This window comes from Salinicola lusitanus, from assembly GCF_038648475.1.
Classification (GTDB): Bacteria; Pseudomonadota; Gammaproteobacteria; order Pseudomonadales; family Halomonadaceae; genus Salinicola; species Salinicola lusitanus.
In genome coordinates, this window is record NZ_CP151919.1 from 57,672 (window position 1) to 115,342 (window position 57,671).

Genomic DNA, 57,671 nt, shown 5'->3' on the forward strand with positions numbered 1-57,671 from the left:
ATGGCCCGCGTGACCTGACGAGCCCCCTCCAGGCGAACTATACGGAAATTCCGGGTAGTTGATTCCCGCTCCAGCTCACTCTCATCAAAGACGTTCAGAACGTGCTCATTGATCGTGCGAACATCTTTATTAAACAGTTCGGACATCTGCCGCTGCGTCAGCCAGACGGTCTCGCGACCATCATCCAGACGCACGTCGACCACCTACTCGGCATCTTCGTAGATCAGAATTTGTGGTTGTTCGCTCATGTTGGCTTGATCCAGATGCGTTGGCGTCTAAGGGCCAGATCACGCACTCTTTGGGGAATCCGCCGCCAGAGACCAGGGCCACCACGTTCCAGTTTCCTTTTGCGGAGCCAGCGTCAAGCGGGGAGAAATCGTTGGCGAGACTCAGTGCATGACGACCATCACCGCCAGCACCACCGCCAGCACCACCGTCAGCAGTAGCAGATACACCCCGACATGAATACGATCGGGAATGCGCCCGATCCATCGCGATGCCAGGCGGATGCCGAGCCACGACCCACCGCCAGCGCCAGCAAGGCGCGCAGATCCACGTACCCCGCATACCAGGCGCCCAGCGGGGTATCGCCGGCCGATAACAGCACATAGGTTGCGGTGCCGCTCACCGCCATGGGCAACGACAACGGATTGGCCATCGCCGTGGCCGCCGTCATGCTGGCGCCTCTGCGGCGCATCAGCGGCGCATCAGCGGCACGGTCATCACGCTCCCGCCAACCCCCAGAAAGGCCGCGATAACACCGATGAACAGGCCTGTGATCGCCGTCACCAGGCCGCCCATGGGACGTACCTCCCCTTTCGCCTGATGCAGGAACCCAGGCCGCATAACGGCATCCGCAATCGTGATCGCTAGATAGCTGATGAACATCCAGCGCACCCACTCTCCACTCACCGACACCGCCGCTGCCGCGCCGAGCACGGCACCGACAGCGATATAACCCACCAACGGACGCCCCAGGCGCCATTGCACGGTCCGCCGCCGATGGTGCCGCCATGTCGATAGAGAGGCAGCGAAGATCATCAGCGCGGTCGAAGTGGCCACCGCGATATGCATCGCCGCCTGGCCGGCCACGCTATCCGCCCCGTGGACGGCAATCAGCAAGGTAACCATCAAGGGAACGACGACGAAGCCGCCACCGAAACCGAACAGCACGGTCGTCACGCCGGCCAGCCCGCCGCAGAGAAGCAATACGCTATACACCGGAACTCTCCTGATGGAACGCAACGACAGGAACGATATTCCGATGAGGAGTGGCCGACGTTCGCCAGTTGGCCAATAATCGTTGTATTTCGGCCACCCTGAGGGCAAATGCTCAATATCCCCCTAGCAGACGTGGATCATGTGGCCCGGCCCGTCGTGGCCATCGGCACCGACTACAGCCCCGGCGCCCTACTCGACTTTCATACCCATCGCCGAGCCCAATTTCTCTACGGCATGACGGGCTTGATGGAGGTCGACACCGATGAAGGCACCTGGGTGGTGCCACCTTATAGCGGTGTCTGGTTGCCGGCGGGCAAGCGCCACCGGGTGCGGATGAACGGCGTCAGTACCCGCAGCCTGTATATCGAACCCGTGGCGGCGCCACGCTCCTCCTCCAGTTGCGAGGTGCTGGTCGTGACGCCACTCCTGCATCACCTGCTGCTGGCCTCCGCCAGCATGCCCGCGCTTTATGACGAGAGCGGTCGCGATGGTGCCCTCGCCCAACTCCTGCTGTACGAGCTGCAACGGGCGCCGGCGCTGCCGCTGTTTGCGCCCCTGCCCCGGGACCCTCATCTGGCCCGCCTGTGCAGAGATTTTCTCGGCCAGCCGCATATCCATAGCCTGCCCGAGGACTGGGCCCGACAACTTCATTGCAGCCAACGCACATTCAATCGACTGTTTCGTCAGCAGACCGGCCTGTCGTTCGCCATATGGCGCCAGCAAGCCTGCCTGATGGCCGCCGTTCCCAGGCTACTAGCCGGTAGCTCCGTTACCCGAACCGCGCTGGAACTCGGCTACGACAGCCCCGGCGCCTTCTCCAGCATGTTTCGCAAGGTGCTCGGTCAATCCCCGACTGCCTTCGTTCGCGCGGCTACTCGCCAAGGGAAGGAGCTACCCATATATGATTCGCAGACATTGGCTGGCTTGCCATCCACCGACTAGAGCCCTCGCGGCAAACTTGTAAAAGCCAATGAAAGTCAACTCACAAGCGTGGAGCGGGCTTCCACCTTACATCCAGCGATGCAGCAGTGTGATCAAACGCCCATGTAGTCGCACATGCCCTCCGGAGGTTTGGTCGACCTCGACGCTGCCCGTCATACCGGCGGTCAGTTCGATGCTCTCTGGCACCCGATCGATGGCGATACGTACCGGAATACGTTGGGCCAGACGCACCCAGCTGAAACTCGGCTCGACACTCGGCAGCCCCTGATCATCGATCCCCTCGTTGGTATTGGCGATGCCGCGTCCAATACTGGCCACGTGGCCTCGTAATGGCGCTTCGAAGCCCATCAGCTGAACCGTTGCCGCTGCCCCGGGATGGATGCCCTGGAGTTTGGTCTCGGCGAAATAGCCCGTGACCCAGAAACTGTTCGCATCCAGCACGGCGAGATTCTGCTGCCCAGCCACCGCGTAGTCACCTTTGCGTAAGCGTAGATGAGTCACATAGCCATCCACCGGGGAGCGCAGGGTCGCATGTGTCAGGTCCAGCCGAGCCAGATTCAGCGCGACCTGGGCTTGGTGTTTTTCCGCCCTGGCGATATCCACATCCTGCGTGGCGCTGTGAACCTGTTCGCGGGAGACATACTCTCCCAGTCCTTGCCGTCTCTTGGCATAGTCGACCTTCTGGCTCAGTGTCGCTGTCGCCGACGCCAATCGCGCCTCGGCCTGCTCGACAGCCAGTGCGAAGCGCTCGGGATCAATGCGGTACAACAACTCTCCGCGCTTTACATACTGATCATCGGTGACAGCGACCTCGGCGATCGTCCCGGAGACCTCGGGAGCGATGCGCACGACCTGCGCATTGACTCGACCATCACGCGTCCAGGGAGCCAGTACGTAGGCTTGCCATAGTGCGATTACCAATAGCATCGCGGCGATGACCGCGCCCAGAGTCAGGGTCACTTTTGCAACAGGCATTAATAGACGTTTCATACGACACCTAGACATAGAGCACCAAGAGAGACAGCAGGCAGACAGAGATCGCGAATTCGAACAGCCCTGGATGCCAGATCCAGCGCAACAAGCCGCTGCGCCCTATCAGGAATCGCATTCCCAGAAATAGCGGTACCACCATCAAGGCATAGACAAAGAGGGGTGGCAGATAGATGCCCGCCACAGCAACTTCACTGAGCATTGGCGCCTCCTCGCGGGAGCCCAGAGAAGTAATCGGCGTGGCCTTCGATCAGCTCGGCAACATCGATCAATGCAGCGGCCATATACTGCCGATTTTCAACGCGGCCCGATTCAACGACACCCGCGGCCATCATAAGGCGCGCGGCACGGCGCGCATGGCGAGCCGCCATGAGGGGATCGTCCGCGCGACACGCCATTCGCTTTAACGTCTTTTCCACCGTGGGGCGAATGGGGGATCGCTTTGGCGAAGCCTTCAGCCAGTGTCGCAAGCGCATCAGCTCCCGCCCCAGGTGCAGACTGGCGAGCGCATCACTGATGGCATGATCCATGGCAACAGGCTGGTTCTGGAGCACGGCACCCAGACGCGCCATGCGATGCTGCTGGCGCCACTGCCAGCGACGTTCATCTGTCGGTGCACGTCGCAACAGGGAGAGCGCCTCATCGCGAATACGATGGCGCAATCGTTCGATATCACGTGCGAGGTTACGCGGCAGCAGCAGTCGAAAGCCAAGCAGGGTAAAAAACACGGCCAGTAACCACGCCACCGAAGCGTTGAGAAACAGGCTCTGGTCGTACTGCATAGGGTTGGCAGGCGCTGCCAATGTCGTGAACCCGACGAGATAGGCCATGCCGGCCAATGCATGACGAGGCAATGTGGTGAGAAAGACAGCGGGCAGCCAGAACAGCCCCAAAACTATCAGCAGCAAGAACAACCCTTCGATGTGCGGCAGTATCCAAAATGCACACACGAACGCCATCACCACGGCGGCTAACGTCCCTTTGATGAAAGCGATCGCTCCAGCGGCAGGATTGGGCGCCGTGGACAGCAGTGCACAGGCAGCCGCGAGTCCCGCCAACATCATGTTGCCGTGTTGCCAGCCAGTCGCGATCCAGAAAATACCGCCCAGTACCACGATCAGCATCGCACGCAAGCCGTTTTGCATCGCCGCCGTCCAGTCCCGGTGAAAGGGTACTGCAGGCAGGATGGGGCGAACGCCTGGACGATGTAACGTCGCGATACCGTCCAATGCGGCTAGATAATCGTCGATCTGCTCTACCAATCGATCACCCGCGATCAGCAGCGCCGGCTGCTCGGCTGGCACTGACGAGACCGACTCGAGTCTGGCCATCAGGCGTTCACGACTCTCGCACAAGCGTCGCCGCGCCTTGCCGAAGTCTCCAGCCGACACGTCGCTTGCGGCATCGCGCCATGACCGTTCGAGCTCCGGCTGCAAAGCCCGTAACGCCCGCATGCTGGTACTATGTTCGGATAAAGGCGAGATGCCGCCGACCAGGGCAGCGAATAGCGATGCCATGGCATGCCGTACCATGGCCCCCTGCTGTGCCAGATCGATCGATTCGGCCTTCCCCAGTGCCAGCAGATCATCTATGCCATAGACCTCGGCAATGAGCTTCCGCCGGGCGGGTGCGACCCGCGTAGGGCCGCCTTCGATCCCTTCCTCCAGTGCTTCGTGCTGAGTCGCCAGCGTTTCTGCGCTGGCCGCAAGCAACCGTGTCGACTGGGCTTCGAGACGCTGGCGTACCCGGCGGGCGCTGAATAGCGACGATACCAGGGCCAGACACATCACTCCGATCAACACGGCCGAACCACGATCCACCACATGCGCGAAGGTCGTTTGAGGGTGCTCTAGCGCACCGTAGACAGCCAAGCCAACGGTGTACCCGGCCAGCGCGGCACCGTAGGCCCGGAAATGGCGCACTAGTGTCATGCCCGCAACACACAGTCCCAACCAGACGCCGAACCCCAGCAAGAAAAGCCATGGCATCTGTCCAAACAGACTCATCAGTACGAGTGCAGCCAGCATGCCGGCCAGTGTGCCGATGACCCGCCAGATGCCTTTGCCGATGACCGCCCCCTGAACCGGGTTGATGACCAGCAGTACGGAGGACGCAGCCGAATAAGGAGCTTCCAGATCGAACCAGTAGGCGAGGACGAGTGCCAACCAGGCGGCAAGAACCGAGCGAAGGACATAGGTCGCGCGAGGTGTGGTCAGGTCACAGCAAGAAAGACAGCGAATCAGCGCGGCATAGGGTTGGGCGGGAGTAACCGGAGGCGTCGGATTGACTGGCGCGGAACACATGATCGACCCACTTTTTGGTAATGAGTCGTATTACGATAATGAGAGTCTTGGATGTCGAGTAGTGACTTTATCGAAACCGATGAGTGCATCAGACGCATCGATTGAAGCGGGTACTGCTTCATGTCACGGGCAACGACGCCTCTGCGTTGCACAAGTCATAGATCGTGCGCCTTAACCACTGATGAGCAGGGTCGTTCTGAAGCCTGGGGTGCCAGGCCTGAATAAGTGGCGCGGTTTCCAACGCCATCGGCAAATCGAACAAGCGGATGCGAAGCCCTGCGGCAAGAGCACTGCTGGCGAGATGCCTGGGCAGTGGCAAAATCAGGTTGGCGTCCTGTAACGCAAACAGTGCCACATAGGGCGAGGAGACAACGAGAGAGACACGCCGCTTCAAGCCTTGCTTCTCCAGCGCGGCGTCGATCGGGCCGTGGGATTTACCCCGTCGGGAAACGCCAATATGTTCCCAACGGACGAACTGCTCTAGGGTGATGTAAGCATCGAAAATCGGATGTTTTTCGCGCGCCACGCCGACGAAAGTCGTGGTGAATAGTGGCTGCACGCGGATCTCCGGCCCAAGCTTACGGGAAGCGCTGACAAACAGATCGATGCGACCACTACGCAGAGCCTCATCGTCCAGGTCGTCCTCTTCCGGAGATAGACGCAGCATGGCAAGCGGCATGTCAGTGGCCATCGCATCCAGCAAACGCCCCATGTGAACGCTCAGGAATTCATCCGTCGCACGCACATTGAAGCATCGCTCAAGTGTCTTCAGATCGACCTCTGCTGTCGGTGCCAGAACCGCTGACGCCTGCTCCACTGCTGCCCGTACCTGCTCACGCAAAGCCACGGCCCTCGGCGTGGGGACGAGCTTGCGACCGGCCTGCACGAATATCGGGTCACCCAGGGTTTCTCGGATACGGCCCAAAGTCCGGCTCATCGCAGGCGGGCTCAGATGCATGCGGCGGGCCGCCCCCGCCACGCTCCCCTCCTCCAACAGAGCGTCCAAGGCGAGCAACAGGTTCAAGTCGGGATGTTTCATCTCAAAGCTCATGAGCATTGCGTTGTACGCAATTATAATCACATACCCATAGCACCATAAGCATCAAAACGGGTTGGCACGGCTGGCTCGTCCCCTTCCTCGCTTTCGTGGGAAGGAGAGCCAACCCAGCAGTAGATTGCCTTCGATCGGAATGAGCTGGCTGGCGGCATTGATGAGGGAATGGGCGGTGAGCTTGGTCACGCCGTAGACCCTCGACCCGCTTGCCATACATCTCATGAATTTCTGCGGCAGCAGATCGAAATCCCTATCGCCGGAGACCAGCACGATTACATCCGCGAGTGCCGCGTACTCGATGGCATCCAGCGTGATACACACGTCCCAGTCGCCTTTGGCGGAACCTACACGACGACCATCACCGCTAGCACGCACGTCAGCAGTAGCAGGTAGACCCCTGCATGAACGCGATCGGGAATGCGCCCGATCCATCGCGATGCCAGGCGGATGCCGAGCCACGACCCCACCGCCAGCGCCAGCAAGGCGCGCAGGTCCACGTACCCCGCATACCAGGCGCCCAGCGGGGTATCGCTGGTCGACAACAGCACATAGGTGGCAGTACCACTGATCGCCATGGGTAGCGACAACGGATTGGCCATTGCCGTGGCAGCCGTCATGCTGGCCCTTCTGCGGCGCATCAGCGGTACGGTCATCACGCTGCCACCAACCCCCAGAAAGGCCGCAACGATACCGATGAACAAGCCTGTCATCGCCGTCACCAGACGACCCATGGGGCGCACCTCTCCACTCGTCTGGTGCAGGAAGCCCGGCCGCAGAATGGCGTCTGCAATCGTGATCGCCAGATAGCCGATGAACATCCAGCGCACCCACTCTCCACTCACCGACACCGCCGCGGCCGCGCCGAGCACGGCACCGATGGCGATATAGCCCACCAGCGGACGCACCAGGCGCCACTGCACGGTCCGTCGCCGGTGGTGACGCCATGTCGATAGAGAGGCAGCGAAGATCATCAGCGCGGTCGAGGTGGCTACCGCGATATGCATGGCCGCCTGGCCGGCCACGCTATCCGCCCCGTGGACGGCAATCAGCAAGGTAACCATCAAGGGAACGACGACGAAGCCGCCACCGAAACCAAACAGCACGGTGGTCACGCCGGCCAGCCCGCCGCAGAGAAGCAATACGCTATACACCGGAACACTCCCGAGAAATCCAACGACAGGAACGATATTCCAATGAGAGGTGGCCGACATTCGCCCATTGGCCAATAATCGTCGTGTTTCGGCCAGGTTGACGACGATGCGCAATATCCCGCTGGCGGACGTGGATCATGTCGCCCGGCCCGTCGTGGCCATCGGCACCGACTACAGTCCCGGCACCTTGCTCGACTTTCATACCCATCGCCGTGCCCAGTTTCTCTACGGCATGACAGGATTGATGGAAGTGGATACCGATGACAGCACCTGGATGGTACCGCCCTACAGCGGTGTCTGGTTGCCGGCGGGCAAGCGGCACCGGGTGCGGATGAACGGCGTCAGTACTCGCAGCCTGTATATCGAACCCGTTGCGGCGCCACGCCCCTCACCCACTTGCGAGGTGCTGGTCGTGTCACCGCTGCTTCATCACCTGCTGCTGGCTTCGGCCAACATGCCCGCGCTCTATGACGAGAGCGGTCGCGATGGCGCCCTGGCCCAACTCCTGCTGCACGAGCTGCAACTGGCGCCATCGCTGCCGCTCTTTGCGCCTTTGCCCCGGGATCCCGAACTGGCGAGCCTTTGCAGGGACTTCCTCGCCCAGCCGCATATCCGTAGCCTGCCCGAGGAGTGGGCGAATCAACTGCACCGCAGCCAGCGCACCTTCAATCGCCTGTTCCGCCAGCAGACCGGCCTGTCGTTTGCCGTATGGCGCCAACAAGCCTGCCTGATGGCCGCCGTTCCCAGACTGCTAGCCGGCCATTCCGTTACCCGAACCGCGTTGGAACTCGGCTACGACAGCCCCGGCGCCTTCTCCAGCATGTTTCGCAAGGTGCTCGGCCAATCCCCGACCGACTTTGTCCGCGCGGCTACTCGGCAGGAGGAGGAGATGCCCGGCCGTTGCTAGGGCAGGGTCCAGTCCTACGAATCTGACAGGACCGGTTACGACATCGAGCCAGCAGCGTGAAGATCATCAGGCCTACGGAGCTATCGCTCGAAGATATGGTGGAATTCGCCACGCTGTAGGATGTCACACCAACTCGAAGGGCGGCCTAAGCTGGCACATCGATCTTCCTCTTGTAGAAGGCCTCGCCGCCTTCTGGCGCGGCTACCGCACCACCGCCGCAGGACGCTTGGAGCTTAAGCCATACAGCCTCATCAATCGGGACTTCCTGCGATGGCCAATGCTATAAAAGAATTTAATAACATCTCGACTAAAACTTAAAACACCAAATCAAAACAGCTTCCACTTATAGTCTTGATTACTAACCATGCTTGGAAATACCAAACTCCGCAGAACCCAGCCAACCGCAATAAGGATGCTGCCTATTATAGTAGCAACCCCACTCCATCCAGCATCAACACTCTCCCACTTAGTGCTATTAAGTCGCTCCTTCCTATTCCAGAGAAAATCCGCCGTACCGTCTATAGCCATCCATCCTCCATTCGTATACGCCACGGTAAAATCCCCCGTTGCAGAATACACATCCGCCTCAGTAACTTCTTTTTTATATCCATCAATCAACACTCTTCTAATATCTCCACTGAGAGAGAATCTATCGACTTTATCAGGGTCACTATAAACTAGCTCACCAAGCCGTAAGTTTTTAATAGATCTAGTTCCCATCCCACCAGCAATGTCTACTTGAGATCTATCAGTATAGAGGCGCAAAACTTTCTTATCTATATCAGGCTTGACGACAATCACCATCCCTGCGAGAGGTACATTGACAGAGTAGAAATTTGAGTCCTGCGCATTGCCTTCTAATCCTAACGAGCTACAATTAACTTTACTGGAAAGCTCGACACTAGGATCAACATTAAACATATACGAGTAAGATCTTCCATTGACATTAAGGTCTAACTCACGTTCTCTCGTGCTAACAACGTTACCTTTCTTCTCTAAAAGATGGGCAGTGATGAGGTAAATCTGTTCTCTTGCATCCGTAGAATAGTGAAGAAATATATTATTAGAAAAAAACTGTTGAATATCTATTTCGCCTTCTTTTTCACTGGGCTTATACCAAAAACTTGTAAGAGATTCTTCTTCAAGTGGATGGGGAGTCAATTCTTTCGGAAAAGTTTCGGAAACTACCTGTGATGTCCCCTTGTCAAATGAGGCTTGAAACTCAGCTACATTCTCGAATGTCCTCCAAGAATTGCTAGCAATCGCCTCCAAAGCTTGGTTGGGTTCCAAGCAACCTTCGACCGTGGCCACACTTAATATATAGTTTTGATCTTCACTGTTGGCATCAAAGTTAAATGATATACCTTTATCTATGCTAACCATATAAAATCTTGAACTCATAGAATTATTAGGAAGCAAGGATGTTTTTGGATTTTCAATCGTCGGGATTTTGATTTTCTTGTCTTCAATTGTCTTAACATAACCCGAGGCTGGATAAGCCGTATAGAGTTGAATCCGAACAGGTAGTGGCTTGAATAAAAAAGCTATTGCATAATAGGTGATGCAACATAGCGCAAAGCTTAAGGCCACAAGCAAGAAGGATGCTGTAAGCTTAACAACCACGTCAGCACAAGAAAATATTTTTATATATAAATCGAGCACCGAAAACAGGCCCGCCATTAACAATACGAGAAATACGGATCCAGCCAAGTTTGCCAACAAACACTGTAGGTAATAAGCAACTTCAGCCTGCTCATCGAAAATACCAATCGCCAAATCTACCAAGCACCAGCTAAAAAAACAACTCAACACTAATCTCAAATGAACTTTACGAGGCGATTTGACTTTAAAGGTTGAGCTAGAAATCGCTAATGATACGATCAGCACTGGTATGCTCAACACACCCCCGAGCCAATCTAAAAGCGATGGAAATCTCACCATCTGCCCGTTAAAAGCACTATCATAAATAGAGGTAGACCCGGGGTCTATTATGGCGAAGAAATAAAATTGCAGATTCGGCCCCAATGAAACTAAAAAAGCTACAGCCAAAAAAATGCAAAAAAACTGGCATAGCAAGAAACCATAATAAATATCAAATTTTCTTTTTTTCATAAATAACCAATAACGTGTTTTATTAAGCATACAGGCTTTAGGCTAGAAACTCACTCAAGCGCAAATTTCGCTGCTCGCATAAGAGAAATTAAAGGCTGTCTAATAAACCTTACAACAAGGAGTGGAGTCAAACCACTATCTGGCACGCCAATTCCATATCGACCGAACCGTCGTCGCAGCTGAGCACATCGCGTCCGACTCGGTATTTTCCGGATATGCTGGCGTCACAGCAATCATTCTGGCTGCAGGCGCTGGACCGGCAGCGCTCGACTGCTGGACGGATCACGCAGTGGCCCACCTCATGGAGACGCAGGGCCAAGACGGCATCGACTGGATGACCGCGCGCGAGCCCTTCTGGCCCAGACCTGTCCGAGGGGCACAATTATTGGCACCTCGTACTGTGCCATCTCGACCTCGGCCAGACCGGGGAGGTGCTGGCCCTGTATGACTGTCTGATCCGTCAGGCGCGCAGCGCCGTGGCGCACGCTGCTTATCAGCTTGACGAGCATATCAGGCAATCGAAAATACGTGGCGGTTTTCGATCGCTTACGCGCGCTTGATAAAATCAACTTTTCGCTAACCCACATATTACTCGATAGGCAAAGTGAAAAACACTCATTACACCCCTTCAAGACAATGGTCTGCGACAGACTTACTAATCTACCATCAATTTATCGGCACGACTGTCTCGTATAAAAATCGGACTTATTCTTTTTACGTAGCAACTTAAAATTTCATTGACCATTCATCAGTTGACAGTCGCTTAGATTTCTCCAACTCTCTCAATAGCAAGCGATTCAAGTGGGAACTTGAGAAAGTTACGCATCTAGACACACTAACGTTCCGGGATGACATCATTTCCCTGCGACCGTCCTTGTCGATATATTTATTTTTATCGGCAGCTGCCTCCGCTGCTTAATCCAGCCAGCCTTAGCATGGTAACAATACGCAACAAAAAACCTGCCGGTGAAGGCAGGCTTTCGTATGAGACGGCTGATGTGGTGGGGCTAGGCGGCTCTCGCCTGCCCTACTCGGCGATCACTCCCACTCGATCGTCGCGGGCGGCTTGCTGCTGACATCGTAGGTCACACGCGATACGCCGCTGATCTCGTTGATGATGCGGTTAGAGACCTTTTCGAGCAAGTCGTACGGCAGGTGGGCCCAGCGGGCGGTCATGAAGTCGATGGTTTCGACGGCGCGCAGGGCGATGACCCATTCGTAGCGGCGGCCGTCGCCGACCACGCCGACCGATTTCACCGGCAGGAAGACGGCAAAGGCCTGGCTGGTCTTGTGGTACCAGTCAAAGTTGTGCAGCTCTTCGATGAAGATGGCGTCGGCTTCGCGCAGGATGTCGGCGTACTCTTTTTTGACTTCGCCGAGAATACGCACGCCCAGACCCGGCCCCGGGAAGGGGTGGCGGTAGACCATGTCGTAGGGCAGGCCGAGTTCGAGGCCGAGCTTGCGCACTTCGTCCTTGAACAGTTCGCGCAGCGGTTCGACCAGCTTGAGCTTCATGGTCTCGGGCAGGCCGCCGACGTTGTGGTGCGACTTGATCACGTGGGCCTTGCCGGTCTTGCTGGCGGCGGATTCGATCACGTCCGGGTAGATGGTGCCCTGGGCGAGGAAGTCGACGCCGTCGATCTTGGCGGCTTCGCGGTCGAACACGTCGATGAAGGTATTGCCGATGATCTTGCGCTTGGCTTCGGGGTCGTTCTCGCCACCCAGGTTGCCGAGAAATTCATCTTCGGCGTCGACGCGGATCACCTTGACGCCCATGTGGCTGGCGAAGGTTTCCATCACCTGGTCGCCTTCGTTCTTGCGCAGCAGGCCGTTGTCGACGAACACGCAGGTGAGCTGATCGCCGATCGCCTTGTGCAGGAGTGCCGCAACCACGGAGGAGTCAACGCCGCCGGAGAGGCCGAGCAGCACGTGGCGGTCGCCGACCTGCTCGCGGACGCGCTCGGTGAGGTCTTCGATGATCTGCGCCGGGGTCCAGAGTTTTTCCGCCTGGCAGATATCCAGCACGAAGCGCTCGAGGATGCGCTGGCCCTGCAGGGTGTGGGTCACTTCCGGGTGGAACTGGACGCCGTAGAAGCGCTTTTCCGGCCAGGTCATGGCGGCGATGGGGCAGCTCGGCGTGGAAGCGGTGACGGTGAACTCGGCCGGGGCACGGGCAACCTTGTCGCCGTGGCTCATCCACACATCGAGCAGCGCCCCGCCGTCGTGGCCGACATGATCCTTGATCCCGCCGAGCAGGTCGTCTTCAGCGGAGACGCTGATCTGGGCGTAGCCGAATTCGCGCTTGTTGGAGCCTTCGGTGGCGCCGCCGAGCTGTTCCGCCATGGTCTGCATGCCGTAGCAGATACCGAACACCGGCAGGCCCATCTCGAACACGCATTCCGGCGCCCGCGGCGAGCCCAGCTCGGAGACCGATTCCGGCCCACCGGAGAGGATGATGCCGTTGGGGTTGTATTCGCGGATCTCTTCTTCGGTGATATCGAAGGCGCGGATCTCGGAGAACACGCCGATCTCGCGCACGCGACGGGCGATCAGCTGCGTGTACTGGGAGCCGAAGTCGAGGATCAGGATCTTGTGCGAATGGATGTCGGTCATGAAGGGGCCACCGCCGTAAGGGTTTCAATTGCCGAGACAAAAGCACGGCCGGAAAAGAATGAAGAGGAAAGAGCGAAGGGGAAAGATGCACTTCCCACTTCTCCCTTCCCTCTTCCAACTAACGGGTCAATCAAGCGCCGCGATAATTCGGCGCTTCTTTGGTGATCTGCACATCGTGTACATGCGACTCGGTAATGCCCGCACCGGTGATCTTGACGAACTCCGGCAGCGTGCGCATCTCGTCGATGTTGTGGCAGCCGGTGTAGCCCATGGAGGCGCGCAGGCCACCCATCATCTGGTGGACGATGGCGCTCATCTGGCCCTTGTAGGGCACGCGGCCTTCGATGCCTTCCGGCACCAGCTTCTCGACGCCTTCGTCCTTGCTCTGGAAGTAGCGATCCGAAGAGCCCTGAGTCTGGGACATCGCCCCCATGGAGCCCATGCCGCGATAGGCCTTGTAGGTCCGGCCCTGGAACAGCTCGACTTCACCCGGCGCTTCCTCGGTGCCGGCGAGCATGCTGCCGAGCATCACGGTGCTCGCGCCGGCGACGATCGCCTTGGCGATATCACCGGAGTAGCGCACCCCGCCATCGGCGATCAGCGGGATGTCGAACGGCTTGAGCGCTTCGGCGACGTTGGCGACGGCGGTGATCTGCAGCACGCCGACGCCGGTGACGACGCGGGTGGTGCAGATGGAACCGGGGCCGATACCGACCTTGACCGCGTCGGCGCCGGCTTCGGCCAGGGCGACGGCGGCTTCACCGGTGGCGATGTTGCCGCCGATCACCTGCAGTTCCGGGTAGTGCTCCTTGACCCAGCGCACCCGGTCGATGACGCCCTTGGAGTGGCCGTGGGCGGTATCGACGACCAGCACGTCGACGCCGGCTTCGACCAGCGCGGCGATGCGGTCCGGGGTTTCCGGTCCGGTACCCACGGCGGCGCCGACCAGCAGGCGGCCATCGGCGTCCTTGGCGGCCATCGGGTAGGTGCGGGCTTTCTCGATGTCACGCACGGTGACCAGGCCGCGCAGGTGGAAGTCCTTGTCGACGACCAGGATCTTCTCGATGCGGTTCTCCTGCAGCTTGGACTTGATCACGTCCAATGAGGTGCCTTCGAGCACGGTGACCAGCTTGTCGCGCGGGGTCATGATCGCTTCGACGCTGTCGCTGTGGTCCGGCTGGAAGCGCATGTCACGCCCGGTGACGATGCCGACCAGGGTCTCGCCCTCGACCACCGGGAAGCCGGAATAGCCGTACTCCTTGGCCATCTCCAGCAGGTCCTGCAGCTTGGCGTTGGGACCGACGGTGACCGGGTCCTTGACGATGACGCTCTCGTGCTTCTTGACCTTGCGGACCTCGGCGGCCTGCTGGGTGATCGACATGCTCTTGTGGATGATGCCGATGCCGCCTTCCTGCGCCATGGCGATGGCCAGGCGCGCTTCGGTGACGGTATCCATGGCGGACGAGAGCAGCGGGATGTTGAGGGTCAGATTGCGGGTCAGGCGGGACTTGAGTTCGACGTCTCTGGGCAGGACATCCGAGTAGCGGGGTACGAGTAATACGTCATCGAACGTAAGAGCTTCTTGCGCTATACGTAGCATGGTCGGAAACCCAATTGGCAGGTGGTGGGGAGCCTGTAACAGCCTGCGGCACCGCGATGAGGCATGCAGTGTGACCGGATCGGGGCCGCGAAAAGTTAATCGCGCATTATAGTCGTTTGGTCGGTGCCTCTCAATGGCAATCGCGCCGGGAAACCAAGGCCAAGGCTGCAGAAAGCGGCCCGTGTTAGGCTTGTCGGCATCGATCATCCTTGCCGATTTCTTCTTGGGTCACGCCATGCCCCCTTTTACTTCTCAGCCTAACCCCCAGGCCCTCTCCGTCAGCGACCTCAACCGCCAGGCCCGCCAGATGCTGGAGCGCGGCTTCGGCGACTGCTGGGTCGAGGGCGAGATTTCGGGGCTGGCGCGGCCCGCGTCCGGGCATATTTACTTCAGCCTGAAAGACGCCAAGGCCCAACTCAAGTGCGCGTTCTTCCGCAACCGGGCGAGCCTGTCGCGCACGCCGCTGAAGGATGGCGACCGGATCAAGGTGCGCGGCCGGGTATCGATCTTCGAGCCGCGTGGCGACTACCAGTTGATCGTCGATGCCGTGCAGCCCAGCGGCGAAGGCGAGCTGATGGCGGCTTATGAACGGCTCAAGCGCCAGTTGAGCACCGAGGGCATGTTCGCCAACGCGCGACCGCTGCCCTACCCGCCCCGCCATCTGGCCCTGATCACCTCGCCCACCGGCGCCGCCATTCGCGATGTGCTGGCGGTGCTGCAGGCGCGCTGGCCGATGGTGCGCGTCAGCCTGTTCCCGACGCCGGTACAGGGGCGCGAGGCGCCGCCGGCGCTGATTCGTGCGCTGGCCTTGGTCAATCGCCAGGCACGTTATGAATCAGCAAGACAGGATGCCGAGCGTTCGGCGACCGAGCCGTTCGACGCCGTGCTGATCACCCGCGGCGGCGGCAGCCTGGAAGACCTGTGGGCGTTCAACGACGAACATCTGGTCCGGGCGATCTACCATTCGGCGCTACCGGTGATGGCCGCTATCGGCCATGAGGTCGACACGACCCTGGCCGAGTTTGCCGCCGACGTGCGCGCGCCGACCCCCTCCGCCGCCGCCGAACGGCTGGTGCCGGATCGCCGCGATCTCGAGGCGACGCTGAGTCAGCAGCGGAGAAGGCTCCTTCAGGCGTGGCGCGGGCGCTTCAATGCCGAATCCCAGCGCCTCGATCATCTACGTGCCCGGCTGCGCCATCCCGGTGAACGCCTTGCCCAGCAGCGCCAGCGTCTGGCGGGGCTGGATCGTCGCCTGCAACTGGCGATGCAGCAGCGCCTGCAGCGGGATCGTCAGCGACTCGAGACCGCCACCCGGCGCTTCGCGCGCCACGATCCGCGCCGTACCTTGCGCCAATCGCGGGAGCGCGTGGACCAGCTACGCCAGCGACTGGAGAGCGCCCAGCAGCGCCAGCTGCAGCGGGAACGCCAGCGGCTGGAGGGGGTGGCCCGGGAGCTCAACGCGGTCAGCCCGCTGGCCGTGCTGGGACGGGGCTACTCGATCCTCCAGGACGACGACGGCCAGGTCGTGCGCGCCGCCAGCCAGACCCAGCCGGGCCAGATGCTGACGGCCCGCCTCGGCGAGGGGCGCCTGAAGCTGGAGGTGAAGCGGCGGCTGAAGCGCTGAGCCATTCGCGGCCGCTAAGCGAGCCGCTCTTCGGGATCCCCCGGCTGTACCAGATGGATTCGCGTGCCGCCCTCGCCTTGACCCAGCCCAGGTTTGAGCCGCTGATCGGTATCGTAGTGTCCGCCGTTCTGGCACCGATAGGCGATCGGCGCGTCGCTGAACAACCCCGCCAGGCGCTGCTCGAGATCCGTCGCTACCTGCTGCCAGCCGGCATCATCCAGGCGGTCGCTCGAATAGACCGGAAACGGCGGCATGACCGCCAGCCCGGGATAGAACAGCGTGCCGTGGTGGATCGGCCACAGAATCTCCTCCAGGCTGCCATTGACGCCGCGATCGCTGTAGTGGCGCGCGCGCCCGCCGATCGGCACCATCAGCATTGCCCGACGACCGGCCAGCACGCCTTCACCGTAACGATCGCCCCAACGTTCCCCGCCGTGTTCACCGACCCCGTAGGCAAAGCCGAAAGCGAACACCCGGTCGACCCAACCCTTGAGAATCGCGGGCATGCCGAACCACCACAGCGGGAAGCTGAACAGCACCGCATCGGCCCACAAGAGCTTGCGCTGCTCGGCGGCGATATCGAGCGTCTGGGTGTCGGAGGCATAGGCGTGGCGGGATTCGGCGATGTAGCTCAGGCGCTCCGGGTCGACGGTGTCGGTGAAATCCTCGCGATCGGCGATCGCCTTCCAACCCATGGCGTAGAGGTCCGAGACCTGGACCTCGTGGCCCCGCGCCTGCAGGAACCCCACCGCCAGGTCCTTCAGCGCGCTGGTCAGCGACTGGGGCTCGGGGTGGGCGTGGACGATCAGAATATGGCTCATGGTCCGGTTCCTCGTTGTAGAAACGATCGGGGAGATGATCGGGTTCGGACCCTGATCTTGAAGCGTCATCTGGTATTGTAGAAATCCAATATTTTACGGCTTGGTATCAATTGAATGGATATCGAACGGCTGGACCTGAATCTGCTGGTGACCCTCGACACCTTGCTGGTAGAGCGCAATGTCAGTCGCGCCGCCAAGCGACTGCATCTCAGCCAGCCGGCGATCTCCACTCGCCTGACCCGGCTGCGCGAGCTGCTGGGTGACCCACTGCTGCTGCCCGCCCAACGCGGCATGATCCCCACCCAGCGCGCGCTCGAACTCCAGGCGCCACTGCACGCCGCCATCGAGGGCGTGCGCCAGGTCGTCGCCACCGGCAGCCCGTTCGAACCGGCCACGGCCCAGGCCACGGTCGCCATCGCGGCCAGCGACTATGTGCAGTATTCGGTCCTGATGCCGTTGGCGCTGGCCCTGAGCCGGGAGGCGCCGGGGCTCAGGATCGCCTGGCGGACGATAGATACCGGGAATCTGGATGCGCAGATGGCGCGTGGAGAAGTCGACCTGGCCTTGACCACCCCCGGGACGGCACCGGACAACCTGCGCATGCGCACGCTCTATCGCGAGGAGTACGTCGCCATCATGCGCCCGGATCACCCTGCCTTGTCGGAACCGCTCGATCTCGACACCTTTTGCCGGCTGGATCACGTCATCGTCTCGCCGGAGGGCGGCGGCTTTCACGGCCCCGTGGACGATGCCCTGGCCGCCGTCGGCCGGTCCCGCCGCGTGGCATTGTCGGCGCCGGGATTCCTGGTGGTGCCGGAGATCGTTGCGCGCAGCGACATGATCGCGCTGGTCCCCACCCGGGTCGCCGGGGACCGCGTCGGCCGGATCCGGCTGCTGGCTCCGCCGCTGCCCGTTCCCGGCTTCGATATGGCCATGGTCTGGCACGAGCGCACCACCACCCACCCGCTGCACCGATGGCTGCGCCAGCGAATCGGCGAACTGGCTTCGGATGCGCGGGAGGATGGCGGGGAGATACCGGTACCTGCACCAACCCTCACCTGAGCCGGCGCCGTCTGGAAAATCGACGATCAATAGTCAGGCAAAAACCGGCGGCAGATCGTCAGGATTGACGATCTGGACAGTGCCACGGCATGACGGACGCGCGCATATCGCGAGTCAAAACGGACCGGGCTGGCGTACCAGTTCAAGCGGGGCAGATGAATAGTGTGACCAGACTGGCTGGTGGACGCCGAATAGGCGAGCGCAGGCGGCTTTCCAGCCACGGCGTGGGGCGGTGAAATGAAAAACCCGATTCGGCAGTGTCATGCCGAATCGGGTGATCGCCCATCGAGGGGGTCGTGTCAGTTGGCCGGCTGCCTCGCCTTGGCGAGTTAGGAGCGCCGGCCGGCGGAGATCAGCCAGCCTGCTCCGGCATCGCGCTCGGCTTGAAGCTGCCGGGATCGAGGTCGTGGCGCGCGAGCAGCTTGTAGAAGTCGGTGCGGTTACGCCCGGCGATGCGTGCCGCCTGGGTGACGTTGCCTTCGGTGATCTTGAGCACCTTGATCAGGTAGCCACGCTCGAAGCCGGCGCGCGCCTCGCTGAACGAGGGCAGCGCGTTCTCCTCGGCGGCCAGCGCCTGGGAGACCAGCGCTTCCGGAATCATCGGCGTGCTGGTCAGCGCCACGCACTGCTCGACCACGTTGACGAGCTGGCGCACGTTGCCCGGCCAGCCGCTGGAGGCGAGCAGGTTGAGCGCCTCGGGCGAGAAGCCCTTGACGAACGGCTTATGTCGCGCGGAAACCTGCGCCACCATGTGCTTGGCCAGCAGCGGGATGTCCTCGGCGCGATCCCGCAGCGGGGGCAGCTTGAGATTGACCACGTTGAGGCGGTAGTAGAGATCCTCGCGGAAATCGCCCTCGTGCATGGCACGGTCGAGATCGCGGTGAGTGGCGGAGATGATTCGCACGTCGATCGGGAACGACTTGGTGCTGCCCAGCGGACGGACCTGACGCTCCTGAAGTACGCGCAGCAGCTTGACCTGCAGCGGCAACGGCATGTCGCCGATCTCGTCGAGGAACAGCGTGCCACCGTCGGCGGCCAGGAACAGCCCCTCGTGCTGGCTGACCGCGCCGGTGAAGGCGCCCCGGGCGTGACCGAACAGCTCGCTCTCCAGCAGTTGCTCCGGTAGCGCGCCGCAGTTGATCGCCACGAACGGCTTATCGGCGCGGGGGCTGGCCTGGTGCATCGCGTTGGCCAGCAGCTCCTTGCCGCTGCCGCTGGGTCCGGTCAGCAGCACGCTGACGTCGGAGGCGGCGACCATGTAGGCCTGTTCGAGAATACGCTCCATCTGCGGGCTGCGGGTGATGATCTGGGATCGCCACGCCTCGCCACCTTCGCCGCGGGTGGTCGGCGTCTGCTTGAGCGCCTCGTCGATCGCCTCGAACAGCTCGTCGCGGTCGACCGGCTTGGTCAGGAAACTGAAGACGCCCTGGCGCGTGGCGCTGACGGCATCCGGAATCGAGCCATGGGCGGTGAGGATGATCACCGGCATCCCCGGCATGCGACGCTGCAACTCATGGAACAGCGCCAGGCCGTCCATCTCGTCCATGCGAAGATCGGATAGCACCAGGTCCGGCGAGGTCTCTTCGACATGCGTCAGCGCTTCGCGACCGCTCTCGGCGGTGGTCACGCGGAACCCGCGGCTTTCCAGACGCATCCCGAGCAGCTTCAGCAGGCTGGTATCGTCGTCGACCAGCAGAATGTGAGCCGTGGTGTCGCTCTTGCCGGGCTGCATGGCCGGCGTCCGTACCGGGCGGGGCTTCTGAGCTTCTGTATTCAATGACATGGGATTGGCACCTCCTGCCACCGCTTGTACCTTATCGCTGCCGATCAGGCTGTGTCACGTTCGTTGTGACGCGGTCGCGCGCGCCGAGATATGGCCTGGCATCGCGCGGATGGCTTGGTTTTACGTGAGTGTTGTCGCGCGCAGCTTGCGCGTCGTTAGTCGCGGGCGTTGATCGTCCGCTCGATATCGGTCAACGCTTCGAGCTTGTCCGACATCTCCTTGAGCTGTTGCTTCAGCTTCTCGTTTTCCTGCTTCAGTGCCCGCGTATCATTGCCTCCCGCCCGCTGACTCCCGTTCGTGCCTCGCGAGGCGTAGAGTTGCCGACGCTCCTCGAGTTCGTTAAGCCATTGCTGCAGCAGGGGCTGCAAGCGGGCCGGTGCCGAACCGATCGAGGCCTTGTAGAAATTCGAGGCCTGGGCCCATTGAGCGGGGCCATCCCAGGAGAGCACCACGGCTCGTACGGCCTTCTGGTCCATGCGGCTGCGACCGACCCGCTCCAGCACCTCTTCACGCCACTCGTCATCGCCCCGCTGCGCTTCCAGCCCGAACGCGACCCAGGAATCGACCAGGCAGACATTGTCGGCGTAGGTGGGGATGTCGCCACAGCCATACTGCTTGGGTTCGCTGGACAATGACTGGCAACCCACCAGCGCCAGCATGCCGAACAGGGCGAGCGTCGTTCTTATCTGACTGACCATGTTTCTTTCCTTGCCTCACCGCCCGGAAACGTATCGTCCGGCGCGGCCTCGTTATCGTGTTGCGCTCCACGTACCGAAGCGCTGGCCCACGGCAGCGTGAGCCGGAAGCAGACGGGCAATTCGGTATCATCCACCAGCGCCAGCTGTCCGTGCTGCAGTCGGGCGCAGTCCGCGGCGACCGAGAGTCCGATGCCGGAGCCCTTGAGCGGCCCCTTGCGACGCGCACTGCCCTGATAGAACGCTTCGAAAAGGTGCTCGCGATCCGACTCGGCAATGGGCTCCCCGCTGTTGGCGACATCCAGTGCCAGCCAGTCGCGCTGATGGGTGGCGCGAATCACCAGTTCGCCACCGTCGCTGCCATAGGCGATGGCGTTGGAGATCAGGTTGTCCAGCACCCGGGCCGTGCGCTCCCGGTCCGCCTGCCAGGTCAGCGGATGGTGCGGACTTCTGACCTGCATGCCCTTGTTGTCGAGTGCCAGGCGGTGCTTGGAGAGAACCTCCTGGATGACCGTCGCGACATCGAACTGGGTGACCTTCATTCGGCGACTGTTCTGCAGCAGATTGTAATCCAGGAGCTGCTCGATCAAGGTCTGCAGCTCCAGGCCATTTTCGTCGATCAGCCGCACGACCTCGCTCTGGCGCTCGTTGAGCTCCCCGGCCACGCCGTCGGACAACAGTGACGTGCCCTCGCGAACGCTGGCCAGCGGCGTTTTCAGCTCGTGCGACATATGGCGCAGGAACTGCTGCTTCTGCGCTTCGAGTTCGGACAACCGACCCGACAGCCAGGTCAGCCGCTCGCCCAGCTGGACCAGCTCGGCGGGCCCCTGGATGCGGGTGGGCGTGTCGCTGTGATCGCCACTGCCGAGGCCGAAGATCCGGCGCTCGAGCTGACGGATCGGGCGCGTGATCAGCCAGGTGAAGAACAGCATCAGCATCAGGCTGGCGGAAACCAGGGCCGCGGTCTGCATCCACAGCCGGGCCTTCACCGCGTCGGCCTGTTCGCGGATATCGGCGATGCGCGCGTCGATCAGGTCGTTGGTGGCATCCCTCACCGCGTCTGACTCCGCGGCAAATCCCGAGAACCGCTGCAGGAACTCGCCCATGTCATCGTCGACCGACGACGGCGGGAGCACGCGGAGTTGCCGGAAGCGCTCGACCAGCGACTGGAAGTCGGGATTGTCGCGCATCAGCGGCTCGTGCTGTTGGAGCAGCTCACCGAACTGCCGGGCCTTCTGGTTGTAGATATCGCGCAGGCCCTCCTCTTCGATCACCGCATACTGGCGGGCGCTGCGCTCCATCTGCAGCGCCAGCGAGCTCAGCATGCGGGCGCGGCGGGTCTCCTCGACGGCCTGGCGAGCGCTCTGGTCGGCCAGGCTCGAGAGCTGCGACAACGCCTGCCCGGCCTGGAACATCAGCACGGCTATCGGCAGCATGACGACGACGAAGGCCAGCAGTACCAGTTGCAGAAGCGAGCGAGGCCGCCAACGTCGGGAGAGCTCGGTGGTCATGAGATTCGCTCTGTGCAGGATACCCATTGGGGTCATGGATCGTTCCGCAAGGATAACATCTTTGTTGAAAGCCCATTCAGGTCGAACCGTTGAGCGCGAATCCGCACTTCAGCCGCCGGTCGACAGTGCCGGTGCCGATCGTTGGCGGGAAATCCACTCAAAAAAAGAGGGCCGGCAGAGCCGGCCCAAGGTACGCAGGGAACTGAAGGGTCGAGAACGACCTTGAAACACTGCCTGAATCAGCTATTCGAGATCGCTCCCGTGGCCCGAAGGCCTCGAAGCCAGTATTCGACTGAGCCATTCAGGGGCTACCGAATACCGGGGCGGCGAACCGCCTGCTTCGTCTTTGAGCCGGTCGCCGGATTATGATCCGGCAGCCGGCTGCAATGGGTCCCCTCTCACGAGGGGGAAGGCATCCTTGCCGGGGCATCCTTGCCCAAGTGGTGCATCTCCTTGCCCGATGGGCCGCACCCGTCTCATCGCAACCTAAGTCACACATCGCGTGGAGCGGACGCTGACGAATCCTGAAGGCCCTGCACAGGGTAGTCGAGGCACCTGACAGGATTCGGCGAGCCGAGTCCGAAGACATCGTCTCGTCGCTCTCGACCTAGTTATTGCGATAGACGTGCCAATATTTTAAAAATCAAACAATATCAATAACTTAAAAAAACACACTTTCCATCTTCCGGGCCGCCAGTTGCCGATTGCCGCGGAGGGCCGAAAAAAAGGGTCGAAAACGTCGGCTTTGACCGACGCTTTTCGACCCTATTTCTCATATCTCAACAAAATCAAAGACTTGATGCGTCGTCGATTGGAGACACCATGACGGCAAACCGGCCGGTTCAGGTGTCGCTTTACAGCGACTTGAGCAGCACCTTGGAGCGCCGGGCCTGATCGTAGGTCCCGCGCTTGAGGTCCGGCAGCGCTTCCGGCGTGGCGAGCGAGAAGCCGCGTTCCACGAACCAGTGGGTGGTATGGGTGGTCAGGGCGAACAACTGGGTGAACCCTCGGCGACGCGCGCGCCGCTCTATCTCGGTCAGCAACGTTTCCCCTCGAGTTCCCCGGCGATAATCGGTGTGCACGGCCAGACAGGCGAGTTCTCCCATCTTCGCTTCAGCGTAGCCATGCAGCGCCGCACAGCCGATCGCCATGCCGTCGCGGTCGATCACCACGTAATCCTCGATCTCGTGTTCGAGCCGCTCGCGGGTCCGAGCCACCAGCATGCCACTGGCCTCGAGCGGCTTGAGCAGGGCCAGCAGGCCACCGACGTCATCCAGCACGGCCTGGCGCAGCAGCTCGTAGCGATTCTGGGTGATCATGGTGCCGACGCCATCGCGGGTGAACAGCTCGCCGAGCAGGGCGTCATGATCGCGCCACGAGAGCAGGTGGGTACGGCCAACGCCGTGGCGGGCCGCGCCGCAGGCGGCACTGAGGTGGCGGGAGAGTTCGCTGCCGGGGCTGGCCCGTTCGCGCAGGATATCGGCCTCGTCGGGGGTCAACTGGCGCTGCAACTGGCCGTCGTCGTCGTGCAGTCCGGCCGACTCGCCGAGCAGGATCAGCTTGTCGGCCTTGAGCGAGACCGCCACGTGCTGGGCGATCTCCGAGGCATCGAGGTCGAAGACCTCTCCCGTACGGGAGTAGCCCAGGGGAGGCAGGATCACCAGGTTGCCGCCGGCGAGCAGGCTCTCGATGGCCTCGCTTCGGACCCGACGCACTTCCCCGCTGTGGTCGAAATCCACGCCGCCGCGCACGCCCAGCGGCTTGGCCGAGACCAGGTTGCCGGAAACCGCCGTCAGCTCCACGCCGTGCAACGGTGTGTTGGGCAGCCCCAGGGAGAGCTGGGCCTCCAGCTCGAGTCGGTGGACCGCCGCGATCCGCTCGACATGATCCATGATCTCGCGATCGGCCACCCAGCGTCCGTCGACGTGAACCGGCTCGATCTCGGCACGCTCGAGAGCGGCGGCGACCTGGGGCCGAATGCCGTAGACGAGCACCACCCTCACGCCCAGGGTGTGTACCAGTGCCAGATCCTGCAGCAACTGCCCCCGCCACGACGACGCCATCGCCTCGCCCTCCACCAGAATGACGAAGGTCTTGCCACGGTGGGCATTGACGTAGGGCGATGAGTGGCGAAACCAGTCGACGAAGGGAAAACGCGAGTCCAAGGGGTTGACGCTCCGGCAGTGAGACAGGGCTCTGACGAGTCTGCGCCAACTATACCAGAGCGTCTCCGGGCCGGTAGACCGGCCCGTCGCTTACGGAGCGTTGCGGCGCAGCGCGAGCCGTCAGCCGAACATGCCCTTGAACATGAAGAAGAAGGCGATGGAGAGTAGCGCGCCAGCCGGCAGGGTGATCAGCCAGGAGAGCACGATCGAGCCGAGCACGCGCAGGTTGAGTGCCGCCATGCCGCGCGCCAGCCCCACCCCGAGTACCGCGCCGACCAGCGTGTGCGTGGTCGAGATCGGCAAGCCGGTCCCGGAGGCCAGCACGACGGTGGAAGCGGCGGAGAGCGTCGCCGCGAAACCGCGGCTCGGGGTCAGCTCGGTGATCCCGGTGCCGACGGTGGCGATGACCTTGTGGCCATAGGTCACGAGTCCTACCACGATCCCGCCGCCGCCGAGTACCAGGACCCACCACGGCATGGTGGCCGAGCCGGTCACGCTGCCGCTGTTCTCGACCACGCTGATGACCGCCGCCAGCGGGCCGACCGCGTTGGCGACGTCGTTCGAGCCGTGCGCGAAGGCCATGGCGCAGGCGGTGAACATCATCAACACGCCGAAGATGCGCTCCACGCTGGAGAAGTCGTAGTTGCTGCGAGCCCGCCGATCGCCGCGATTGATGCGGTTTTCCAGCAGCAGGCCGAACATCATGATGACAACGCCGAACGCCACCGCCAACAGCAGGCTCTCGCCGAAGGTCAGGTGCAGGCCGACGTGGGAGAGCCCCTTGACCAGGGTCACCATCGAGACGATGAAACCGACCAGGAAGATATACCCCGGCACGTAGCGCTTGGCCGCCGCGAACGGATCGGGGTTGTCGAAGATCAGCACCTGCACGGAACGGAACAGCATGAAGGCGAACACCCCCGCGATCAGCGGCGAGGTGATCCAACTGAGTGCGATCGTTCCCACCGACCCCCAGTTGACCGACTGGACCCCGAGCCCGGCTACCGCGAACCCGACGATGGCGCCGACGATGGAGTGGGTGGTGGAGACCGGCCAGCCCTTCATGGACGCGATCATCAACCACGATCCGGCCGCCAGCAGCGACGCCAGCATGCCGTAGATCAGCATCTGGGGATCACTCTCCAGCAGGCCGGGGTCGATGATGCCCTTGCGGATCGTCTCGGTGACCTGCCCCCCGGCCAGCCAGGCGCCGAGGAATTCGAAGATCACCGCGATGATGATCGCCTGCTTGATGGTGATCGCCTTGGAGCCGACCGAGGTTCCCATGGCATTGGCGACATCATTGGCACCAACCCCCCATGCCATGAAGAAACCAAAGACACAGGCGAGAATGATGAAGACATCACCGTATTGCGCAATGATGGACATAGGCTTTGTTCGCTTGAGTGGCGTGACGAAGGCGTAGAATGACGAAGACCCGCGTTCAGCGGGCCGTCAGTATCTGCAGGCGGCTACCCACGCGCTCGGCGCGGTCGGATAACTCACCGATCCATTCGATGATTTTATAGAGGAAGATCACATCGACCGGTGGCAGCTCCGCCTCGAGCTGGAACAGCTGGCGGCGGATCGCGACCTGTTGGTCGTCGGCCTGGTGCTCGAGATCGTGCAGCTCCCTGATCAGTTCGTGCATCACGTCGGAGACATTGCGACCGAAGCCAGACTCGAGCAGGTCCTCGAGTTCTTCCAGCGCCTTGCGCGCCTGGTCGACGGTATCCACGGCGGTCCGCAGGTAGTCGCGCATCGGCTCCGCCAGCGGCTCGGGAATGCTCATGTTGCGACCGAGCATGATCCCGGTGATATCCCGGGCCTTGTTGGCGATCTTGTCCTGAACGCTGATCAGCTCCAGCAGATCGGAACGCGATACCGGCAGAAACATGGTGTTGGGCAGATTGAGGCGCAGTTGCGTCTTGAGCTCGTCCGCTTCGTGTTCGAGCCGGGTGATCGCCTCGCGATACTTGCGAGCTTCTTCCCAGTCGCCCCCCAGCGCGGCATCGAAGAAAGGCAGCAACTGGCCGGCGCATTCGCTGGTCTTGACGATGTGAGCCAGGAGCGGTTGGAACGGCGATCGTCCAAACAGCGCCGAGAACGGATTGGTACTCACCATAACGTGGCCTGGATGCGTTGGAAGTGGCGGCGCCAGTATAATGATTGCGTCCGGATGCGTCATGAAAAATTCATGTTCCGCCTCGGCCCGGCCTCGGAGCGAGCGATCCCACCACCGCTCCCGGACGGGAGACTTCAGACCGGCAACCCATGACCGGCCACCATCAGGAAGCTGCATGAGCGAAGAGATCGAACTCAAACTGGCGCTATCATCCGAGGGCCCCGCCCTGCTGATCGAGCATCCGCTGCTCCGCACGTTGACCTCCCGCACGGTTTCGCTGGGCAACCAGTACTACGACACCGCCGAATCGGCCCTGCGGTCGCGACGCGTCGCCCTTCGCGTCAGGCGCCAGGGCGAGCGGCGCCTGCAGACGCTCAAGAGCGCCGCGCAGAGCCACGGCGGCCTGTCGAGTCGCGGCGAATGGGAGTGGTCGCTGGATGGGGTCGAGTGCAATGCCGCCGGCCTCGACGTGCAGGGACTTCGCGCGCTGGAGCACCCCGCCCTTTCCGGGCTGGCGCTGGAGACGCTTCGCCCGGTCTTCACGACCGACTTCGAGCGCCGACTCTGGCACTACCGGGATGACGAGGGTGAGATCGAGATCGCCCTCGACCAGGGCGCCATTGATGTCGGTGCCGCCACTCTGCCGATCCGCGAGCTCGAACTCGAGCTCAAGCGGGGGGAGCCCGCATGCCTGTGGACGCTGGCCAACGCCTTGTGCGCGCCAGCCGATGCCTCCACAGCGCCCCTGCCGGCACGCCCGGCCAATCACAGCAAGGCCAGCAGGGCCTCCTGTCTTGCCAGTCGCTGGCCGGAGCCGACAAACCCGGAACCCCCCTCGGTGGATTCGCTGATCGACGCCATCGATAGCTGGCAGGACAGCCAGGACCGCGCCTGGCTCGCCAATGCCGAAGCCCAGTGCGAGCGACTGATCGAGCGCTGGGCCATCGACGAAGACGCCTCGTGCCGGGAGGCCGGCGAGCGAATCCTGGCGGACCTGCGTGACGGAAACGTTCCCTGGCGAAGCCGGGACTGGCTGGCCCTTCGGCAACTGGCCGCACAAGCGTCGGACCAGTAGCTGCCGGAAGACCTGAAGCTGGCGCCGAGCCTGCTGGAGCCGGGCCCGATCCAGAAGCGTCGCTCAGGGCGCGGGGAGCGATGTCCCGCGAGTCCGTGACACGCAAGACAGGCCGGCCAGGTAAGGCTTGGGCGGCCGAAAGTCCTGCACCAGGCGGTCCAGCGGCAGCGGTCGGGAGTAGATGTAGCCCTGGATATCGGTAGCGCCCCAGTCGTGCAGGATCTCCAGGGTCTCCCGCTCCTCGACGCCCTCGACGACGATGCCGTAATCGAGACGCTGGCAGAGTGCGACCACCGCCGACAGCACGTGGCGCTTGCGGGGCAACGAGGTGACGTTCATCACCAGTTCGCGATCGATCTTGACCGTATCCATGGGCATCGAGGTCAGCTGGGCCAGCGAAGAGTAGCCGCTGCCGAAATCGTCGAGGGCGACGCGGATGCCGGCCTCCCGAATCCGATCCAGGCTGCGGAACGCCTTGATGGGGTCGCTGAGCACCGAGGTTTCGGTCACCTCGATCTGCAGCCGGGTAAGGGGCACCCCGTGGCGCCTCGATGCCGCGATCATGTCATCGAGCAACCCCGGATCCATCAACTGACGGGTGGACAGGTTCACGCTCAGCAGGAAGTCACCGCCGAAACGCTCGCGCACGATGTCGTCCCGCAGCAGCGGCAGTGCCTGCTCCATCAGCATCTCCCACAGCGGCGCGATCAGCCCGGAGCGCTCCGCGACCTCGATGAAACTCGCCGGCGCCACGATGCCCTCCGTCGGATCGTGCAGCCGCATCAAGGCCTCGAAGCCGCGGACCTCCCCCGTCGATGAATCGACGATCGGCTGCACGAAGCAGCGCACGCCGTTCGTCGCCAATGCCCCGCGGATCAACTGTTCCGCACGGCTGCTCTGGCGCTCCCACTGGCGTAGCGACTCGCTGTAGTAGCGTCGCGAACCGACGTCGGAAAGGCGCGCGTTGGCCAGCGCCAGGCGGGACTGATGACGCCACTCGTCCACGCTAACCGGTTCGGCTGGATCGAGCACGGCCACCCCGCTGACATGCGACAGCCAGACCTGCTGCCCGTCGATCTCCACCGGCTGCGAAAGCAACGCCTCGAGCGGTTCGAGGGCTTCGTCCAGCCGCGCAACCTCGTCGGTCTCGAACACCATGGCGAAGGTATGCTCCGGTAGCGCGATCAATGCCACTCTCGGTGGCAACTGCTGGCGCATTCGCTGGACCAGCCTGCGCAGGGCACCGACGGCATCGTCGACGGCGATACCGTCGAACAACGACGCCACGTTGAGCAGCTGGAATTTGACCGGCGCCAGCGGTGGCAGCGGAGAGCGCACCAGACACTCCTGCAGGAGCAGTTCGAGATAGGCACCGTTGGGCAGCAGCGTCATCGGATCGCCGAGCCGCTGCTCCGTGGTATCGGTCTGGGTGCCGGCCATGCGGACGGCCACCCCGCGCTCGTTGCGCTGGCACAGGCCTCGGCACAACACCATCCGCCAGGCGCCGCGCGCGTCGCGGATGCGGTATTCGACGGTCACCGAGGCGGTCAGGCCGTCGAGATGCTGATAGAGCGACCGCTGCACGTCGGCGCGGTCGTCTTCGTGGATGAGCGCCAGCCAGTCGTCGAGTCCACGCCGTCCTTCGTCATGCGGCAGCCCCAGCATGCTCGACCACCGTTGAGAGAGCATGAGCTGGCCGCTATCGATATCCCACTCCCAGACCCCGTCGTTGGTCGCCGTCAGTACCAGGTTCAGGCGCTGGGTTCGCTCCTGCACCCGGTTTTCCAGCTCATCGCGGGACGTCTTGAGATCGCGGATCGTGCGACGCACCGAATCGAGCACGAAATTGTTGAGTTGCGCCATCTTCTGCAGCGCGATCTCATCGCTGTCGGTGTGGACGTGAAACTCGAACTGGCCATCGACCGCCTGACACAGCTGGTTGCTGAGGGAGTCGATCTCCGCGATCAGATCCCGCTCGCGCGCTTCGGCGCCGGTCAAGGATGCTTCACTCATGGCACCGGCGCCTCCCTGAAGGTCATCTCGAAACGGCAACCGTCATCGCCCCGATGTCGACACCGGGTCTCCACGATGGTGCCGGTTTGCGCATACTCCTCGAGAATTCGCGCAAACAGCGCGTGATAGAGCGAGCAGAGCCCGTTGCCCGAGCGATACTCCACCACCAGCCGCGACGGTGCCTGCTCGACGATACGAAACTTGTCGCTGACCCGGCCCCGGAGTTCGGGATCGCGAATGCCGGCACCGAGCGAGGCATGGATGGCAGGCTGACGGGTCAGGAAGGCTTGCGCCGACTCTGCCATCGAGAAGAACATGGGATAGTGTCGACGTGTCCACTTGACGAACAGGTCCGCATACAACGCCATCAACGCCTCATGGTCGAGTTGCAGGTAATCGCCAGCGGCCGCGAAGAAAGCCAGCGTATCGGCATCGTCGTAATCGACGTCGATCCGCCGCCCCAACGAGACCAGGCCGGCCTGGGCGGCGATGGAGTCGACGACCGAGGGGCCGTAGCGGGTTTCGATATGGTCGATGAGGACGCGCTGAATCAATCCGATCATGGCAAGACCACTCTGGAGTCTGTTACCGCTCCGACATCGGTCAGCGGCGTCAGGCGACTTGGTCGCTTTCCGCAGGATGCAGGCGATGGCCGCCGGCGTTCTCGAAGTATCATTAGCATTATCGGCGGCCGAATCACGAAGTTGAGCGCCGTCTACATCCATTATCGAGCGCACTCGACGCGCCACCTATCACCAGGGACAGGAACTGACTTGATGCAATCGGGCGATTCACTGCTACGCAAGCGGCTGTTTCAAATCATCTTCGAATCGGACACACCGCAAGCGAAGGCTTTCGACATCGTTCTGATCACGCTGATCCTGGTGAGCGTGGGAACCGTCTTTCTCGATAGCGTGCCGGGTCTGCATGCACGCTACGGGAGAATCTTCTATTTCATCGAGTGGGGATTCACCCTGATCTTCACGCTGGAGCTGGTGCTCAGGCTCTACTGCCTCGACCGCCCACTGCGCTACCTGCGCAGCTTCTACGGGGTGCTGGACCTGCTCGCCATACTCCCGACTTGGCTCGCCCTGTTCATACCCGGCGCACAATCGCTGCTGGTGGTCAGGGTGCTGCGGGTGCTGCGCGTGTTCCGGGTCCTGCGACTGATGGAGTTCGTCGGCGAGGGTCGCGTGCTGGTGGAGGCGCTGCAGCGCAGCCAGCGCAAGATCCTGCTGTTCCTGACGACCATATTGCTGATCATCACCATCTTCGGCGCGTTGATCTACATGATCGAGCCGCCGGAGGCCGGTTTCACCAGCATGCCGAGGGCCATGTACTGGGCGATCGTCACGCTGACCACCGTCGGATACGGTGATATCGCGCCGGTGACGCCACTGGGGCAGTTCATCTCTGCCGTCATGATGATTCTCGGCTATTCGATCATCGCCGTCCCCACCGGAGTCTTCTCCGCCGAGGTGATTCGATCGATCCAGCGCGAGCGCTACTCCGAGGAAGCCTGCCCGGGCTGCGGTCACGAGGGACACGAACGCGGGTCCAAGTACTGCCGTTTCTGCGGCACCTGGCTCGACGAAGAGACCGAGGATCCCCATGCGTCTTCCGCCGAAACTGCCGACACGGCGCCGGATTCTCCCGAGGCGGACGCGAAAGGCGATTGAGGCCTTGGGGTGACCGTGACGTTAACTTTTGTCATCAAACTGTGACGCAAACCCGACAGACTCCCACGATGCCGCGTCAGGCTGTTCGTCATCATCGGGAGTTGTCATGCAATCGCTTCGTCCTACGCTCCGCAGCGGCCTCGTGGCCATGCTGCTGCTGTTCGCGCTGCTGATGTCGGTCATCGGCGGCGGCAGCTATCTCGCCATGAAACAGGCGCGAAACGCCTTCGATTCGGTCTACACCCTCAATGTGGTGCAGCTCGGGATGGCGCGCGAACTCTATGCCGAACTGCTGCAGACCCGAGTCCTGCTGGACAGCTATCAGACCGATTACAACCGCCTGCGCGTCAAGCCCGCCAAGCAGACCTGGGCCCAGGCCCAGGCCACCCTCGCGAGCGCGAAGCAGCGCCTCGCGGAGATGCCCCCGGCAGCCCCGGACTCGCCGGGCAGCAATCTCGCCGATCGCTTCCAGGCGCTGATCGACGACGGCATCCAGCCCGGCTTCGATACGCTGAAGGCGTGGAATGTCTCGGCCTACCAAGCCAGCGTGAAGCAGGCCAACGACCTGACCGCCGCGGTGGATGCCAGCCTTGCCAGCCTGTCCGCCACCGCCAAAGCCAATGCGGTGGCGGGAGCGGCCGCCATGAAGCGCGACGTGCATCTCCTGCAGGTGGGGCTGACTGCGGCGGCCGTGGTCACGCTGGCGTTGATCCTGTTCGCCTTCTTCATGTTCCAGCGCCATCTGCTGCGCCCGCTGGGCGACGTGAGGCGACACTGCGCCGACATCGCCCAGGGCGACCTCAGCCGGCGCCTGTCGACCCGAGGCGTGAGGGAGATGCGGCTGCTCAAGTCCGGCGTGGATGCGATGCAGGTCGCGCTGCTGGAGCTGGTCTCGCAACTGCAGCGGGAGAGCCGGGCGGTGCGAGGTGATGCCCAGGAGTTGACCGAAGCCAGCCACACGCTGAACGACCAGAGCCGGCAACAAGCCCAGGCGCTCCAGCAGACGACCGCCAGCATGGAGGAGATCACCGCTACCGTCTCGCACACGGCAGACCATGCCGACCAGGGCCAGGCGCTATCTGAGGAGAACCGACGCCGGATCGATACCAGCGGCGACCAGGTCTCGACGGCCGTCACCGAGATCGAGGCGGCTCAGGCCCGCTCCGAGGCATCACTGGAAGTGATCGGAATGATCGACTCGCTGACCTTCCAGACCAACCTGCTGGCGCTCAATGCATCGGTCGAGGCGGCCCGGGCCGGGGCGCAGGGTCGCGGGTTCGCCGTGGTGGCCGAAGAGGTTCGCAGCCTGTCGGTACGCTCCGCCGAAGCCGCCAGGACCATCCGGGCCCAGATCGAGGGGACGCACCTCCAGGTCAAGAAAGGCGCCCAGGTATTGACCCAGGCCAGGGAGACGATGGCCGCCGCCGTGCAGTCCGGCCAGCAGCTCGGCCAGTTGCTGGAGGGTATCGCGCTGTCGTGCCGGCAGCAGCGCGACGGCATTCATCAGATCGATCAGGCGATCAACGCCATCGACATCGCCACCCAGCGTAACGTCGCGCTGGCGGAACGCACGCTCAGGGCCACCCAGGAACTGGACGCCCGGGCACAGCGCCAGCAGGAGCACAGCAATCGGTTCAAGCTGGAGGCGCCAGTGGCGGAACTCGATGCCGAGAAGCCGGCGAGCACCGAGCCGGATAGCATGGGTCTGGCCGATGATCGGCCTCGCCTCCCCGTAAAACGGCACCAAGAGGCGCAGGAGGCGCTGCCGGTTTGAGAGCGCTCCCGGCTCCCTCCCGGGCGGCGCCATGCGCCGATATCATGGGAGGGTATTTGTGAGACATCACGCCGAGCTAGGCTAGACAGCGTGGAACCAGCGGCGAAGTACGCATTTCAGCGAAGTCGCCACCTGCTGTCAGCCGATCCATGATGCCTCAAGGGGATACGCCGCCACGTTTCGGCCTGCCCTGCCATGCTTCCCGGCCACCGTGCCACCAGCTCAGAAGGACGTTTCAATGAACGAGACCAACAACACGATCGACACGAACGGCACCCGGCGCCGACTCTCGTGGGTGGTAACGACCGGCTTGATGCTGGGTATCGCCTCGACCTCCCAGGCCGCTGCCGCCGATGATGCCTGTGCCCCAGAGGCCTATGCGATGGCCCTTCGCTACCAGCAGCAGTCGGCCGAGGTCGACGCCCTGCAGCGACAGAGCTACGCCCTGGCCACGGCGAGATTGCAGCAGAAGATCGCCGCTCACCCCGAAGCGGACAACCTGGCGATCATGACCGACCTGGACGAGACCGTCATCGACAACTCGGCGCTCCTGGTTCGCGACATGCAGGCCTGTCACGACTTTACCGGTTGGGATACCTGGAAGGTATGGGAGCGCGAGGGCCACCCACGGTTGATCCCCGGTGCGCGCAAGTTCCTGAATTACGCCGATTCCCAGGGCGTGACGATTTTCTATGTCTCCGACCGCTACGAGGAGAACAAGGCGTCGACGCTCGCGACGCTACGCTCGCTGCACCTACCTCAGGTCAGTGACGCCCAGGTACGGCTGCTGGGCCCCTCGAAGGGAGAGCGGCGCGCCGCCATCGAGCGCGATCACGATCTGGTCCTGCAACTGGGCGATTCGCTGGCCGACTTCTCCAGCGATTTCCATCACGCCGACCTGAAGGATCAGCACCGGCTGGTAGCCGAGGACGATGCCCGTTTCGGCGATGACTGGATCATGTTCCCCAACGCCAGCTACGGCAGCTGGAGCGACGCCGATCTCGAGGCCTGGGCGGCGCCCCTGAAGACTCGCTAGCGCGGGAGGCGGGACGCCGCACGTCCCGCCCTTGATGGCGGCCAGCCCGCCGGTGGCTTCGCTCAGCGGAAGGGGGCCGGATCTCCACGCCCTTCCCGTACGACCACGGGGGGAATCTCGCGCAGATCGACCACCGTGGTCGGCTCCAGCTGGCAGGCGCCGCCGTCGATGATCAGGTCCAGGTGGGCGCCGAGCCGCTCGCGAATCTCTTCCGGATCGGTCATCGGCCATGTCTCTCCCACCGGGATCAAGGTCACGCTCATCAGCGGCTCGCCCAGGGCGTCGAGCAGCGCATGGGTGATCTTGTGATCCGGCACGCGCACGCCGATCGACCGGCGCTTGGGATGCAGCAGCAATCTCGGCACTTCGCTGGTGGCGCTGAGGATGAAGGTGTAGGCGCCGGGGGTATGCGACTTGAGCAGCCGGAAGACGCTGTTGTCGACCTTGGCATAAGTGCCGATCTCCGAAAGGTCGGAGCAAACCAGGGTGAAGTTGTGACGGTCGTCGAGCTGGCGTAGCCACTTGATCTTCTCGATCGCTTTCTTCTCGCCCAACCGGCAACCCAGGGCATAGCCCGAATCGGTGGGATAGGCGATCACGCCGCCCTGGCGAAGGATCTCGATGGCCTGGTCGATCAGGCGCTTCTGCGGGTTCTGCGAATGAATCTGGAAGAATTGGGTCATCTCACGCTCTCCTGGAACCGCTGTCGAAATCTGCCGAACCCGAATGCTGCGGCCGTTAGCGGGAGTGCCGCTGTCTTCGGGGCCGTTACTGCTTCACAGGGTAACAGACGCGGCGCTACTCGCCGCCGGCAAAGCGTCGCAACGCCGGGTGACACCAGACCGGCCTGACATGGGAGCGCGGCGGGGGGCTGATCGTCCCCGGCGCCAGGGGGCCTCCCGGATAATGGAAGTCGCTGCCGACAGATCCGTAGAGCCCGTGGAAATCGAGCTGGCGGGCCAGGTCGTGGGTCGTGTCCGGATTCTGATAGCCGCTGACCAGTTCCGCCGCTTCGCCACCGGCATCGATGAAGGCCGAGAACATCAGGTCGCGCTTACGCCGGGTCATGCCGTAGCGCAGCGGATGCGCGACGACGGCGACCCCGCCGGCATCGCGAATCCACCCGACGACCGTGGCCAGTTCGGGCCAGTGCATCTTGACGTCCCCCCGCTTGCCGGTGCCCAGGTAACGCTTGAACGCCGTCTTGACATCAGGGACCACGCCGGCGGCAACCAGCGCCGCCGCGAAATCCGGCCGCCCCAGTGGGCGCTCACTTCCCGCTTCCTGGCGTGCCCTGGCGAGACCATCGGCGAGGCCGACCTTCTCCAGGCGATAAGCGATCTCGCGGGCTCGCCTGTCGCGGGCGAGTCCCAGCGTCCTCAATCCCTCCCCCAGTACCGGGGAGACCCCCTCGGGCAGAAGCGCCACGATATGCAGGGCGATACCGCGCCATTGGCAGGAGAGTTCGGCCGCCGCCAGCAGGGAGAGACCGTGAAGCCGGCATCGGGCATCCGCCTCCTCGACGCCGTCGACGGTGTCGTGGTCGGTCAGGGCGACATGGGTCAAGCCACGCGCATGACACAGGTCCACCAGCGAGGCGGGCGAGAGCTTGCCATCGGAAGCCGTGGAATGCAGATGCAGGTCGATTCCTTGGATACTCTCCAGCGTATCGGACAGCACGGTCGAGCTGGCCTCGGGATCATCGGTGGGAAAAGCGCTCATGGGCATGACGCCAGCCAGCGTCTTTGTCAGAATAGGTCGACTATGGTGAGGGCCGCGGCGAACGGGGTCAATCGTCCACGCCACCACCACCCGCCGGAGGCCCAGCCCGTATGAAACTGCTGTTCGATTTTCTGCCCATCGCCATCTTCTTCGCCGTCTATCATGTCAGCGGCGATATCATCATGGCGACGATGGTGCTCATTCCCGCTACCGTCGCGCAACTGGGCATCGTCTGGTGGCGCCAGCGCCGCATCGAGAAGATGCTGCTGATCACCTCGGTCATCGTGATCGTCTCGGCCACAGCGACCGTCGTCTTTCACAATCCGGCCTTCATTCAGTGGAAGCCCACCGTGATCAATGCGCTGTTCGGCGTCGCCTTTCTGCTCTCGCCGCTGTTCGGGGGCCAGACGCTGGTCCAACGGATGATGGGCAAGGCGGTATCGCTGCCGGCGGCCGTCTGGCGGCGCCTCAACCTGGCGTGGGTGCTGTTCTTCTTCGCCATGGCCGCACTCAACGTCTATGTCTTCAGCTATTACGATGAGGCGACCTGGGTCGACTTCAAGCTGTTCGGCATGCTGGGACTGACCCTGCTGTTCGTGGTCGGCCAGGCCCTGTTTCTGGCCCGTCATCTCTCGCAATCACAATCGAAGGAAGGCTCCTGATGCTTTACGCCATTATCAGTGAAGATGTCGACGACAGTCTGGACAAGCGGCTCGCGGCTCGCCCCGAGCACCTGAAACGTCTGGAAGCGCTGAAAGAGGAAGGCCGACTCGTGCTTGCCGGCCCCCACCCGGCCGTCGACAGCGACGATCCGGGTAGTGCCGGCTTCAGCGGTAGCCTGATCGTGGCCGAGTTCGATTCGCTCGAGGCCGCACAGCGCTGGGCGGACACCGACCCGTACGTCGCTGCCGGTGTCTACGCCCAGGTCCGGGTCAAGCCGTTCAAGCGGGTCTTTCCGTAACCCGGCCTCCTGCGGCGGACCGGTTATCCACAACCGCTGGCGTGGCGGTTTTGCACACCTGCTGTGGATAACGCTGTTAAGATCCCGCGGACGTCTTTCTCTGCTCCCGATAAGCCGCCGCCTGGCGAAAAGTGTTCAATTTTCATACAACGCGCCATCGACCCCTGCCCGAGGGGTCGTTCGATGATCCCCAGACGTGGAAACCATGAACGGCAAGCCGGTCACTTCTCATCGCCAGGCCATACGACATGCCGAGCTCGACTGGCGGGCCGACGACGGCGATGTCGAAGCGCCGTTCTCGACCGCTTACGATGATGTCTATTTCTCGCGCCAGGATGGCCGCGAGGAGACGCGTTTCGTCTTCATCGACAACAACGACCTGCCGCAGCGGTTGGCGGCCTGGCGCGAGCGACGCCCGTTCACGATCGGCGAGACGGGCTTCGGCACCGGGCTCAACATGGTGTGTGCCTGGACCTGTTTCGACGAACACGCCCCCGCCGATGCAAGACTGCACCTGATTTCGACCGAAAAGCACCCGCTCACCCGCGAGGCGCTGGCACGCGCCTGGCGCAGTTGGCCGCAGTTGTCGCGTCAGGCCGCTGCCCTGCTCGAGCAGTGGCCACCGGCGGTGGCGGGTGTCAATCGCCTGCAGTTGGACGCCCGCGTCATTCTGGATCTGCACTTCGGCGATGCGGCCGATTGCCTCGACCGCCTGGACGGACAGGTGGACGCCTGGTTTCTCGACGGCTTCGCGCCTTCGAAGAATCCCGACATGTGGCGACCCGAACTGTTCACGGCCATGGCCACCGCCAGTCGGCCGGGCGCCACCTTCGCCACCTTCACCTGCGCCGGTTTCGTACGCCGCGGCCTGAGCGCGGCGGGCTTTCGCTGGCGCAAGGTGCCGGGATTCGGTCGCAAGCGCGAGATGCTGCGGGGCGAGCATGATCCCGCCGCCCCGAGCGCGCCTCGGAGATCCTCGGCCAGAGCGGCCACTCCCTGGTTTCAGCCACCGCCGCCGAGGCCGGCGGACCATGTGGCGGTGATCGGCGCCGGCATCGCGGGTACCAGCGTCGCGGCGGCACTGGCGCGCCGGGGCAGCCAGGTGACCCTGATCGACCGCGAGGGCATCGCGGCAGGCGCTTCCGGCAATCCCCAGGCCGCGCTCTACGTCAAGATGGCCATCGAGCCCAACCTCCAGAGCCGGTTCTACCTCGCAGCGCTGCTCTACACGCAGCGCTGGCTGGCGCGTCTCGACCCTGAGCGCCGCTGGTGGTCGGATTGCGGACTGCTGCAACTGGCGGGAAAAGCCGGCGAGGTCGAACGCCAGCAACGTTTCCTGGCCCATTATCAGCTGCCGCCGGCCGTCGTTGCCGCCAGCGACCCTTCGTTGGCGACGACACTCGCCGGTGTGGCGCTGCATCAGCACGCGCTGCACTATCCACTGGCGGGTTGGGTCGACCCCGTGGCGCTTTGCCACCATCTCGCCGCGACACCCGGGGTCGGGGTCCGTCACGCCAGGCTCGATTCACTGCGGGAGACGGACGCCGGCTGGCGGCTGGCGCTGGGGCAGGAGTCGCTTCATGTCGACCAGGTCGTGTTCGCCACCGGTCATGCCAGCCGCCACTGGCTCGACGGGCTGCCGATACAGCCGGTCCGGGGGCAGATATCCACGCTGTCGCTGGCACCGGGCCACGGCTCCGGGGAGGCACCTGCACTGGATCGCGTTCTCTGCGCCGAGGGCTATGTCATGCCGCCTCGCGAGGGACGGCTGACCTTCGGCGCGACCTTTTCGCCCAACGATGATGACGATGCGGTGTGCAGCTCGGATCATCGACGCAATCTCGATGAACTGGCGCGCCTGGTCCCCGCGCTGGCGGAGTCGGTGGGGGATCGCTCTCCGGCGGCGTGCGGCGGCCGTGCCAGCGTTCGCGCCGCCAGCCCGGACAAGACGCCCTACGCCGGGCCGCTTCCCGAGTTCGATCGCTGGCGTCAGGACTATGCCGCCCTGGGCAAGGACGCCAGGCGTACGTTCAGCCAACCGGGCCGCCACTACCCGGGGCTATGGATGAGCACCGCACACGGCTCCCGGGGCATGGTCAGCGCGCCGCTGTGCGCCGAGCTGATCGCCTCCAGGCTTCACGACGAACCGATGCCTCTGGAGCGCGAGCTGATCGATCATCTGCACCCCGGCCGGCGGATCATCGCCGATCTGATTCGAGGCCGCTGATCCAGGCGGCGGGCAGGCTACGTTTCGCCTGAAAGAGGCCTGCCCGAGCTCTCGCGGCGTCGCGATCGGTTCGCTGGACAGCGCTCGGAGAGCCCTGATGGCGGCCCAACGGGCGAGTGCAGCGAATCCGAGGCGCATTGACTCCGCTTCGACGGGAGCGCGCCCCGATCCGCTTCTGACTCTCGACAGCCTTCGTTCGCACTTCGTGCAGCGGCGCTGACCCGATCGTCACTCCTGGCAATTTGCCGCCGGTATCTGCCTTGCGACCCACAAGGATGCGGGAAGTGCGATGCGGGAAGTGCGTTGGCACGTCGGGAGCGGGCCTAGCCCTGACCATCGCTCGTCGATCTCATCGACGGCCGAGGCCCGTTACGGTGAGCGCTGACTCAGGGAGTCGCGGCGCCGGTCTCCCCCAGCAGGGCCAGCGTCTCGCCATCGAGGCAGCGATAGGTGAAAGAGGGGCGACCGATCTGACCGTAGTGGAAGGACTCTTCGAGCACGCCACGATCCACCAGGTGCTTGAGATATTTCCGCACCGACACCCGTGACATGCCGGTATTTTCGCTCAGCGTCTCGGTAGTGAAAGGTGTCCCCGTCTGCTCGGCGACGGCCCTGGCCACCTGAGCCAGGGAGTTGGCGGTGAGGCCCTTGGGCAGATCGCCGGGGCGCGACGGTTGCATGGCGGTCGCCTCCCGCCGAAACAGCGCGTCGAGATCACGCTGATGGGCGCGAGCAGGCAGCCGGGACAGCCGCTGGTGCGTGTCCAGGCAGCGGGTCAGGGCCTCCCTGAAGCGCTCGAACTCGAACGGCTTGACCAGATAGTCGCTGACCCCCAGATGTTTGGCCTCTCGCACGGTCTCCATTTCAGAGGCTGCCGTGATCAGCACGATCTGGATATCGCGGGCCTGGCGGCGCAGGTCTCGCACCAGCGACAGGCCATTGTGCTCGCGCAGATAGACATCGAGCAGCAGCAGGTCCACGGTCTCCCGCGCCAGAATCTCTCTCGCCGCCGGCAGATCCTCGCACTGGGCGACCAGATCGATGCCGTCGATGCGGTTGAGGAACTCGACGTTGAGCCGCATCACCATTGGATCGTCCTCCACGACCAGCACGCGCATGAATCAAGTCACTCCGTCGGTTAGCTGCATTACGTCCATCACATAGGGCACGGTCACCTCGACCAGCGTGCCGCGCCCCGGCGTCGAATAGAGCGCCAGCGTACCACCTAGCGATTCCACATGGGCCTTGACCATGGCCAGCCCGTAGCCCCGCCCCGCCCCCTTGGAAGAGACGCCCTGCTCCATGGCAAGCTGCTGCTGGCTGTCACTCATGCCCCTGCCGTTGTCCGACACGTGCAACGAGAGCGCGCCGGCGTCGACACCCAGGGTCAGGCTCACCTGGCGCACCTCGCGACCGGCGACCGCCTCGAAGGCATTTTCCAGCAGATTGCCGATGATGGACACCAAGAGGTGCACGACCTCGCTTTCATCTGGCGCCGGAATTTCGCTCTGCAGGTCGATATCGAGCTCGACCCGGCGCTCTCTCGCCTCGCTCCCCTTGGCCAGCAGAAAGCCCGCCAGCACGGGGTCCCGAACCCCGGCGACCCGCGCCGCGGCCGGCGCGATCAAGGTGTCGTCGAGCTCACGCAGATAACGCTCCAGACGTCCCAGGTCGCGCAATTGCACCAGGCCGAGGATGACGTGCAGCCGGTTCTTGAACTCGTGGGTGGAAGCCCGCAGCGCCTGCGCGTAACGGCTGACACCGGTCAACTCCTCGGCCAGCCGGTTGACCTCGCTACGGTCCCGCAACGTCACCACGCTCCCCCCCGCGCCCCTCTCGCCGCGGATGGGCACGCGGTTGACGATCAGGGCGCGACCGTTCAGCGTCAAGCGCCGGTTGAGGGCGGGCGTGCCGCTGTCGAACAGCTCTCCGAGCGTGGCTGCGGGTATCCCCGAGCCGTCGCCGGCGCCCGCCGGATCCAGCAGCTCGCCGGCGGCCGGGTTGACCATGGTGATGACCGAATCGCCATCGATCGCCAGCACCCCCTCGTGCAGCGAGGCCAGCATCGCCTGACGCTGCTGAACCCATTGGGATATCTGGTGGGGCTCGAACCCCAGCAGGATCCGCTTGATGTAGCGTGCCAGACACCAGGCGCCCGTGGCACCGACCACCATCAGCAACGCGATGCCCAGCAGCAGTACCTGACGCCGCTCCGCCAGCAGCAGCCCGACCCGGGTCAGGGTGACCCCGGTGGCGACCGCACCGATCACCGCGCCCTGCCCATCGAGGACGGGCGAGAAACCCCGGATGCTGACACCCAGGGTACCTTCCGAACGGGAGACGTAGGACTGGCCATCCAGCGCGGGCCCCTCGTCGCCGCCGCGAAAATGACGCCCGACCTCGCCGGGGTCGGGATGCGTCAGGCGCAGATGGTTCCGATCCATCACGGTGATGAAATCGACGCCGAGCCGACTGCGCAGTGCCTCGATCTGCCGCCGCAGCTCGGAATCGGGGTCATGGACGATGGGCCTGGCCATGAGCGCGGAGCGCACGTCGTTACGATCGGCCAGCACCGCCGCGAGCCCCATCACACGCTCCCCCTGGGCCTCCTCCAGATTGGCACGCAGCTGGTAGTTGAAAAGCAGCAGCGCGACGCCGAGCGTCAGCACGATCATGCTGGCGACCAGGACGAATATCTGGGCACTCAGGCGCAGCCGCTTCACGCCTCATCCTCGGCGGACTGGCGTGGTTTGGCCATGACGCCAACCTGGCCGCCGCATCGGTCCGATCCGGAATTCATTACCCACTCCTTGCTGGAGGCGCCGGCGGGAAAGCACGCCTGCCGGCCTATCGACCAAGGTCGAGCGCCGTTTAGACCATGGTGGTATACCTTACGGGCCGGGGGTGTGCAGCGCACCACCCCATACCTTTCAATAGTTTCTAAAGGCTTTAATAATTTCATAAAACTTGGTCGACACCTCGGGGCCTCTATCCTCGGCAGCGTACCGCTCATCGGGGCAAGAATACCGCCTACCGCCCTTTGGGCGAAAATCCTTGGGGAGCCAACCATGACTTCAACCGTGACGCAAACCGTGCCGTCCGATTCCGGCCGTCGAGACAGCTGGCTGTCGACGCCGATCTTCGGCATTCCCTTTCCCCTCTTCGCCATCGCGGCCGGGGTTCTCGTCGTCTCCATGGCGACGGACACGATACCCACCGGCATGATCGGCGCCCTGCTGGTCATGATGATCCTGGGCGAACTGATGGGATTCATCGGCGATCGCCTGCCGATCGTCAAGAGCTATCTGGGTGGCGGCGCCATCCTGGCCATCTTCGGTGCAGCGACGCTGGTCTACGTCCAGTGGCTGCCGACCGCTGTCGTCGACAACGTGACCCAGTTCATGAAGAGCGGTGGCTTCCTCAACTTCTACATCGCCGCGCTGATCACCGGCAGTATCCTGGGCATGGACTCCCGCGTGCTGGTCAAGGTCGGCTCGCGCTACGCCCTGCCGCTGATCTGCGCCGTGCTGTTCGCCGCCCTGTTCGCGATCGCCGTCGGCTGGGTCATGGGATTCTCGCCCCAGGACGCGGTCGTGGTCATCACCCTGCCGATCATGGGCGGCGGCATGGGCGCCGGTGCGGTGCCGATGAGCCAGATCTACGAGCAACTGCTGGGCCAGCCCGCCAGCTACTACATCTCGATCCTGGTGCCGGCGCTGGCGCTGGGCAACGTCTTCGCCATCATCATTGCCGGCCTGCTCAACGGCCTGGCCAACCGGATGCCGAGCCTGACCGGCAACGGCCAGATGATGCCGGGCGTCGAGATCGAAGAGCGCGAAAGCAAGCCGGATCTCTCCAAACTGGGCATCGGCGTCATCGCCGCCCTGACCTTCTTCGTCGCCGGTGAAATCCTGGGTGGATTCATTCCGCTGCATCCGTACGCGCTGATGATCATTCTGGTTGCCGTGCTCAAGATCGCCAACGTGGTGCCGGAATCAATCAACGAGGCCGCTGCACAGTGGTTTCAGTTCGTCGCCAAGAACTGGACCTTCGCCCTGCTGTTCGGTATCGGCATCGCCTACACCGACCTCGGCCAGGTGATCGATGCGATCTCCATCACCTACGTGATGATCGTCTTTGCCGTGGTGGCGGGTGCCGCCTTCGGCGCGGGCCTGGTCGGCAAGCTGGTCGGCTTCTACCCGATCGAATCGGCCATCACCGCCGGCCTGTGCATGGCCAACATGGGCGGCACCGGCGACGTCGCCGTGCTCTCCGCCGCCAAGCGCATGCAACTGATGCCGTTCGCGCAGATCTCCTCGCGCCTCGGCGGTGCGCTGATCCTGCTGATCTCCAGCATCGTGGTACCGCTGTTCTTTACCTGAACCGCCAGCTCAGGCCAGCCGGGTGACGGCGTGGCCATGTAAAACGGCGCCCCCGTTGTGAACGGGGGCGCCGTTTCGCTGAGTGCCAACCACGTGTCGATGAACGCTCAGCCCTCTTCCTCGTCGTCGGCGAGGTCACGACCGAAACTGCGCCACTGAGCCAGGGTCATCACCTCGGTGCTCTCGGTCTGCAGGTCGTGGACGATCAGCAGCTCGCTTCGTTCCAGCTGCCGCTTGAGATCACGCACCCAGTCGTGCATGTCCGTCGCCACGTCGGTGGTGTCGTAGCCCTGCCGGGTGACGAACGTCTCCAGCAGTGCGTCCAGTGTCTCCGCCGGCAGCATGCGATGGGGGATCTCGATAAAGCGTCCGCTCATGCGCCTGCCTCCCACGCTTCCAGCCGCCCGATGAACGTCGCCTCGTCGATCACCTCGACCTCCAGTTCCTCGGCCTTGGCCAGCTTGCTGCCGGCGCCGGGGCCGGCGACGACGGTCGCGGTCTTCTTGGAGACGCTGCCGGCGACCTTGGCACCCAGCGCCTGCAGGCGCTCCTTGCCTTCGTCCCGAGTCATGCTCTCTAGACTACCGGTCAGCACCCAGGTCTGTCCCGCCAGCGGCTGCGGACGCTCGGCCATCTCGACCTCATCCCAACTGACGCCGACCGCCCGCAGATCGTCCAGCGTCTCCTGGTTATGGGGCTGCTGGAAGAAGGTGTGGATGTGATGGGCCACCACCGGCCCGACATCGTCGACCGCCTTCAAGGCTTCCAGCGAAGCGTCGCGCAACGCCTGCAGCGAGCCGAAGTGACGTGCCAGGCTTGCCGCGGTCGCCTCGCCCACTTCACGAATCCCGATCGCGTAGACGAACCTGGCCAGGGTCGTACGCTTGGCAGCATCGAGCGAGGCGATCAGATTGTTGGCGGACTTCTCCGCCAGCCGGGGCAACTCCGCCAGCCGCTCGGCCCGTAGTCGGAACAGATCGGCTGGCGTCTTGACCCAGTCCCGCTCGACCAGCAAGTCGATCAGCTTCTCGCCCAGGCCATCGATATCCAGCGCGCGGCGGCTGGCGAAGTGCTTGAGTGCCTCCTTGCGCTGCGCCGGGCAGAACAGCCCGCCGGAACAGCGCGCGGCAACCTCGCCCTCGAGCCGCTCGATCTGCGAACCACAGACCGGACACGCGGCGGGCATCTCGATGGCACGGGTCGTAGTCGGACGCTGCGATTCGACGACCCCGACGATCTGCGGGATCACGTCGCCGGCACGGCGCACGATCACCGTATCGCCGATACGCACGCCGAGACGTTCGATCTCGTCCATGTTGTGCAGGGTGGCGTTGGAGACCGTTACACCAGCGACCTGCACCGGCTCCAGCTTGGCGACCGGCGTCAGCGTACCGACGCGGCCGACCTGAAAGGCCACGTCGTTGAGCGTCGTGGTCTGCTCCTGGGCGGGGTACTTGAACGCAATGGCCCAGCGTGGCGCGCGCGAGACGAATCCCAGCTCGCGCTGCGCGCGCAGGTCATCGACCTTGAGCACGGCACCGTCGATGTCGTAATCGAGCCCTTCGCGGCGCTTGCCCAGCGACTCGCAGAATTCGACGACGCCGCTGGCGCCCTCCACCACGTCCAGCAGCGGGCTGGTTCGAAAGCCCAGTGCCCGCAGGCGCTTCAGGTAGTCGGAATGGGACTGGGCGTCATCGTCGCCCTCCAGTCGCGCTACCTGGTAGGCGCAGAACTCCAGCGGGCGCTGGGCAGCGATCGATGAGTCCAGTTGGCGGAGGCTACCGGCGGCCGCATTGCGCGGATTGGCGAAGACCTTGTCGCCCCTTTCGCGCGCCCGCTCGTTCATCGCCTCGAAGCCGGAGTGACGCATGTAGACCTCGCCACGCACTTCGATCAGCGACGGCACCGACTTGCCGCGTAGCTTGAGCGGTATGGAGTGAATCGTGCGCAGATTGAGGGTGACATCCTCGCCGGTACGGCCGTCGCCACGCGTCGCGCCCTGAACCAGTTGGCCGTCCTCGTAGACCAGCGACACGGCCAGACCGTCGAGCTTGGGTTCGCAGCAGAACGCCAGCGATTCGGGATCCTGCTCGAGCTTGTCGGCCGCGCGCTTGACGAAGGCTCGCAGCTCCTCTTGATTGAAGGCGTTGTCGAGCGACAGCATCGGCACCGCGTGGGTGATTTCCCGGAAGTGATCGGCAGGCGCCGCACCGACGCGCTGGGTCGGGGAATCCGGCGTGACCAAGCCGGGATGATCGGCTTCCAGCGACTGCAGCTCGCGCAGCAGCTTGTCGTATTCGGCGTCGGTGATCTGCGGCGAATCCTCGACGTAGTAATGGTAGTTGGCGTCATCCAACTGCTGGCGCAGGGCACTGGCCCGCTCGCGGACCGCTGGGGGAATCTGGCTCATGGCGCTCGGTTCGATCGCTGCTCAAAAAAGTGACACGCATTGTAGCGGAAGCCCGCCGCGGCTGCCGCAGTGGCGCCCATCAGCGAACGCCGGAAACGACGACGGGGCCCGAAGGCCCCGTCGTCGATACCGCTACCGCGTTCGGTATCAGGCTGTGTCAGTTGGCCTGATAGCGATGGAGCCGATGACGCCGCTCGAACTCCTGCACCCGCTGGCGTGCGAACTCGATCGTCTGCGCGGTCATCACGCTGTGATTCTCGTCCTTCAGCTCGCCGCCCAGGTTGCGTACCAGCACCATCGCCGTCTCCAGCATCGCCTCGAAGGCCGCGGCCGTATCGTTGGCGCCCGGGAGCGGCATCAGGAAGGTCACGCCCGGCGTCACGATCTCCTGCATGCTATCCAGGTCGAACACCCCCGGCTTGACGACGTTGACCATCGAGAACTGAAGTTCGCTATCGTCGGCTTCGGTTTCGTAGCGATGGAAGATACCCATTTCGCTGAAGCGCAGACCGCAGGCCAGCATCAGGTTGAGCAGATCGGCACCGTCGAAGCCCGCTTCCGTTCTCGCCAGCACGCTGATGACGATGATCTCCTCGGAGTGCGCCAGAGTTTCCCTGGCCCGCGCCGCGCTCACATGGTGGCGCTTGGCACGTTCGACGGCGGGATGTTGAGTCACGACGTCGCTGCGTGGCGCCTCTTCGATCTCTTCCACCGGCACCGAGGCAAGTTCGTCCTCGCCACGCACGGCAGCGGTCCGCGAACTATCCTGCTGCTGGGGCGCCTCGGGTTCCTCGGCCATCCGAGCACCGCCGGGCGGCACCAGCGCCGTGATCTGCAGGCGGTCGGGCGTCTCGGCACCGGCGACTTCATTCCCCCCCAGGCGAGGCTCTTCGTGCCGCGCCGACGTTCTCGCGCGGCTCTCCTCGGCCTCGCGCCGAGCATCCTCACGCTTGTGGCTCAGGCGCTGGGCGGATTCGCTGACGCGCTTGGCACCCGCGCGAACGGCACTCTTCACATTGTTCGTGACGTTGTGCTGCATGTCGGCGAACGACGACCGCGCACGTCGGTCGAGAATGCTGCTCTGCAGCTTCTCTTCCGGGATCCGCTCCTGTCGCTTGGGCTCGGTGGGTCTGACCGGTTCCGAACCGTCGCCGCTGCGCTCGAACGTCGCCGGACGCAGGACACGTGCCCCTCCATTGGGCAATTCCCAGTTGACCTCGGCCTCGCGGGCCGCCTGTTCCGGATCCGCCTCGGATCCGTCGTCGACTCCATTATCTCCCATCGCCTGATCTAGGCGTGGAACTCGACGTTGGCGCTGTAGGCGACGGAAGCCATCGATCACGATGGTCGCCACCAAAACCAGCCCCAGGATGATCAGCCACTCTCTTAGTTCCATGGGTCGTCTTGCCTGTTCGCGGTGCCACTATGCTGGAAGAGGACAACATGCATTCGGCATGTCGGCACTAGCATAGCGTGATTTGTCAAAAATGGGCTACTTTTTTTCTTTGTCAAGCAAAGTTTTGCCCATCAGCAATCACCCTTCAATTCCCTTCGATGTCGAACATCCTATTACGCCGTTAGCCGGTTTGGCTATTTTTGCCAACTTCAGGACGCCTCCGCCATCGACGCTGCTTCATCCACACCCACGGATACCAGACGCGAGACGCCCGGCTCCTGCATCGTGACTCCCATCAACCGTTCGGCGGCTTCCATCGCGATTTTGTTATGGGTGATGAAGATGAACTGCACGCTCTCGGACATTTCCTTGACCAGTTTCGCGTAACGCCCCACGTTCGCATCGTCGAGGGGAGCGTCTACCTCGTCGAGCATGCAAAAAGGGGCCGGATTGAGCTGGAAGATGGCGAATACCAAAGACAGCGCCGTCAGCGCTTTTTCTCCCCCGGACAGCAAATGAATGGTGCTGTTTTTCTTGCCCGGCGGCCGTGCCATGATCGCCACCCCCGTCTCCAGCAAATCCTCCCCCGTGAGGGTCAACCATGCGGCCCCGCCACCGAAGACTCTGGGAAAAAGTGCCATCAGGCCGCGATTCACTTCCTCGAAAGTCTGCTTGAAACGGGTCCTGGTCTCCTGGTCGATGCGCTTGATCGCACGCTCCAGCGTCTCGATCGCCTCGCTCAATTCGGCGTGCTGGGCCTCGAGATAGTCGCGCCGCTCGCTCTGCTGCTCGTACTCCTCGATCGCCGCCAGGTTGATGGCTCCGAGGCGGCGAATGCGCTCGCCGGTCTCCTCCAGGCGGGTCTGCCAGGCCGATTCCGTGGCATTGGGATCGAGGTTCTCCTGCAGCGTCTGCTCATCCTGCTGCTGCTCCGCCAGCGTCTCCCGCTGGGCATCGGCCTTGAGCGTCAAGGCCTGAACCTGCATCCGCGCCTCCTGCAGCCGCTGGCGGAGCCCTTCGAGATTGCGCTCGTGCTGCTGACGGTCGATCTCGGCCTGGCGTAACGTCTCGCCGATCTGGTTGGCCCGCTCCCGGCAGCGGTCGAGCGTGGACTCCTGCTGGGAGCGCGTCTCGAGCAACCGCTCCAGACGTTCACGCTGATCCTCACCGGGTTCGTGAAGCGTCTCCCGCTGCTCACGAAGCCACTCGCAGCGTTCCTCGAGGCGGGAGAGCTGGCCGCGGCTGCGCTCGACCTGTTGCTGAAGCTCGCCGCGCTGCGCCTCCAGACGCTGGCGTTCGAGCGCCAGTTGCTGCTGGGTCTGATGCGTCTGCCGCTGTTGCTGACGCAACTCCCCCAGCCGCGCCTGGCTCTGCTCGCGCGCCGTCTGCAGCGCTTCGCGCTCGGCAGCGTTGGCTTCGACCCGGTCGAGCGCCTGCTGCCAACGCTCCCGTGCGGCTTCGAGCTCAAGCCGCTGTGTCGCGTGGCGCTCCTGGCTCTGCGCCTGCTCCGCTTCGAACTCCCGCAGCCGGGAAGCGACATGCTCGAGCCGGCTATCCAACGCTGCCAGCCGGGTCGATTGCGCCTGACGCTGGTCGGCCAGCTCCCGCTCCTCATGGCGCAGCGATTCCAGCGCCGCCTCGCAGCCATCGATCTCGGCCTGCCACTGGGCGATCTGCGAATCGCGCTCGACCAGGGTGGCGTCGAGCGCGGCGAGCTCCTCGACCAGTACGTCGCGACGTTGCCGCTGCAGCAGCACGCTATCCGCGTTGGCGTCGTCGCGACCGAGTCGCCGGGCCCAGCCGTGCCCCAGCCACAGACCGTCCCGGGTGATCACGCTCTGACCCGGGCCAAGATCGGCCGCCATCCGCCACGCGGCTGTCACGTCGTCGGCGCAGTGAATCGTCGCCAGCAGTGTCGCCAGCGCCCCCGCCCCCTTGACCCGGGCACCCAGCGATTCGGCGGGCGCGCTCACCGTGGCCTGGAGCGACACCACCGGCAGCTCCCCGCTCGCCAGTGATGCCAGCGGCTCGCGGGCGGATTCCGGCTCGGCCAGGCGCGCCTTCAGCCAGGGCCCGAGCACCCAGGCGACGGTGCGCTCCCAGCCGGCCGTGACCTCCAGACTCTCGGCGACTCGTGGCGCCCTCCCCAGCGGGTGATCGGCAAGGTGTTCGGCCAGGCTGGCGTCGTCATCGTTGAGGGCCGCCTCGATCAGCGCCTCGAGCGACGCCACCTCGCCCTGGCAGCGGTGCTGGCGCTCGCGCTCTTTATCCCTGGCCGCCTGTGCCTCGGCCTGGCCTGCGCGGGCACGCTCCCGGGACTCCTGGCGCTCCTCGCGGCGAATCTCCAGCGTCTGCTGCCGCTCGTCCAGCACGGCCAGCGCTTCCTGCAGCGAGGCTTTCTCATTGTCGAGGTCGTCGACGTCCGGCAGTTCCGATCGCTGCTGCCGGCGGCGCTCCAACTCGCGGGTCAGCTCCTCGAGCTGACGCTCGAGGCGCTGGATGCTCTCCTGCTCGCGCTCGGCCCGGTGGCGGGCATCACGATCCTGCTCGCTGAACGCCTCCCACTGCTGCTGGCACGCCTGCGCCGAGTGCTCGGCCTCCTCGAGCTGCATCTCCAGCGTCAGCAGCGCCTCGTCGGCCATCTCGATCTCGGGGAGCAGCGTCTCGAGCCGGATGTCCCACTCGCCGCGGCGCTCCTCGTCCTGGGCGATCAGCTGGGCCAGGGCGTCCCGCTCCCGCTGCGCACTCTCCAGGTCACCGGAGAGCTGCTGCTGCCGCTGCCGGGCGTGCTCGAGCGACTGCTCCAGCCGGGCAATGTCTGCGCCGGTCTGGTAGAACGCGGCCTGGTGAGATTCCAGCTCGGCGGCCACGGCGTCGTGGGTTTCCCGGCCCTCCGCCAGCCGCGTTTCGCACTGGCGCTGGCCGAGAATCTCGCGCTCGACCTGGATCTCGCAGTCTCGAACCCGGGCTTCTTCCTCGCGCTGCTGGCTGCGCAGGGCGCGTTCGCGCAGCACCGCCAGCTCGCCGCGCAGGCGATGCTCCTCGGCTTTCAGCGTGCGGTAACGCTTGGCGGCCTCCGCCTGACGCTTGAGCCGTTCGAGCTGCTTGTCGAGCTCCTCGCGAATGTCGTCGAGCCGCTCGAGATTCTCCTGGGTCCGCCGCAGGCGGTTTTCGGTCTCCCGTCGACGCTCCTTGTACTTCGAGATCCCCGCCGCTTCCTCCAGCGTGTTGCGCAGCTCTTCCGGGCGGGCTTCGACGAGCCGGGAGATCATGCCCTGGCCGATGATCGCGTAAGAGCGCGGCCCGAGGCCGGTGCCGAGGAAGATATCGGCAATATCGCGCCGACGGCATTTCTGGCCGTTGAGGAAATAGCTGGATTGCGCCTCGCGGGTCACCAGACGCTTGACCGCGATCTCGTTGTATCCGGCGTAGGCGCCGCCGAGTTCGCCATCGCGATTGTCGAAGATTAGTTCGATGGAGGCCTGACCGATGGGAGAGCGACCGGTGGAGCCGTTGAAGATGACATCGGTCATCGATTCGCCGCGCAGGGTCTTGGCGGAGGACTCCCCCATCACCCAGCGCACCGCGTCGATGACGTTGGACTTGCCGCAGCCGTTGGGTCCGACGATGGCGGTCATGTTGCTGTCGAACGGCACCGTCACCGGATCGACGAACGACTTGAAGCCGGCCAGCTTGATGGACTTGAGGCGCATGCGGAAAAGAGAGCTCCGAAAACCGAGTGGGTGGCGGATCGCCGACGAAAGCAACCCGCCACGGGTTTCGGCAGAGCCTAAGGCACTGCGTGATCGATATCCAGCGCCAACGTCGCCGAACCGGCCACCTCGACGCCGTCGAGCCGGCCATACAGATCACCGGATTGCGGGGTTGCCTGGCCGGTCGCCGAGACGCGTGCCACCAGATCGACGCGGTCGGCCTGGGAAAGGCGTGCGTCGGCGGTCATCGCCTGGGCGTCGCTCAGCGTCAGCGTGCGTGGCAAGGCGCCCAGCGTCGTCTGTGCGATCGCCAGCGGCGGCCGGTTGCCATCGACGTCTCGCGCCACCAGGAAGACCGGGGTATCGGCAGCTAGCCGCCCCTGCAACGATGGCGACAACGTCAGGTCGACCTGCAGCGAGGGTTGCCCCGCGACGGCGGCAGCCGAGGTCGGCGCTGCTGCCGACGTCCTGTCCGATGTCGTCTCCCGAGTCTCGGCAGGCGTTTCCCGGGTCGCGGCCAGGCGCTGCTGGGCAACGGCGATCACCTTGCGCAACGCCTGACCCGACTCGGCATCCTGATAGCCGGCCATGGCGCGGCGCCAGTAGTCGATCGCCTGCGGGTAGCGGGCGTGATCGAAGGCATCGATGCCGAGCATGCCGAGCACCGTCGGCTGGCGCGGATCGAGCTTCAGCGTCTCGTCGACCAGCGCCTGGACCTCTCCGGTCAGCGTGCGGTGAGCGGCGAAGAACTTCATCTGCGCCAGCTGGGCGAGCAGCGCCGGCTGGCGTCCCTGCAGCGCGATCAGTCGTTCGAGCGTCATGATCGCCTTGTCGAACTGGCCGCTGTCGCGATAGCGCGGAAACAGCTCGGCCCACGCCTTGGGGTTGTCGTCCTGGCGCCGAGCCTCGGCTTCCAGGGCGGCAAGACGCGTCTCCGGCGGCGCATGGGTCAGCGACTGGATGACCTGATAGAGCGCCAGATCGCGACGATCGCCGGTCTGATCGTAGAACAGCAGCGTGCCGGCGATCACCACGACGGCCACGAGCGGCAGCAGCCAACGGCCGGCCTGGACGCGTCGCAGCGGCCGTCGACCGGTGCTGCCGGCATCCTCCAGAAGCCGACGGTCGAGTTCCAGGCGGTCCTCGGCGAAGCGCTCCCGGTCGATCTCGCCCTCCGCCAGCGCCGCTTCCAGCGCAGCCAACCGTTGGCGATAGATCGCCAGGTTCTCGGCATTGTTACGATCGTCGGCCTCGAACGTCATCAGCGCATCCCGCAAACCGGCGGCGCGACGCAGCGGCAGCCACAGCAGCCACAGGCTCAGCAACAGCAGCGCGACGATACCTGTCCATAATGGGATCATGGGGTCCCCCCGTCATTGCGGCGGCCGTGCGAGCCGGCAGCGTGACGCGACGTCAGCGCCTCGAGCCGGCGTCTCTCGTATTCGTCCAGACCGACGCTGCCCGATTCGCGATCCTCCAGCCGACGCCGGCGCAAGACGAAGCCGGCCACCACGCCGGCGCCGATCGCCACCAGGCCGAAGGGCAAGCCCCACAGCAGCCAGGTGCGCGCATCCAGCCGCGGATCGTAGAGAGCGTAATCGCCGAAGCGACTGACCATGGCGTTCTCGATCTGCCGATCGCTCTGGCCATCGCGCAGCAGCGCGGCGACCCGCGCGCGCATGTCCGCGGCGATCGGCGAGTTCGAGGCGCCGATCGATTCGTTCTGGCACTTGGGGCAGCGCAGCCGGGTGGTCAGATCCTCGTAGCGCTGCATCAAGGCGGGGTCGTCGAAATCCTGCACCTCGATGGCCGCGAGAGCCTTGGTACCCGCCAGGATGACGATCGGCAGCAGGCAGATCAGCAGGAGTCGACGAGTCATGGCTGCCATTTTTTCACCTCGGGGAGGATCACGTCCTCGACGTCCTGCGGCGTGATATAGCCGGTGTGGTGGTAGCGAATGACCCCTTCGGCGTCGACCAGGAAACTCTCCGGCGCGCCGTAGACGCCAAGATCGAAACCGAGCGTGCCGTCCGGATCGAACAGCGAGACCTCGAACGGATTGCCGAACTCGTCCAGGAACTGCAATCCGTTCTCCCGCGTGTCCTTGTAGTCGACGCCGACCAGGCGCACGCCGCGCTCGGCCAGCGCCAGCAACTGCGGCATCTCCTGCTTGCAGGTCGGGCACCACTCGCCCCAGACATTGACCAGGGTCACCTGCCCTTCGAGCAGGGAACGGTCCAGCGTGCGATCGGGATCATCCAGCGTGGCCAGGTTGAACGCCGGGAACTCTCTGGCCAGCAGCGCCGAATCCCGCGCCGCGGGATCCTTGGCCAAGCCGCGATAGAGGAATACCACCAGCACGGCGAACAGCAACAGCGGTATCAACAGCAGCAGGCGACGTCTCATGAGATCCCCTCCCTCGCCCCGGTGCCGGGCGGGATCGATTCGTGCGTGCGCAAGGCCGCGGAGCGCCTCGGCATCCGGCGATAGCGACGATCGATGACGGCAAGGATACCGCCCGCCGCCATCATCAGGGCCCCCAGCCAAAGCCAGCGCACGAACGGTTTGAGCTGAATCCGCAGCGACCAGTCGCCATTGTCGAGCTTCTCCCCCAGCGCCACGTAGAGGTCGCTGAACAGCCCCGGACGCAGCGCGACATCGGTCATAGGCATGCCGCTGGCGACATAGAAGCGCTTCTCGGGCTGCATCGTGAAACTCGCGCGTCCGGGCCGGGTCACCTCGATGGTGGCGGTATCCGCGGTGTAGTTGGGACCGCGCCGCTCCCGAAAGTCGGTCATCGCGAACTGATATCCGCCCACCTCGACGCTCTGCCCCGGCGCCAGCCGCACGTTCCGCTCGACGTTGTAGTGCGACACCATCGCCACGCCGACGATGGTCACCGCCAGCCCCAGATGCCCCACCACCATGCCCCAGTAGGCCAGCGTCAGTTTCTTCAGACCGCCCAGCCGACCGCGGCGGGTTTTATCAAAGATATCCCGCGCCAACGACAGCGCCAGCCACAGCGCCAGCAGCAAGCCCAGCGTGACACCGAGACTGAAGCTACCGCCGTAGAGAAGCGGCAGGACTGCAGCGACCACCACCGCGACGATGGCCGCTCCCCCCAGGCGCCGGGCGAGCTCCCGGCCCGGCATGCGCTTCCAGCGGGCCAGCGGCCCGAGCCCCATGAACAGGCAGAGCAGCGCCGTCAGTGGCACGAACAGCGCGTTGAAATAGGGCGGCCCCACGCTGATCTTGCCCAGGCCCAGCGCATCCAGCAGCAGCGGATAGATCGTGCCGAGCAGCACCGTGACGGTCATCACCACCAGCAGAATATTGTTGATCAGCAGCAGCGAGTCCCGCGACAGCCAGCCAAAGCCCGCAAGGGATTGAACCCGGGGAGCACGCAGCGCGAAGATCGCCAGCGACAGGCCCACGGTGACGCCGAGAAGCGCCAGGATGAACGTCCCGCGAGAGGGGTCGTTGGCGAAGGCGTGGACCGAGGTCAACACCCCCGAGCGCACCAGGAAGGTGCCCAGCAGCGACAGCGAGAAGGTGAAGATCGCCAGCAGCACCGTCCAGTTCTTGAAGGTGCCGCGCTTTTCCGTCACCGCCAGCGAATGGATCAAGGCGGTGCCGGCCAGCCACGGCAGCAGCGAGGCGTTCTCGACCGGGTCCCAGAACCACCAGCCGCCCCAGCCCAGCTCGTAGTAGGCCCACCAGCTGCCCAGCGCGATCCCCACGGTGAGAAACGCCCAGGCGACGTTGGTCCAGGGCCGCGCCCAGCGCGTCCAGGCGGCGTCGAGCCTGCCACCGAGCAGCGCCGCCATGGCGAAGGCGAACACCACCGAAAAACCGACATACCCCATGTAGAGCATCGGCGGGTGCACGATCAGACCGAAATCCTGCAGCAGCGGATTGAGATCGGCGCCGTCCGTCGGCACGTTGGGCAGCAGACGCTCGAACGGGTTGGACGTCAGCAGAATGAACAGCAGAAAGCCGCTGCTGATCCAGCCCATCACCCCGAGCACGCGAGCCAGCATGTCGCGCGGCAGACGCTGGGAGAAGAGGCTGACGGCGAAGCTCCAGCCGCTCAGGATCAGCACCCATAGCAGTACCGACCCCTCGTGGCTGCCCCACACCGCACTCAGCTTGTAGTACCACGGCAGCAGCGAGTTGGAGTTGTTGGCGACGTAGGCGACGCTGAAATCATCCAGCGCGAAGCTCGCGGTCAGGCTGAGATACGCGAGGACCAGAAAGAGGAACTGGCCCCAGGCCATGGGCTGGGCGAACGCCATCCACAGCGGGCGCCGGGTGGCGGCGCCCCATAGCGGCACGATCGCCTGCAGCACGGCCATGGCGAGCGCCAGAATCAGCGCGAAGTGTCCCAGCTCGGGCAGAATTCGAATCAACATGGTGTCACTCGCAACGTTTGACGAGGCAGCGTCTCAAGAGGACGGTACGCTGCCGTCCGGCAAATTGCCGGTGGCCTTCAGCGCCTCGGCGACCTCGGGCGGCATGTAGGTCTCATCGTGCTTGGCCAGCACCTGCTGGGCGATGAATTCGCCAGCGTCGTCAAGCTGGCCGATCACCACCACGCCCTGCCCCTCCCGGAAGAGGTCGGGCAGGATATCGTCGTAGCGGACTTCGACGTCCTTGGCGAAATCGGTGACCCGGAAGGTGACCTCCAGCGAGTCGCTTTCGCGCTCGACGCTGTCTTTCTCGACCACGCCGCCGAGGCGCATGGTGCGGCCGTGGGGCGCTTCGCCGGCGGCAATCTGTGATGGCGTGAAGAACAGGTTGATGTTGGCGCGCAGCGCGTAGAGGGTGAGCCCTACCGCGACGGCGACCAGCGCCACCAGCCCGACCACGATGATCAGCCGGCGTTGACGTTTGGCTCTCATGAGCGTGCCTCGCGGCGCTGGCGTCGCTTCAGCGTCTGCATGAGCTGGCGCCGCTCGAGCCTGGCCCACAGGATGAACCCCACGACGATCAGCGCCGCCAGGCCCCAGGCAGGCCAGACGTATTTGGCATAACCGCCCATGGTCAGGAAGGCGGCGAATGAATCGAAAGCCATGTCACGTTCCGTTGATTGATGCCGGCAGGGTCGGCGTCGCCCTGTCGATCCGAGTTGTCAGTCGGCCAGCGCCTGTACCCAGCGAGCCCGCGATTCGCGGCGGATCAGCTCGTTGCGCAGTCGGTACAGTGTCAGGGCGATGAACAAGGCGTAGAACCCCAGTACCATCACCAGTAGCGGCATCCACATGCTGGCCGGCATCGCCGGCCGCTCGGTCAGGCTGAACGTGGCCGGCTGATGCAGCGTGTTCCACCACACCACCGAGTATTTGATGATCGGGATGTTGACCACCCCCACCAGCGTCAGCACCGCCACCGCCTTGGCACCCTGGTCGCCGCGGCCAAAGGCGCCGCGCAGCGCGATCACGCCGATGTAGAGAAACAGCTGGATCAGCATCGAGGTCAGCCGCGCATCCCAGGTCCACCAGGTGCCCCAGGTCGGCACGCCCCACAGCGAACCGCTGAACAAGCCCAGGACGGTCATCGCCGCGCCGAACGGTGCCATCACGCTGGCGGCCATGTCGGCGACCTTGATCTTCCAGATCAGGAACACCGCGGAAGCCAGGGCCATGGCGACGAACACGCTCTGGGCCAGGATCGCCGAGGGCACGTGCACGTAGATGATGCGGTAGCTGTCACCCATCTGGTAATCGGGGGGCGATATCGCCAGTGACCAGACCGTGCCGATCGGCAGCAGGATCAGCGCGGCGACCCAGAAGAAGGGCTGCAGCCTGCCGCAGATCGCATAGCTCCACTTCGGGGAGCCCAGTTTGTGCACGAACGTCCACATGCGCTATATCACCATGTCCTTGCCGAGCCTTGTCCCACTGCAGCCGATCTCGCTAGCCGTTCACACTGATCCGCAGGCCGCCGGCTATCGCGAATGGCGCCGCGGCCACGGCCAGCGCCAGCAGCGCCCCCAACAACGCCAGTGCCGGCCCTGCCATCCCACCCTCGATGGCCGCCTTCACCGCGCCGGCGCCGAAGATCAGCACCGGGATGTAGAGCGGTAGCACCAGTAGGGAGAGCAGCACCCCACCGCGCGGCAAGCCGACGGTCAAGGCGGCGCCGATCGCCCCGATCAGGCTGAGCGTCGCCGTTCCCAGCGCGAGCGAGAGCATCAGCGCCAGATAGCCCGCCCCCGGCAGCGCCAGCAGCACGCCGAGCAGTGACGCGCAGAGTGCCAGCGGCAGCCCGGTCAACAGCCAGTGAACGACGACCTTGGCCAGACAGAGCACAGGCAGTGGCAGCGGTGAAAGCAGCATCTGCTCGAGACTGCCATCCTCGTAATCGCCACGGAACAGGCCGTCCAGCGACAGCAGCATGGCGAGCAACGCCGCCACCCACAGCAATCCGGGGGCGACGCTGGCCAGCAGGTCCGGCTCGGGCGATATCCCCAGCGGGAACAGCACCACCACCAGGGCCAGAAACATCAGCGGGTTGACCAGATCGCCGCCGCGCCGCCGCGCAATCTTCAGCTCGCGCCGAACCTGGGCGACGCAAACGCCCCACAGGCCGATTTCCTCGCCGC

Annotated in this window: 49 protein-coding genes (2 of these 49 cut by a window edge); 12 read left to right on the forward strand and 37 right to left on the reverse strand. The window is 63.8% G+C overall.

The window, feature by feature from the left end:
• The 3 genes from AAGT95_RS00265 to AAGT95_RS00275 form a co-directional block, all read right to left on the reverse strand.
• Window positions 1–194: the 5' portion of a hypothetical protein gene (locus AAGT95_RS00265; RefSeq protein ID WP_342595141.1), read on the reverse strand. It extends 22 nt beyond the left edge of the window; the window shows 194 of its 216 coding nt (coding positions 1–194); the start codon lies at window positions 192–194; its stop codon lies beyond the left edge, outside the window.
• A 242-nt stretch (window positions 195–436) separates the two neighbouring features.
• Entirely contained in the window at window positions 437–697 is a 261-nt protein-coding gene (locus AAGT95_RS00270; protein WP_342595142.1) for a hypothetical protein, read from the reverse strand.
• Entirely contained in the window at window positions 697–1,221 is a 525-nt protein-coding gene (locus tag AAGT95_RS00275; protein WP_342595143.1) for a sulfite exporter TauE/SafE family protein, read from the reverse strand. Before AAGT95_RS00275 ends, AAGT95_RS00270 begins: the two co-directional genes overlap by 1 nt.
• A gap of 108 nt (window positions 1,222–1,329) precedes the next feature.
• Between AAGT95_RS00275 and AAGT95_RS00280 the strand changes: the two genes are divergently transcribed.
• The gene (locus tag AAGT95_RS00280) at window positions 1,330–2,163 is read left to right on the forward strand and encodes a helix-turn-helix transcriptional regulator (RefSeq protein ID WP_342595144.1); all 834 of its coding nucleotides are present in this window, start codon (window positions 1,330–1,332) and stop codon (window positions 2,161–2,163) included.
• A 66-nt stretch (window positions 2,164–2,229) separates the two neighbouring features.
• Here AAGT95_RS00280 and AAGT95_RS00285 read toward each other — a convergent pair whose 3' ends face one another.
• The 6 genes from AAGT95_RS00285 to AAGT95_RS00310 all read right to left on the reverse strand — a co-directional run bounded on the left by AAGT95_RS00285 (window position 2,230) and on the right by AAGT95_RS00310 (window position 7,661).
• On the reverse strand, window positions 2,230–3,153 hold the full coding sequence (locus AAGT95_RS00285; RefSeq protein ID WP_106419530.1) for an efflux RND transporter periplasmic adaptor subunit: 924 nt from the start codon (window positions 3,151–3,153) through the stop codon (window positions 2,230–2,232).
• Window positions 3,154–3,160: 7 nt separating this feature from the next.
• Complete coding sequence (locus tag AAGT95_RS00290; protein ID WP_106419529.1) at window positions 3,161–3,355, reverse strand: DUF1656 domain-containing protein; 195 nt, start codon at window positions 3,353–3,355, stop codon at window positions 3,161–3,163.
• Window positions 3,345–5,456 (reverse strand): FUSC family protein, encoded by a 2,112-nt coding sequence (locus tag AAGT95_RS00295; protein WP_342595145.1) that lies wholly within the window; start codon window positions 5,454–5,456, stop codon window positions 3,345–3,347. The genes AAGT95_RS00290 and AAGT95_RS00295 overlap by 11 nt, the downstream gene beginning before the upstream one ends.
• Before the next feature lie 118 nt (window positions 5,457–5,574).
• Window positions 5,575–6,495 carry a LysR family transcriptional regulator gene (locus tag AAGT95_RS00300; protein WP_342595146.1) on the reverse strand — a complete coding sequence of 307 codons (921 nt, stop codon included), beginning with the start codon at window positions 6,493–6,495 and terminating at the stop codon, window positions 5,575–5,577.
• Window positions 6,496–6,558: 63 nt separating this feature from the next.
• The gene (locus AAGT95_RS00305; protein WP_342595147.1) at window positions 6,559–6,831 is read right to left on the reverse strand and encodes an NYN domain-containing protein; all 273 of its coding nucleotides are present in this window, start codon (window positions 6,829–6,831) and stop codon (window positions 6,559–6,561) included.
• Between the two features lie 23 nt (window positions 6,832–6,854).
• The gene (locus AAGT95_RS00310; RefSeq protein WP_342595148.1) at window positions 6,855–7,661 is read right to left on the reverse strand and encodes a sulfite exporter TauE/SafE family protein; all 807 of its coding nucleotides are present in this window, start codon (window positions 7,659–7,661) and stop codon (window positions 6,855–6,857) included.
• 106 nt (window positions 7,662–7,767) lie between these two features.
• On the opposite strand from AAGT95_RS00310, the gene AAGT95_RS00315 reads away from it, so the two are divergent.
• Complete coding sequence (locus AAGT95_RS00315; protein WP_342595149.1) at window positions 7,768–8,568, forward strand: helix-turn-helix transcriptional regulator; 801 nt, start codon at window positions 7,768–7,770, stop codon at window positions 8,566–8,568.
• Between the two features lie 327 nt (window positions 8,569–8,895).
• Here the strand turns inward: AAGT95_RS00315 and AAGT95_RS00320 are convergent, their stop codons facing one another.
• The 3 genes from AAGT95_RS00320 to guaB form a co-directional block, all read right to left on the reverse strand.
• Window positions 8,896–10,680, reverse strand: a complete 1,785-nt coding sequence (locus tag AAGT95_RS00320) for a hypothetical protein (RefSeq protein WP_342595150.1) — start codon at window positions 10,678–10,680, stop codon at window positions 8,896–8,898.
• Between the two features lie 1,038 nt (window positions 10,681–11,718).
• Window positions 11,719–13,293, reverse strand: a complete 1,575-nt coding sequence (gene guaA / locus AAGT95_RS00325) for a glutamine-hydrolyzing GMP synthase (RefSeq protein WP_342595151.1) — start codon at window positions 13,291–13,293, stop codon at window positions 11,719–11,721.
• Window positions 13,294–13,423: 130 nt separating this feature from the next.
• Entirely contained in the window at window positions 13,424–14,893 is a 1,470-nt protein-coding gene (gene guaB, locus AAGT95_RS00330) for an IMP dehydrogenase (protein WP_110708138.1), read from the reverse strand.
• 235 nt (window positions 14,894–15,128) lie between these two features.
• Here guaB and xseA point away from each other — a divergent pair, with 235 nt between their 5' ends.
• Complete coding sequence (gene xseA, locus AAGT95_RS00335; protein WP_342595152.1) at window positions 15,129–16,517, forward strand: exodeoxyribonuclease VII large subunit; 1,389 nt, start codon at window positions 15,129–15,131, stop codon at window positions 16,515–16,517.
• 14 nt (window positions 16,518–16,531) lie between these two features.
• Here the strand turns inward: xseA and AAGT95_RS00340 are convergent, their stop codons facing one another.
• Window positions 16,532–17,338, reverse strand: coding sequence for an NAD(P)H-dependent oxidoreductase (locus AAGT95_RS00340; RefSeq protein ID WP_342595153.1), 807 nt, complete (start codon window positions 17,336–17,338; stop codon window positions 16,532–16,534).
• A 114-nt stretch (window positions 17,339–17,452) separates the two neighbouring features.
• On the opposite strand from AAGT95_RS00340, the gene AAGT95_RS00345 reads away from it, so the two are divergent.
• On the forward strand, window positions 17,453–18,400 hold the full coding sequence (locus tag AAGT95_RS00345) for a LysR family transcriptional regulator (protein WP_342595154.1): 948 nt from the start codon (window positions 17,453–17,455) through the stop codon (window positions 18,398–18,400).
• A 352-nt stretch (window positions 18,401–18,752) separates the two neighbouring features.
• On the opposite strand, the gene glrR is transcribed toward AAGT95_RS00345, so the two are convergent.
• From glrR to AAGT95_RS00375, 6 genes are all read right to left on the reverse strand, one after another.
• Window positions 18,753–20,132 carry a two-component system response regulator GlrR gene (glrR, locus tag AAGT95_RS00350; protein ID WP_110599029.1) on the reverse strand — a complete coding sequence of 460 codons (1,380 nt, stop codon included), beginning with the start codon at window positions 20,130–20,132 and terminating at the stop codon, window positions 18,753–18,755.
• 206 nt (window positions 20,133–20,338) lie between these two features.
• On the reverse strand, window positions 20,339–20,881 hold the full coding sequence (locus tag AAGT95_RS00355; RefSeq protein ID WP_342595155.1) for a hypothetical protein: 543 nt from the start codon (window positions 20,879–20,881) through the stop codon (window positions 20,339–20,341).
• Window positions 20,866–22,425, reverse strand: a complete 1,560-nt coding sequence (locus tag AAGT95_RS00360) for a sensor histidine kinase (RefSeq protein ID WP_240612308.1) — start codon at window positions 22,423–22,425, stop codon at window positions 20,866–20,868. The genes AAGT95_RS00355 and AAGT95_RS00360 overlap by 16 nt, the downstream gene beginning before the upstream one ends.
• 818 nt (window positions 22,426–23,243) lie before the next feature.
• Window positions 23,244–24,554: an amino-acid N-acetyltransferase gene (gene argA / locus AAGT95_RS00365; RefSeq protein ID WP_110598831.1), complete on the reverse strand. Its 1,311-nt coding sequence runs from the start codon at window positions 24,552–24,554 to the stop codon at window positions 23,244–23,246.
• Window positions 24,555–24,674: 120 nt separating this feature from the next.
• Window positions 24,675–25,943: an inorganic phosphate transporter gene (locus AAGT95_RS00370; protein WP_110598833.1), complete on the reverse strand. Its 1,269-nt coding sequence runs from the start codon at window positions 25,941–25,943 to the stop codon at window positions 24,675–24,677.
• Between the two features lie 55 nt (window positions 25,944–25,998).
• Window positions 25,999–26,679 (reverse strand): TIGR00153 family protein, encoded by a 681-nt coding sequence (locus AAGT95_RS00375; RefSeq protein ID WP_110598834.1) that lies wholly within the window; start codon window positions 26,677–26,679, stop codon window positions 25,999–26,001.
• A gap of 175 nt (window positions 26,680–26,854) precedes the next feature.
• Here AAGT95_RS00375 and AAGT95_RS00380 point away from each other — a divergent pair, with 175 nt between their 5' ends.
• On the forward strand, window positions 26,855–27,754 hold the full coding sequence (locus AAGT95_RS00380) for a CYTH domain-containing protein (RefSeq protein ID WP_342595156.1): 900 nt from the start codon (window positions 26,855–26,857) through the stop codon (window positions 27,752–27,754).
• 63 nt (window positions 27,755–27,817) lie between these two features.
• Here the strand turns inward: AAGT95_RS00380 and AAGT95_RS00385 are convergent, their stop codons facing one another.
• Entirely contained in the window at window positions 27,818–29,767 is a 1,950-nt protein-coding gene (locus AAGT95_RS00385; RefSeq protein WP_342595157.1) for an EAL domain-containing protein, read from the reverse strand.
• Window positions 29,764–30,330: a heme NO-binding domain-containing protein gene (locus AAGT95_RS00390; protein WP_342595158.1), complete on the reverse strand. Its 567-nt coding sequence runs from the start codon at window positions 30,328–30,330 to the stop codon at window positions 29,764–29,766. The genes AAGT95_RS00385 and AAGT95_RS00390 overlap by 4 nt, the downstream gene beginning before the upstream one ends.
• Before the next feature lie 213 nt (window positions 30,331–30,543).
• Here AAGT95_RS00390 and AAGT95_RS00395 point away from each other — a divergent pair, with 213 nt between their 5' ends.
• The 3 genes from AAGT95_RS00395 (at window position 30,544) to AAGT95_RS00405 (ending at window position 34,256) form a co-directional block, all read left to right on the forward strand.
• A complete protein-coding gene (locus AAGT95_RS00395; protein ID WP_342595159.1) occupies window positions 30,544–31,446 on the forward strand; it encodes an ion transporter in 903 nt (300 codons plus the stop codon).
• Window positions 31,447–31,552: 106 nt separating this feature from the next.
• A complete protein-coding gene (locus tag AAGT95_RS00400) occupies window positions 31,553–33,220 on the forward strand; it encodes a methyl-accepting chemotaxis protein (protein ID WP_342595160.1) in 1,668 nt (555 codons plus the stop codon).
• A 238-nt stretch (window positions 33,221–33,458) separates the two neighbouring features.
• Window positions 33,459–34,256, forward strand: coding sequence for a 5'-nucleotidase, lipoprotein e(P4) family (locus tag AAGT95_RS00405; protein ID WP_425353326.1), 798 nt, complete (start codon window positions 33,459–33,461; stop codon window positions 34,254–34,256).
• 62 nt (window positions 34,257–34,318) lie between these two features.
• Here the strand turns inward: AAGT95_RS00405 and AAGT95_RS00410 are convergent, their stop codons facing one another.
• Together AAGT95_RS00410 and AAGT95_RS00415 are read right to left on the reverse strand one after the other, a co-directional pair.
• A complete protein-coding gene (locus tag AAGT95_RS00410) occupies window positions 34,319–34,939 on the reverse strand; it encodes an L-threonylcarbamoyladenylate synthase (protein ID WP_110598846.1) in 621 nt (206 codons plus the stop codon).
• Window positions 34,940–35,054: 115 nt separating this feature from the next.
• Entirely contained in the window at window positions 35,055–35,978 is a 924-nt protein-coding gene (locus AAGT95_RS00415) for a PHP domain-containing protein (protein WP_342595161.1), read from the reverse strand.
• Between the two features lie 110 nt (window positions 35,979–36,088).
• Between AAGT95_RS00415 and AAGT95_RS00420 the strand changes: the two genes are divergently transcribed.
• The 3 genes from AAGT95_RS00420 (at window position 36,089) to mnmC (ending at window position 39,166) form a co-directional block, all read left to right on the forward strand.
• The gene (locus tag AAGT95_RS00420; RefSeq protein ID WP_110598847.1) at window positions 36,089–36,640 is read left to right on the forward strand and encodes a septation protein A; all 552 of its coding nucleotides are present in this window, start codon (window positions 36,089–36,091) and stop codon (window positions 36,638–36,640) included.
• On the forward strand, window positions 36,640–36,939 hold the full coding sequence (locus AAGT95_RS00425) for a YciI family protein (protein WP_110598849.1): 300 nt from the start codon (window positions 36,640–36,642) through the stop codon (window positions 36,937–36,939). Before AAGT95_RS00420 ends, AAGT95_RS00425 begins: the two co-directional genes overlap by 1 nt.
• A gap of 205 nt (window positions 36,940–37,144) precedes the next feature.
• A complete protein-coding gene (mnmC, locus tag AAGT95_RS00430; RefSeq protein WP_342596566.1) occupies window positions 37,145–39,166 on the forward strand; it encodes a bifunctional tRNA (5-methylaminomethyl-2-thiouridine)(34)-methyltransferase MnmD/FAD-dependent 5-carboxymethylaminomethyl-2-thiouridine(34) oxidoreductase MnmC in 2,022 nt (673 codons plus the stop codon).
• A 386-nt stretch (window positions 39,167–39,552) separates the two neighbouring features.
• Here the strand turns inward: mnmC and AAGT95_RS00435 are convergent, their stop codons facing one another.
• Window positions 39,553–40,284: a response regulator gene (locus AAGT95_RS00435; protein ID WP_342595162.1), complete on the reverse strand. Its 732-nt coding sequence runs from the start codon at window positions 40,282–40,284 to the stop codon at window positions 39,553–39,555.
• A 3-nt stretch (window positions 40,285–40,287) separates the two neighbouring features.
• Window positions 40,288–41,889 (reverse strand): ATP-binding protein, encoded by a 1,602-nt coding sequence (locus tag AAGT95_RS00440; protein WP_342595163.1) that lies wholly within the window; start codon window positions 41,887–41,889, stop codon window positions 40,288–40,290.
• A gap of 345 nt (window positions 41,890–42,234) precedes the next feature.
• On the opposite strand from AAGT95_RS00440, the gene AAGT95_RS00445 reads away from it, so the two are divergent.
• The gene (locus AAGT95_RS00445; RefSeq protein ID WP_342595164.1) at window positions 42,235–43,548 is read left to right on the forward strand and encodes a 2-hydroxycarboxylate transporter family protein; all 1,314 of its coding nucleotides are present in this window, start codon (window positions 42,235–42,237) and stop codon (window positions 43,546–43,548) included.
• A 107-nt stretch (window positions 43,549–43,655) separates the two neighbouring features.
• On the opposite strand, the gene AAGT95_RS00450 is transcribed toward AAGT95_RS00445, so the two are convergent.
• From AAGT95_RS00450 to ccmB, 12 genes are all read right to left on the reverse strand, one after another.
• Window positions 43,656–43,925 (reverse strand): YheU family protein, encoded by a 270-nt coding sequence (locus AAGT95_RS00450; protein ID WP_087718155.1) that lies wholly within the window; start codon window positions 43,923–43,925, stop codon window positions 43,656–43,658.
• A complete protein-coding gene (gene ligA / locus AAGT95_RS00455; RefSeq protein ID WP_342595165.1) occupies window positions 43,922–45,958 on the reverse strand; it encodes an NAD-dependent DNA ligase LigA in 2,037 nt (678 codons plus the stop codon). The genes AAGT95_RS00450 and ligA overlap by 4 nt, the downstream gene beginning before the upstream one ends.
• A 157-nt stretch (window positions 45,959–46,115) precedes the next feature.
• Window positions 46,116–47,354 carry a cell division protein ZipA gene (gene zipA / locus AAGT95_RS00460; RefSeq protein ID WP_342595166.1) on the reverse strand — a complete coding sequence of 413 codons (1,239 nt, stop codon included), beginning with the start codon at window positions 47,352–47,354 and terminating at the stop codon, window positions 46,116–46,118.
• 209 nt (window positions 47,355–47,563) lie between these two features.
• The gene (smc, locus tag AAGT95_RS00465; RefSeq protein WP_342595167.1) at window positions 47,564–51,067 is read right to left on the reverse strand and encodes a chromosome segregation protein SMC; all 3,504 of its coding nucleotides are present in this window, start codon (window positions 51,065–51,067) and stop codon (window positions 47,564–47,566) included.
• 77 nt (window positions 51,068–51,144) lie between these two features.
• Window positions 51,145–52,428 carry a c-type cytochrome biogenesis protein CcmI gene (gene ccmI, locus AAGT95_RS00470; protein WP_342595168.1) on the reverse strand — a complete coding sequence of 428 codons (1,284 nt, stop codon included), beginning with the start codon at window positions 52,426–52,428 and terminating at the stop codon, window positions 51,145–51,147.
• Complete coding sequence (locus tag AAGT95_RS00475; protein ID WP_342595169.1) at window positions 52,425–52,946, reverse strand: cytochrome c-type biogenesis protein; 522 nt, start codon at window positions 52,944–52,946, stop codon at window positions 52,425–52,427. The genes ccmI and AAGT95_RS00475 overlap by 4 nt, the downstream gene beginning before the upstream one ends.
• Window positions 52,943–53,473: a DsbE family thiol:disulfide interchange protein gene (locus AAGT95_RS00480; RefSeq protein WP_110598871.1), complete on the reverse strand. Its 531-nt coding sequence runs from the start codon at window positions 53,471–53,473 to the stop codon at window positions 52,943–52,945. Before AAGT95_RS00480 ends, AAGT95_RS00475 begins: the two co-directional genes overlap by 4 nt.
• Complete coding sequence (locus AAGT95_RS00485; protein ID WP_342595170.1) at window positions 53,470–55,479, reverse strand: heme lyase CcmF/NrfE family subunit; 2,010 nt, start codon at window positions 55,477–55,479, stop codon at window positions 53,470–53,472. Before AAGT95_RS00485 ends, AAGT95_RS00480 begins: the two co-directional genes overlap by 4 nt.
• Window positions 55,480–55,512: 33 nt before the next feature.
• Complete coding sequence (gene ccmE, locus AAGT95_RS00490) at window positions 55,513–55,968, reverse strand: cytochrome c maturation protein CcmE (RefSeq protein WP_110598874.1); 456 nt, start codon at window positions 55,966–55,968, stop codon at window positions 55,513–55,515.
• On the reverse strand, window positions 55,965–56,141 hold the full coding sequence (gene ccmD, locus AAGT95_RS00495; RefSeq protein WP_342595171.1) for a heme exporter protein CcmD: 177 nt from the start codon (window positions 56,139–56,141) through the stop codon (window positions 55,965–55,967). Before ccmD ends, ccmE begins: the two co-directional genes overlap by 4 nt.
• 57 nt (window positions 56,142–56,198) lie before the next feature.
• Window positions 56,199–56,930: a heme ABC transporter permease gene (locus AAGT95_RS00500; RefSeq protein ID WP_342595172.1), complete on the reverse strand. Its 732-nt coding sequence runs from the start codon at window positions 56,928–56,930 to the stop codon at window positions 56,199–56,201.
• A gap of 52 nt (window positions 56,931–56,982) precedes the next feature.
• On the reverse strand, window positions 56,983–57,671 hold the 3' portion of the coding sequence (gene ccmB / locus AAGT95_RS00505; RefSeq protein WP_342595173.1) for a heme exporter protein CcmB. It continues 34 nt past the right edge of the window; the window shows 689 of its 723 coding nt (coding positions 35–723); the start codon falls outside the window, past its right edge; it ends in the stop codon at window positions 56,983–56,985.

Bases quoted from the DNA above. Each gene is read 5' to 3' on its own strand.
- AAGT95_RS00435 (WP_342595162.1), bottom strand. From the start codon at position 40,284: ATGCGCGTGCTGGTCGTGGAGGACGATCCAATGGTGATGCGGCTCAAC.
- AAGT95_RS00320 (WP_342595150.1), bottom strand. From the start codon at position 10,680: ATGAAAAAAAGAAAATTTGATATTTATTATGGTTTCTTGCTATGCCAG.
- AAGT95_RS00300 (WP_342595146.1), bottom strand. From the start codon at position 6,495: ATGAAACATCCCGACTTGAACCTGTTGCTCGCCTTGGACGCTCTGTTG.
- AAGT95_RS00425 (WP_110598849.1), top strand. From the start codon at position 36,640: ATGCTTTACGCCATTATCAGTGAAGATGTCGACGACAGTCTGGACAAG.
- AAGT95_RS00370 (WP_110598833.1), bottom strand. From the start codon at position 25,943: ATGTCCATCATTGCGCAATACGGTGATGTCTTCATCATTCTCGCCTGT.
- AAGT95_RS00500 (WP_342595172.1), bottom strand. From the start codon at position 56,930: ATGTGGACGTTCGTGCACAAACTGGGCTCCCCGAAGTGGAGCTATGCG.
- guaA (WP_342595151.1), bottom strand. From the start codon at position 13,293: ATGACCGACATCCATTCGCACAAGATCCTGATCCTCGACTTCGGCTCC.
- glrR (WP_110599029.1), bottom strand. From the start codon at position 20,132: ATGCAGCCCGGCAAGAGCGACACCACGGCTCACATTCTGCTGGTCGAC.
- AAGT95_RS00385 (WP_342595157.1), bottom strand. From the start codon at position 29,767: ATGAGTGAAGCATCCTTGACCGGCGCCGAAGCGCGCGAGCGGGATCTG.
- AAGT95_RS00420 (WP_110598847.1), top strand. From the start codon at position 36,089: ATGAAACTGCTGTTCGATTTTCTGCCCATCGCCATCTTCTTCGCCGTC.
- AAGT95_RS00415 (WP_342595161.1), bottom strand. From the start codon at position 35,978: ATGAGCGCTTTTCCCACCGATGATCCCGAGGCCAGCTCGACCGTGCTG.
- AAGT95_RS00290 (WP_106419529.1), bottom strand. From the start codon at position 3,355: ATGCTCAGTGAAGTTGCTGTGGCGGGCATCTATCTGCCACCCCTCTTT.
- AAGT95_RS00315 (WP_342595149.1), top strand. From the start codon at position 7,768: ATGCGCAATATCCCGCTGGCGGACGTGGATCATGTCGCCCGGCCCGTC.
- AAGT95_RS00270 (WP_342595142.1), bottom strand. From the start codon at position 697: ATGCGCCGCAGAGGCGCCAGCATGACGGCGGCCACGGCGATGGCCAAT.
- AAGT95_RS00480 (WP_110598871.1), bottom strand. From the start codon at position 53,473: ATGAGACGTCGCCTGCTGCTGTTGATACCGCTGTTGCTGTTCGCCGTG.
- AAGT95_RS00280 (WP_342595144.1), top strand. From the start codon at position 1,330: ATGCTCAATATCCCCCTAGCAGACGTGGATCATGTGGCCCGGCCCGTC.
- AAGT95_RS00395 (WP_342595159.1), top strand. From the start codon at position 30,544: ATGCAATCGGGCGATTCACTGCTACGCAAGCGGCTGTTTCAAATCATC.
- AAGT95_RS00360 (WP_240612308.1), bottom strand. From the start codon at position 22,425: ATGACCCCAATGGGTATCCTGCACAGAGCGAATCTCATGACCACCGAG.
- AAGT95_RS00375 (WP_110598834.1), bottom strand. From the start codon at position 26,679: ATGGTGAGTACCAATCCGTTCTCGGCGCTGTTTGGACGATCGCCGTTC.
- AAGT95_RS00475 (WP_342595169.1), bottom strand. From the start codon at position 52,946: ATGACTCGTCGACTCCTGCTGATCTGCCTGCTGCCGATCGTCATCCTG.
- AAGT95_RS00355 (WP_342595155.1), bottom strand. From the start codon at position 20,881: ATGGTCAGTCAGATAAGAACGACGCTCGCCCTGTTCGGCATGCTGGCG.
- AAGT95_RS00285 (WP_106419530.1), bottom strand. From the start codon at position 3,153: ATGAAACGTCTATTAATGCCTGTTGCAAAAGTGACCCTGACTCTGGGC.
- ccmE (WP_110598874.1), bottom strand. From the start codon at position 55,968: ATGAGAGCCAAACGTCAACGCCGGCTGATCATCGTGGTCGGGCTGGTG.
- AAGT95_RS00390 (WP_342595158.1), bottom strand. From the start codon at position 30,330: ATGATCGGATTGATTCAGCGCGTCCTCATCGACCATATCGAAACCCGC.
- xseA (WP_342595152.1), top strand. From the start codon at position 15,129: ATGCCCCCTTTTACTTCTCAGCCTAACCCCCAGGCCCTCTCCGTCAGC.
- mnmC (WP_342596566.1), top strand. From the start codon at position 37,145: ATGAACGGCAAGCCGGTCACTTCTCATCGCCAGGCCATACGACATGCC.
- AAGT95_RS00400 (WP_342595160.1), top strand. From the start codon at position 31,553: ATGCAATCGCTTCGTCCTACGCTCCGCAGCGGCCTCGTGGCCATGCTG.
- ligA (WP_342595165.1), bottom strand. From the start codon at position 45,958: ATGAGCCAGATTCCCCCAGCGGTCCGCGAGCGGGCCAGTGCCCTGCGC.
- guaB (WP_110708138.1), bottom strand. From the start codon at position 14,893: ATGCTACGTATAGCGCAAGAAGCTCTTACGTTCGATGACGTATTACTC.
- AAGT95_RS00340 (WP_342595153.1), bottom strand. From the start codon at position 17,338: ATGAGCCATATTCTGATCGTCCACGCCCACCCCGAGCCCCAGTCGCTG.
- AAGT95_RS00345 (WP_342595154.1), top strand. From the start codon at position 17,453: ATGGATATCGAACGGCTGGACCTGAATCTGCTGGTGACCCTCGACACC.
- AAGT95_RS00405 (WP_425353326.1), top strand. From the start codon at position 33,459: ATGAACGAGACCAACAACACGATCGACACGAACGGCACCCGGCGCCGA.
- AAGT95_RS00485 (WP_342595170.1), bottom strand. From the start codon at position 55,479: ATGTTGATTCGAATTCTGCCCGAGCTGGGACACTTCGCGCTGATTCTG.
- smc (WP_342595167.1), bottom strand. From the start codon at position 51,067: ATGCGCCTCAAGTCCATCAAGCTGGCCGGCTTCAAGTCGTTCGTCGAT.
- AAGT95_RS00380 (WP_342595156.1), top strand. From the start codon at position 26,855: ATGAGCGAAGAGATCGAACTCAAACTGGCGCTATCATCCGAGGGCCCC.
- AAGT95_RS00450 (WP_087718155.1), bottom strand. From the start codon at position 43,925: ATGAGCGGACGCTTTATCGAGATCCCCCATCGCATGCTGCCGGCGGAG.
- ccmD (WP_342595171.1), bottom strand. From the start codon at position 56,141: ATGGCTTTCGATTCATTCGCCGCCTTCCTGACCATGGGCGGTTATGCC.
- ccmI (WP_342595168.1), bottom strand. From the start codon at position 52,428: ATGATCCCATTATGGACAGGTATCGTCGCGCTGCTGTTGCTGAGCCTG.
- AAGT95_RS00445 (WP_342595164.1), top strand. From the start codon at position 42,235: ATGACTTCAACCGTGACGCAAACCGTGCCGTCCGATTCCGGCCGTCGA.
- AAGT95_RS00295 (WP_342595145.1), bottom strand. From the start codon at position 5,456: ATGTGTTCCGCGCCAGTCAATCCGACGCCTCCGGTTACTCCCGCCCAA.
- zipA (WP_342595166.1), bottom strand. From the start codon at position 47,354: ATGGAACTAAGAGAGTGGCTGATCATCCTGGGGCTGGTTTTGGTGGCG.
- AAGT95_RS00410 (WP_110598846.1), bottom strand. From the start codon at position 34,939: ATGACCCAATTCTTCCAGATTCATTCGCAGAACCCGCAGAAGCGCCTG.